Annotated in this window: 43 protein-coding genes, 1 tRNA gene and 2 pseudogenes (1 of these 46 running past the window's edge); 20 read left to right on the forward strand and 26 right to left on the reverse strand. The window is 75.5% G+C overall.

Annotation, left to right across the window (positions count from 1 at the left end; genetic code table 11):
* The first annotated feature begins 315 nt into the window (after positions 1-315).
* Genes ACFZAU_RS33880 through ACFZAU_RS33890 form a run of 3 tightly spaced genes read left to right on the forward strand, consistent with a single transcriptional unit; the run spans position 316 to position 7,404 of the window.
* Positions 316-3,651: an FtsX-like permease family protein gene (locus tag ACFZAU_RS33880; protein ID WP_500555353.1), complete on the forward strand. Its 3,336-nt coding sequence runs from the start codon at positions 316-318 to the stop codon at positions 3,649-3,651.
* Position 3,652: 1 nt separating this feature from the next.
* Entirely contained in the window at positions 3,653-6,427 is a 2,775-nt protein-coding gene (locus tag ACFZAU_RS33885; RefSeq protein ID WP_500555354.1) for a hypothetical protein, read from the forward strand.
* Positions 6,424-7,404: an ATP-binding cassette domain-containing protein gene (locus ACFZAU_RS33890; protein WP_500555355.1), complete on the forward strand. Its 981-nt coding sequence runs from the start codon at positions 6,424-6,426 to the stop codon at positions 7,402-7,404. Before ACFZAU_RS33885 ends, ACFZAU_RS33890 begins: the two co-directional genes overlap by 4 nt.
* A gap of 59 nt (positions 7,405-7,463) precedes the next feature.
* Here the strand turns inward: ACFZAU_RS33890 and ACFZAU_RS33895 are convergent, their stop codons facing one another.
* Positions 7,464-9,116 carry an amidohydrolase gene (locus ACFZAU_RS33895; protein ID WP_500555356.1) on the reverse strand — a complete coding sequence of 551 codons (1,653 nt, stop codon included), beginning with the start codon at positions 9,114-9,116 and terminating at the stop codon, positions 7,464-7,466.
* Between the two features lie 238 nt (positions 9,117-9,354).
* On the opposite strand from ACFZAU_RS33895, the gene ACFZAU_RS33900 reads away from it, so the two are divergent.
* Complete coding sequence (locus tag ACFZAU_RS33900) at positions 9,355-10,341, forward strand: NAD-dependent epimerase/dehydratase family protein (protein WP_500555357.1); 987 nt, start codon at positions 9,355-9,357, stop codon at positions 10,339-10,341.
* Between the two features lie 277 nt (positions 10,342-10,618).
* On the opposite strand, the gene ACFZAU_RS33905 is transcribed toward ACFZAU_RS33900, so the two are convergent.
* Positions 10,619-11,404: a tyrosine-protein phosphatase gene (locus tag ACFZAU_RS33905; RefSeq protein WP_500464249.1), complete on the reverse strand. Its 786-nt coding sequence runs from the start codon at positions 11,402-11,404 to the stop codon at positions 10,619-10,621.
* Between the two features lie 134 nt (positions 11,405-11,538).
* Here ACFZAU_RS33905 and ACFZAU_RS33910 point away from each other — a divergent pair, with 134 nt between their 5' ends.
* The 3 genes from ACFZAU_RS33910 (at position 11,539) to ACFZAU_RS33920 (ending at position 14,508) form a co-directional block, all read left to right on the forward strand.
* A complete protein-coding gene (locus ACFZAU_RS33910; protein WP_500555358.1) occupies positions 11,539-12,315 on the forward strand; it encodes an enoyl-CoA hydratase-related protein in 777 nt (258 codons plus the stop codon).
* A 142-nt stretch (positions 12,316-12,457) separates the two neighbouring features.
* Positions 12,458-13,909, forward strand: coding sequence for an MDR family MFS transporter (locus tag ACFZAU_RS33915; protein WP_500464251.1), 1,452 nt, complete (start codon positions 12,458-12,460; stop codon positions 13,907-13,909).
* A gap of 89 nt (positions 13,910-13,998) precedes the next feature.
* A complete protein-coding gene (locus tag ACFZAU_RS33920) occupies positions 13,999-14,508 on the forward strand; it encodes a GNAT family N-acetyltransferase (RefSeq protein ID WP_500555359.1) in 510 nt (169 codons plus the stop codon).
* A gap of 110 nt (positions 14,509-14,618) precedes the next feature.
* On the opposite strand, the pseudogene ACFZAU_RS33925 reads toward ACFZAU_RS33920, so the two are convergent.
* From ACFZAU_RS33925 to ACFZAU_RS33945, 5 genes and pseudogenes are all read right to left on the reverse strand, one after another.
* Positions 14,619-15,446, reverse strand: a pseudogene (locus ACFZAU_RS33925) (lysylphosphatidylglycerol synthase transmembrane domain-containing protein); the annotation flags it as partial.
* Positions 15,443-16,294, reverse strand: a complete 852-nt coding sequence (locus ACFZAU_RS33930) for an SAM-dependent methyltransferase (protein WP_500555360.1) — start codon at positions 16,292-16,294, stop codon at positions 15,443-15,445. The gene ACFZAU_RS33930 and the pseudogene ACFZAU_RS33925, both read right to left, overlap by 4 nt.
* Positions 16,291-17,415: a glycosyltransferase family 4 protein gene (locus tag ACFZAU_RS33935; RefSeq protein WP_500555361.1), complete on the reverse strand. Its 1,125-nt coding sequence runs from the start codon at positions 17,413-17,415 to the stop codon at positions 16,291-16,293. The genes ACFZAU_RS33930 and ACFZAU_RS33935 overlap by 4 nt, the downstream gene beginning before the upstream one ends.
* On the reverse strand, positions 17,412-17,810 hold the full coding sequence (locus ACFZAU_RS33940; RefSeq protein WP_499604441.1) for a 6-pyruvoyl trahydropterin synthase family protein: 399 nt from the start codon (positions 17,808-17,810) through the stop codon (positions 17,412-17,414). Before ACFZAU_RS33940 ends, ACFZAU_RS33935 begins: the two co-directional genes overlap by 4 nt.
* Before the next feature lie 24 nt (positions 17,811-17,834).
* Positions 17,835-18,815 (reverse strand): zinc-dependent alcohol dehydrogenase, encoded by a 981-nt coding sequence (locus ACFZAU_RS33945; RefSeq protein WP_500555362.1) that lies wholly within the window; start codon positions 18,813-18,815, stop codon positions 17,835-17,837.
* Positions 18,816-18,930: 115 nt separating this feature from the next.
* On the opposite strand from ACFZAU_RS33945, the gene ACFZAU_RS33950 reads away from it, so the two are divergent.
* Complete coding sequence (locus ACFZAU_RS33950) at positions 18,931-19,731, forward strand: CDP-alcohol phosphatidyltransferase family protein (RefSeq protein ID WP_500555363.1); 801 nt, start codon at positions 18,931-18,933, stop codon at positions 19,729-19,731.
* A 486-nt stretch (positions 19,732-20,217) separates the two neighbouring features.
* Here ACFZAU_RS33950 and ACFZAU_RS33955 read toward each other — a convergent pair whose 3' ends face one another.
* The 3 genes from ACFZAU_RS33955 to ACFZAU_RS33965 form a co-directional block, all read right to left on the reverse strand.
* Positions 20,218-20,901 carry a RibD family protein gene (locus ACFZAU_RS33955; RefSeq protein ID WP_500555364.1) on the reverse strand — a complete coding sequence of 228 codons (684 nt, stop codon included), beginning with the start codon at positions 20,899-20,901 and terminating at the stop codon, positions 20,218-20,220.
* Between the two features lie 137 nt (positions 20,902-21,038).
* Positions 21,039-22,067, reverse strand: a complete 1,029-nt coding sequence (locus ACFZAU_RS33960) for a TIGR03617 family F420-dependent LLM class oxidoreductase (protein ID WP_500555365.1) — start codon at positions 22,065-22,067, stop codon at positions 21,039-21,041.
* On the reverse strand, positions 22,064-22,420 hold the full coding sequence (locus tag ACFZAU_RS33965; protein ID WP_500555366.1) for an MmcQ/YjbR family DNA-binding protein: 357 nt from the start codon (positions 22,418-22,420) through the stop codon (positions 22,064-22,066). Before ACFZAU_RS33965 ends, ACFZAU_RS33960 begins: the two co-directional genes overlap by 4 nt.
* A 164-nt stretch (positions 22,421-22,584) precedes the next feature.
* Between ACFZAU_RS33965 and ACFZAU_RS33970 the strand changes: the two genes are divergently transcribed.
* Positions 22,585-23,064: a winged helix-turn-helix transcriptional regulator gene (locus ACFZAU_RS33970; RefSeq protein WP_500464260.1), complete on the forward strand. Its 480-nt coding sequence runs from the start codon at positions 22,585-22,587 to the stop codon at positions 23,062-23,064.
* 40 nt (positions 23,065-23,104) lie between these two features.
* Here ACFZAU_RS33970 and ACFZAU_RS33975 read toward each other — a convergent pair whose 3' ends face one another.
* The gene (locus ACFZAU_RS33975) at positions 23,105-24,925 is read right to left on the reverse strand and encodes an ABC transporter ATP-binding protein (protein ID WP_500555367.1); all 1,821 of its coding nucleotides are present in this window, start codon (positions 24,923-24,925) and stop codon (positions 23,105-23,107) included.
* Between the two features lie 360 nt (positions 24,926-25,285).
* Positions 25,286-25,359 (reverse strand) — tRNA-Pro (locus ACFZAU_RS33980).
* Positions 25,360-25,537: 178 nt separating this feature from the next.
* Here ACFZAU_RS33980 and ACFZAU_RS33985 point away from each other — a divergent pair.
* A complete protein-coding gene (locus ACFZAU_RS33985) occupies positions 25,538-25,828 on the forward strand; it encodes a YiaA/YiaB family inner membrane protein (RefSeq protein WP_026251357.1) in 291 nt (96 codons plus the stop codon).
* On the opposite strand, the gene soxR is transcribed toward ACFZAU_RS33985, so the two are convergent.
* Positions 25,809-26,288, reverse strand: coding sequence for a redox-sensitive transcriptional activator SoxR (soxR, locus tag ACFZAU_RS33990; RefSeq protein WP_499604418.1), 480 nt, complete (start codon positions 26,286-26,288; stop codon positions 25,809-25,811). The two genes, ACFZAU_RS33985 and soxR, sit on opposite strands and share 20 nt — an antisense overlap.
* A gap of 54 nt (positions 26,289-26,342) precedes the next feature.
* On the opposite strand from soxR, the gene ACFZAU_RS33995 reads away from it, so the two are divergent.
* Complete coding sequence (locus tag ACFZAU_RS33995; protein ID WP_500555368.1) at positions 26,343-27,044, forward strand: thiamine pyrophosphate-binding protein; 702 nt, start codon at positions 26,343-26,345, stop codon at positions 27,042-27,044.
* Between the two features lie 29 nt (positions 27,045-27,073).
* Positions 27,074-28,015 carry a transketolase family protein gene (locus ACFZAU_RS34000; RefSeq protein WP_500555369.1) on the forward strand — a complete coding sequence of 314 codons (942 nt, stop codon included), beginning with the start codon at positions 27,074-27,076 and terminating at the stop codon, positions 28,013-28,015.
* 168 nt (positions 28,016-28,183) lie between these two features.
* Here the strand turns inward: ACFZAU_RS34000 and ACFZAU_RS34005 are convergent, their stop codons facing one another.
* On the reverse strand, positions 28,184-29,149 hold the full coding sequence (locus ACFZAU_RS34005) for an aldo/keto reductase (RefSeq protein WP_500555370.1): 966 nt from the start codon (positions 29,147-29,149) through the stop codon (positions 28,184-28,186).
* Between the two features lie 119 nt (positions 29,150-29,268).
* Between ACFZAU_RS34005 and ACFZAU_RS34010 the strand changes: the two genes are divergently transcribed.
* From ACFZAU_RS34010 to ACFZAU_RS34020, 3 genes are read left to right on the forward strand one after another with little or no spacing between them, the layout of a single operon-like run.
* A complete protein-coding gene (locus ACFZAU_RS34010; RefSeq protein WP_500555371.1) occupies positions 29,269-31,944 on the forward strand; it encodes an alpha/beta fold hydrolase in 2,676 nt (891 codons plus the stop codon).
* Complete coding sequence (locus ACFZAU_RS34015) at positions 31,941-32,795, forward strand: ABC transporter permease (protein ID WP_499604408.1); 855 nt, start codon at positions 31,941-31,943, stop codon at positions 32,793-32,795. Before ACFZAU_RS34010 ends, ACFZAU_RS34015 begins: the two co-directional genes overlap by 4 nt.
* A 25-nt stretch (positions 32,796-32,820) precedes the next feature.
* Positions 32,821-33,234: a ribosomal protein L7/L12 gene (locus ACFZAU_RS34020; protein ID WP_500555372.1), complete on the forward strand. Its 414-nt coding sequence runs from the start codon at positions 32,821-32,823 to the stop codon at positions 33,232-33,234.
* Here ACFZAU_RS34020 and ACFZAU_RS34025 read toward each other — a convergent pair.
* From ACFZAU_RS34025 to ACFZAU_RS34050, 6 genes are all read right to left on the reverse strand, one after another.
* Positions 33,225-35,024, reverse strand: a complete 1,800-nt coding sequence (locus ACFZAU_RS34025; protein ID WP_500555373.1) for a hypothetical protein — start codon at positions 35,022-35,024, stop codon at positions 33,225-33,227. The genes ACFZAU_RS34020 and ACFZAU_RS34025 overlap by 10 nt on opposite strands.
* Positions 35,021-35,167 (reverse strand): hypothetical protein, encoded by a 147-nt coding sequence (locus ACFZAU_RS34030; protein ID WP_500555374.1) that lies wholly within the window; start codon positions 35,165-35,167, stop codon positions 35,021-35,023. Before ACFZAU_RS34030 ends, ACFZAU_RS34025 begins: the two co-directional genes overlap by 4 nt.
* Before the next feature lie 262 nt (positions 35,168-35,429).
* Positions 35,430-39,197, reverse strand: a complete 3,768-nt coding sequence (locus ACFZAU_RS34035; RefSeq protein WP_500555375.1) for a DUF5682 family protein — start codon at positions 39,195-39,197, stop codon at positions 35,430-35,432.
* A gap of 4 nt (positions 39,198-39,201) precedes the next feature.
* Positions 39,202-40,371 carry an ATP-binding protein gene (locus ACFZAU_RS34040; protein WP_500555376.1) on the reverse strand — a complete coding sequence of 390 codons (1,170 nt, stop codon included), beginning with the start codon at positions 40,369-40,371 and terminating at the stop codon, positions 39,202-39,204.
* The gene (locus ACFZAU_RS34045) at positions 40,368-45,350 is read right to left on the reverse strand and encodes a hypothetical protein (RefSeq protein WP_500555377.1); all 4,983 of its coding nucleotides are present in this window, start codon (positions 45,348-45,350) and stop codon (positions 40,368-40,370) included. The genes ACFZAU_RS34040 and ACFZAU_RS34045 overlap by 4 nt, the downstream gene beginning before the upstream one ends.
* Positions 45,347-46,201, reverse strand: a complete 855-nt coding sequence (locus ACFZAU_RS34050) for a DUF4132 domain-containing protein (protein WP_500555378.1) — start codon at positions 46,199-46,201, stop codon at positions 45,347-45,349. The genes ACFZAU_RS34045 and ACFZAU_RS34050 overlap by 4 nt, the downstream gene beginning before the upstream one ends.
* A gap of 686 nt (positions 46,202-46,887) precedes the next feature.
* Here ACFZAU_RS34050 and ACFZAU_RS34055 point away from each other — a divergent pair.
* From ACFZAU_RS34055 to ACFZAU_RS34065, 3 genes are all read left to right on the forward strand, one after another.
* Complete coding sequence (locus ACFZAU_RS34055; protein ID WP_500555379.1) at positions 46,888-48,441, forward strand: hypothetical protein; 1,554 nt, start codon at positions 46,888-46,890, stop codon at positions 48,439-48,441.
* 66 nt (positions 48,442-48,507) lie between these two features.
* A complete protein-coding gene (locus ACFZAU_RS34060) occupies positions 48,508-49,062 on the forward strand; it encodes a P-loop nucleotide/nucleoside kinase family protein (protein WP_500555380.1) in 555 nt (184 codons plus the stop codon).
* Between the two features lie 262 nt (positions 49,063-49,324).
* Complete coding sequence (locus ACFZAU_RS34065) at positions 49,325-49,726, forward strand: beta-galactosidase domain 4-containing protein (RefSeq protein WP_500555381.1); 402 nt, start codon at positions 49,325-49,327, stop codon at positions 49,724-49,726.
* A 49-nt stretch (positions 49,727-49,775) separates the two neighbouring features.
* Here ACFZAU_RS34065 and ACFZAU_RS34070 read toward each other — a convergent pair whose 3' ends face one another.
* The 3 genes from ACFZAU_RS34070 to ACFZAU_RS34080 form a co-directional block, all read right to left on the reverse strand.
* Entirely contained in the window at positions 49,776-50,942 is a 1,167-nt protein-coding gene (locus ACFZAU_RS34070; RefSeq protein ID WP_500555382.1) for an MBL fold metallo-hydrolase, read from the reverse strand.
* 290 nt (positions 50,943-51,232) lie between these two features.
* Complete coding sequence (locus ACFZAU_RS34075; protein WP_500555383.1) at positions 51,233-53,524, reverse strand: TIGR03618 family F420-dependent PPOX class oxidoreductase; 2,292 nt, start codon at positions 53,522-53,524, stop codon at positions 51,233-51,235.
* 181 nt (positions 53,525-53,705) lie between these two features.
* On the reverse strand, positions 53,706-54,338 hold the full coding sequence (locus tag ACFZAU_RS34080) for a GNAT family N-acetyltransferase (RefSeq protein WP_500555384.1): 633 nt from the start codon (positions 54,336-54,338) through the stop codon (positions 53,706-53,708).
* Between the two features lie 97 nt (positions 54,339-54,435).
* On the opposite strand from ACFZAU_RS34080, the gene ACFZAU_RS34085 reads away from it, so the two are divergent.
* Positions 54,436-55,290, forward strand: coding sequence for an alpha/beta fold hydrolase (locus ACFZAU_RS34085; RefSeq protein WP_500555385.1), 855 nt, complete (start codon positions 54,436-54,438; stop codon positions 55,288-55,290).
* 19 nt (positions 55,291-55,309) lie between these two features.
* On the opposite strand, the gene ACFZAU_RS34090 is transcribed toward ACFZAU_RS34085, so the two are convergent.
* The 3 genes and pseudogenes from ACFZAU_RS34090 to ACFZAU_RS34100 form a co-directional block, all read right to left on the reverse strand.
* Positions 55,310-55,747: a glutaredoxin domain-containing protein gene (locus ACFZAU_RS34090; protein WP_500555386.1), complete on the reverse strand. Its 438-nt coding sequence runs from the start codon at positions 55,745-55,747 to the stop codon at positions 55,310-55,312.
* Between the two features lie 138 nt (positions 55,748-55,885).
* Positions 55,886-56,140 (reverse strand): annotated as a pseudogene (locus tag ACFZAU_RS34095) (DUF4360 domain-containing protein); the annotation flags it as partial.
* A gap of 53 nt (positions 56,141-56,193) precedes the next feature.
* Positions 56,194-57,402 carry an RNA-guided endonuclease InsQ/TnpB family protein gene (locus ACFZAU_RS34100; protein WP_500555421.1) on the reverse strand — a complete coding sequence of 403 codons (1,209 nt, stop codon included), beginning with the start codon at positions 57,400-57,402 and terminating at the stop codon, positions 56,194-56,196.
* A gap of 190 nt (positions 57,403-57,592) precedes the next feature.
* On the opposite strand from ACFZAU_RS34100, the gene ACFZAU_RS34105 reads away from it, so the two are divergent.
* A protein-coding gene (locus ACFZAU_RS34105) for an AraC family transcriptional regulator (RefSeq protein WP_500555387.1) crosses the window boundary here: on the forward strand, positions 57,593-57,671 show its 5' end (the start). The gene runs 866 nt beyond the window's last position; the window shows 79 of its 945 coding nt (coding positions 1-79); it begins with the start codon at positions 57,593-57,595; its stop codon lies off the right edge, out of view.

Below are 57,671 nucleotides of genomic sequence, written 5' to 3' on the forward strand. Positions count from 1 at the left end.
GTCCTCGACCACGACCATCGCCTCGGAGGCCGCCCCGTCGCCCGCCGGGCCCTCACGCCGTTCCAGCAGTCCCTCACTCATGCCGGTCAGCATAAGGGGAAACCCATGTGCCACTGTTCACACGGTGGCACCGGAGGCGGCCCCGGGATGCGATGATCAGCCCGGCGGCATTTCGTGACCCCGCCGTTGGGTGGCCTTGGGGACACGTGTGCGATCACGTCATGACATGGGCGTAGTCTGTGTCACTCTCACCGCTCCGCGGTGAGCTGGTCGACCACTCGCAACACACTGTTACGGGCATCGAGAACGGGGGGCATGGTGCCGGGCTTCGTCTTGCTGCGCCTGCGCGCGCACCGGCTGCTGCTCGCCGCCGCACTGCTGTCTGTCGTCCTGACCACCTGCGCGGTGACCGCGCTGGCCGCGTTCAACGACGCGGTCGGGGACGCGGGGCTGCGGCGCGCGCTGCAGGGGCCGTCGGCGGCCAGGACACGGATCGACGTGACGTCCGAGGTGACGGGGCAGGACGCCGCCCGCCTGGACACCCAGGTGCGCAAGACCCTCACCGGTGCCTACGACGGACTGCCGGTGCGGATCTCCGCCAGCACCCGCTCGGGCGCCTACGGACTGCCCGAGAGCCTGCGCCCCGCGGGCGCGCCGCGGTCGGACAACCCGGACCTCACCCTGCTCGCCACGTTCGACCGCTCCCGGGTGACCGTCGTCGGCGGAAGCCTCCCCGACGCGCCGGAGGCCGGGGGACCGGTGCCGGTCGCGCTGCCCGAGTCGGCCGCGAAGGCGCTCGGTGTGACGCCGGGCGAGGTGATCACGCTCGCCGACCGCCGCGGCGGGCCGTCGCTGCGCGTGCGGCTGACCGGCCTGTACCGGCCCACCGACCCGGCGGCCCTGTACTGGCGGCTCGACCCGCTGGAGGGCCGCGGCGTACGGACGCTGTCGTTCACCACCTACGGCCCGATGCTCGTGGACCCGCGGGCGTTCACGGCGGGCGCGGTCCCGGCCGGCGAGGTCCAGTGGGCGGCCTGGGCGGACTTCTCCGCCGTGACCGCCGCCCGGCTCGACCGGGCCGGACAGGACGTGCGCCGGACGGTGGACCGGCTGGACGACAAGAAGCTGGACGGGAAGACGACGGCGAGCAGCGAACTGCCCGCGCTCGCCGACGACCTGGGCCGCACCCTGCTCGTCAGCCGCTCGACCCTGCTCATCAGCGTCCTGCAGCTGATCGTCCTGGCCGGTCTGGCGCTGATGCTCGTGGCGGGCCTGCTCGCCGGCGAACGCTCCGAGGAGACCGCCCAGCTGCGGGCCCGTGGCGGTTCCCGGAGCCGCATCGCCGGCCTGGCCGCCGCCGAGGCGCTGCTGCTGGCGCTGCCCGCGGCCGTGGCGGCACCGCTCCTGGCCGGCCCGCTGGTGCGGCTGCTCGCCGGGCGCGGGGCCCTGGCACGGGCGGACGTGCGGCTGGACGTGCCGTACGCCACGGCCTGGTGGGCCGGCGTGGCGGCGGCGCTCGCCTGCGGCGCGGCCGTGGCCTCGCCGGCGCTGCGCCGCACCGGCACCTACTCCCTCGAACGGCAGGCACGGACCCGCAAGGGCGCACTGCCGGGTGCCGTACAGGCGGGGGCGGACGTGGCGCTGCTGCTCGTGGCCGGCCTGGGCTACTGGCAGCTGTCGCGGCGCGGCGGCGGGTCCGGCGCGCTGACCACCGACACCACCGGCGCGCTGGGCGTGGACCCGGTCCTGGTGGTGGCGCCCGCGCTGTGCCTGCTGGCGGGCGCGGTGCTGGCGCTGCGCCTGCTGCCGCTGGTGGCCCGGCTCGGCGAGCGGCGGGCCGCCCGCTCGCCGGGCCTGCCCACGGCGCTGGCCGGGTGGCAACTGGCGCGGCGTACCGGGCGCGGCGCGGGCCCCGCCCTGCTGCTGGTCTTCGCGGTGTCGATCAGCATGTTCGCGATCGGCGAGAGCGCCACATGGGAGCGGTCCCAGAGCGACCAGGCGGACTTCTCGGTGGGCGCCGACATCCGCGTGACCGGCACCTCGACACCGCCGTTCGGACAGGGCGGCGTCTACGACCACATACCCGGCGTCGCCGCGGCGGCCCCCGCGAACCGCGGCATCGCGCCGCTGCCCCAGGGCCGCGAGGCGACGGTGCTCACCCTGGACACCACCGCCGCCTCCAAGGTGACCGGCCTGCGCGACGACCTCACCGACCGGCCGTTCCAGGAGGTGCTGCGCACCCTTCGCCCGCAGGACACCGCCCCACGGGACGCCGGATTCACCCTGCCCCGCGACACGGCGCGCCTCCTCCTGACCGTCCGCACGCAGACCTCCGACCCCGACGGCCGGCCGAACGGCAGCGGCGTCACCGCCCGCATGTCGGCGACGTTCACGGACCGCTACGGCATCCCCTACACCCTCGCCCTGGGCGACGTCCCCGCCGACGGCACAGCGCACGTCCTGCCGGCGGACTTCGGCACCGAGGCGGGCCGGGCCCCCGGAGCCGGCCCGGCCGGGCCGCTGCGCCTGACCCGGATCAAGGCCGAATGGACCCTGCCCCAGCGGACCGAGCACCACCGGCTCTCCGTCACCGCCCTGCGGGCGGAGTCCGCCGACGGCACCACGCGGCCCGTCCCGGTCCCGGAGGGCTCGTCGTGGAAGGCGAGCGCCACCATGGGCAACCCCGACTACCTGAACTACGACGGCTACGTCGCCGCCGGCACGGAATCCCCCGACTCCAGCCCGCGCACGCCGCTCGCCGTCGAGTTCGACACCGGGCGGATGTCCCGCCAGGACTACGTGCCGGGCGGCCACGACAAGGCCTCCGTGATCCTGAGCTCCGAACCCGAGGCCCCGGCCACCCTGTCGGCCGTCGCCACGGACACCTTCCTGCGGGCGGTCAACGCGAAGGCCGGCGAATCGGTGCGGGTCCCCCTCGCCGGCGTCACCGTGCCGGTCCGCGTCACCGCCGCCGTACGCGCCCTGCCCACCGTCACACCCAAGACCGACGGCACCGACGGCGGCGCACTGCTGATCGACCTGCACTCGGCGAACGCCTTCCTCAGCGGGAACGGCCAGGGCTCCCTGGTGCCCGGCGAGTGGTGGCTGGCGGCCGAGCCGGGCGCGACCGCCCGCGTCGCCTCCGCGCTGCAGGACCGCGGCGACATCACCACGCTCCTCGTCCGCGACCGGCAGCGCACCGAACTCCAACGCGATCCGCTCGGCGCCGGGCCGCTGTCCGCGCTGCCCGCCGCCGTCGTCACCGCCGTGGTGCTGGCCGCGCTCGGCTACATCGTGGCGGCGGCCGGGGCACTGCGCGAACGCTCCCAGGAATTCGCGATGCTGCGAGCGCTGGGCACCCCGCGCCGCTGGCTCGCCCGGGTGATCGCCGTCGAACAGGGCCTGGTCATCCTGGTCGCCGTGGGCGTCGGCGCCCTGCTCGGCGGGCTGCTGACCCGCCTGGTCGTCCCCCTGATCATCCTGACCGCGGACGCGCGCAGCCCCGTCCCCGACGTACGGGTGCACCTACCGTCCGGTCCGCTCGCCCTGCTGATGATCACCATCACCGCACTGCCCCTGCTGGGCGTCATGCTGACGGCGTGGCGGTCCGCCGACCCGGCCCAGGCGCTGCGGCGCCAAGGAGGTGAATGACGTGGCCGAGCCCCGTACCCCGCGCAACGGTGACGTCTCCTGGATCCGCGCCCGGCTGCGCGCCGCCCCCGGCGGCACCCTCGCCCTGGCCGCGCTGGTCCTCGTCACCGCGTTCCTGGCCGCCGCGCTCCCGCGGGCCGTCGACGGATACGAGGACGCCGCACTGCGCGACACCGTGTCACAGGCCCCACTGCCGGGCCGCAGCGTCACCATGTCGCTCCAGGTGTCACGGCTGTCCGCCCCCTTCGACGCCGAGGGCCTGCTCACCCCGCCGTCGCTGAAGGAGACCGAAACCCTCTTCCAGCGCCGCGTGAAGCCCCCGCTGACACTCGAACGCGACCAGACCGTGTACGGCGTGCGCTCCGTGGACACGGCAGCCACCGACCCCGGACTGCCCCGCTTCCCCTCGGACAACCCGCTCCCCCCCAAGGGCACCCTGGTGGCCCAGCCCCGCCTCGCGGCGAACACCCGGCTCCTCGAGGGACGTCTGCCGCACCCGGGCACCGACACCCGCAGCGTCGAAGCGGTCATCACCGACCGCACCGCCAAGGTCATGAAACTGGGCACCGGCTCGGCCTTCCACCTCCAGGACGCCGTCGGATCCGAGGTGACCGTCCACGTCACCGGGATCGTCGCTCCCCAGGCACCGGACGCCGCATGGTGGAACGCGGAACCCGACCTGCGCGCGCCCAACCCGCGCACACTGCCCAACCCCGGTGGCAGCCCTCCCCGCTACTGGCACTTCTCCGCCCTCATCGACGAAAGGGCCACCACCGCCCTGCTCAGCCTCCAGGACGGCGCGGAGGCCTACTGGCACCACCCCGCCGACGTCGACGCGCTCACCGCGCACGACGTCCCCGCGCTGAACGACCGGCTCGCCGCCCTGACCTCCGGACCGGACGGGGCACGCCTGCAGGCCAAGCAGCGCGGCCTGCACGTCGAGGAGCAGGGACTGGGCGAACACCTCGGCCCCTTCGTCACCGAACGCACCGCCGCGCAGCCCCTGATCCTGGTCGCCGCCGTGGGCGTGGGCACCGTCGCCGCCGTCGTCCTGCTGATGGCCGCCGGACTGTCAGCCGCCCGGCGCCGCGCCGAGTTCACGTTGCTGCGGGCCCGCGGCATCAGCATGAGCGCGCTCACCGGCCGGCTGCTCGCCGAGACCGCCGTGGTGGCCGTGCCCTCCGCGGCGGCCGGCCTCGCCCTGGCACTGCTCCTGCTGCCCGCCGAACGCTCCGCGCTCGCCGTGTGGTCGGCCGCCGCCGTCGCCGTCCTGGCCACGGTGGGCCTGCCCCTGCGGGCCGCGGTCACCGCCCGCCGGCCGCGCCCCGACCAGCGTGAGGACATCGTCGCCATGCGGCCCTCCCGGCGCCGTACGGTCGCCGAACTCGCCGTCGTGGTCGTCGTCGCGGGCGCCGTCGTGGCCCTGCGGCAGCGCGGCACCGCCGACGGCGGCGCGGACGTGCTGACCGCCGCGGCACCGGTACTGCTCGCCATGGTCGCCGCCCTGGTACTGCTGCGCCTGTACCCCTGGCCGGTACGGCTCCTGGCACGGCCCTTCGCACGGCTCGACGGGCCCGTGCTGCACCTGGGCCTGGCCCGCGCCGGACGCGCCCCCTCCACCACCGCCCTGCCACTGCTGGCCGTACTCGTGGCCCTCACCGTCACCTCCTTCGGCGGATCCGTACTCGCCGGCGTCGAGACCGGACGCGACCGCGCCGCCGTCACAGCCGTCGGCGCCGACGCCCGCGTGCAGAGCCTGGGTGCTCTGCCGCAAGGACTCGACGACCGGGTCCGCAAGGTCCCCGGAGTACGCGAGGTCACCGGCGTCCGCGTCGAGCCCGGACAGCAGATCATGAACAGCCGCACCCGGTTCGACCTGCTGGTCGTCGACCCCGAACCGTACGCCCGCCTCGTGGCCGCCACCGGCCTCGGCTCCTCGTTCCCCGCCGGCGAACTGCGCGCCGGGACACAGGAGGCCATCCCCGCCATCGCCTCCCCGGCGGTCGCCCGGTCCTTCGGCAACGGCGACGGCGACCCGGAGACCGTCAGGTCATCCGTCGGACGGGTCATGGCCAGGATCGTCGCCACACAGGACGCCACCCCGGCCGCCCCCAACCACGAGTTCCTCATCGTGTCACGGGCCGCCCTGGCGAAGGTCGCGCCCGCCACCAAGGAACCCGCCCACGGACCTTCCGTGTTCTACGTCACGGGCACCGGCATCGACGCCAAGGCACTGCGCGGCGTCGTGGCCAAGGCCGCACCCAAGGCACTGGTGACGCTGCGACCCGAGCAACGCGCCTCGTACGGCACCACGTCGGCGCTCCAGAGCGGCGCCCGGCACGTGTACCTGACCGCCGTGGCCGCGGGCGCCGGCTACAGCGTGCTCGCCCTGCTGCTGTCCCTGCTGCACAACGCGCCGCAACGCAAGGCGCTGCTGGCCCGGTTGCGCACGATGGGCATGACGAGCGGTCAGCGGCAGTGGCTGGCCGTCCTGGAGATGCTCCCGCAGGTCCTGCTCGGCGCCCTCGGCGGTGTCCTGGTGAGCGTGGCCACGGTGCCGCTGGTACGTCCCGGCGTGGACCTGGTCGCACTCGCCTTCACGGTCCGCACGCCCGCCACGGACCTGTCGGGCGCCGTACTGCGCACCGACGCGGCGTCACTGCTGGTCCCCGCCACCGGGCTGGTCGTACTGGCCTGCGCGGTACTGGCCGTCCAGGCCTGGCTGACAGGACGACGGGGAGAAGGAACCGAACTCCGGATGGGGGAACGATCATGAGTCAGGACACGTCCGGGACCGCCGAGCGCGGCCGCGTCACACTGGCGGAGCTGGAACGACGCGTCACCGAGAGCCGGGAGGAGCCCGCCTACGGGCACGACGCCCTGATCGTCTGCGACCGGCTGGTGCGGATCTTCACCGCCCAGGGCGTGGAGGTCCAGGCCCTCCAGGGGCTGGACCTGCTCGTGAAGCAGGGCGAACTGATGGCCCTGGTCGGCGCCTCGGGCAGCGGCAAGTCCACCCTGCTCAACATCCTGGCCGGGCTCGACACCCCCACCGCCGGAGCCGCCTCGGTCGCCGGCTTCGACCTGCTCGACCTCGACGCCCGCGCACGCCTGCGCTACCAGCGCGAGGTCGTCGGCTTTGTCTGGCAGCAGACCTCCCGCAACCTGCTGCCCTACCTCACCGCCCTGCAGAACGTCGTCCTGCCCATGCGCCTCGCAGGCAGCGTCAAGGGCCGCGGCCAACGCGCCAAGCGCGCCGCCGAACTCCTCGACATGATGGGCGTCGGCTACGCCGCCGACCGCCGCCCCCAGCAGATGTCCGGCGGTGAACAGCAACGCACCGCCATCGCCGTCGCCCTGGCCAACCACCCCTCGCTCGTGCTGGCCGACGAGCCCACCGGACAGCTCGACTCCGCCACCGGCGAACAGGTCTTCGGCGCCTTCCGCACCGCCAACGAGCAACTCGGCACGACCATCGTCGTCGTCACCCACGACCAGGCCGTCGCCACCGCCGTCGACCGCACCGTCGCCATCCGCGACGGCCGCACCGCCTCCGAGGTCGTCCGCCGCACCAGCGTCGACGACCAGGGCCGCACCACCGTCCACGCCAGCGAGTACGCCACCGTCGACCGCTCCGGCCGCCTCCAGCTCCCCCGCGACTTCACCCACGCCCTCGACATCCGCAACCGCGTCATGCTCGAACTGGAACCCGACCACATCGCCGTCCGCCCCGACCTCCCCGAACAGGACTGACCATCCCGGGCACCCACGGGCCCACGGGCCCACGCGCCGACGCGCCGACGCGTACGGGGCTACGCGTCCGCGGCCACGTGGACCCGCTCCCCGCCCACGAAGGTCTGCAGCACCCGGGCCGCCGCGATCTCCTCCGGCGGCCCGGCGAACGGGTCCCGGTCGAGGACGACCAGGTCGGCCAGCTTCCCCGGGGTGATCGTCCCGGTGTCGTCCAGGTGGTTCACGTACGCGCTCCCCGCGGTGTACGCCGCGATCCCCGCGGCCAGGTCGACGCGCTGCGCCGGCAGGAACACCGGCGTGCCCTTCGGGGCGTCCGGCGTACGGCGATTGACCGCGACGTGCAGCGCCTGCAACGGATCGGGACTGCTCACCGGCCAGTCACTGCCGGCCGCCAGCGTGGCGCCGCCCCGGAGCAGATCACCGAAGGGGTACTGCCACGCCGCCCGTTCGGGCCCGAGGAAGGGCAACGTCAGCTCGTCCATCTGCGGCTCGTGGGCCGCCCACAGCGCCTGGACGGTGGCCGAGGCGCCCAGCGCCCGGAAGCGGGCGACGTCATCGGGGTGGACGACCTGCAGATGCGCCAGGTGGTGCCGGGTGTCTTGGAACCCGTTCGCCGAACGCGCGGCCGCCACCGCGTCCAGCGCCTCACGCACGGCACGGTCACCGAGCGCGTGGAAGTGCACCTGGAAGCCGAGCGCGTCCAGTGCGGTGACGTGCCCGGCCAGCGCCACCGGATCCACGAAGCTGATGCCGCTGTTGCCGGAGGCGCAACCGCAGGCGGTGAGGTAGGGACCGAGCAGCGCGGCCGTCCCGTTCTCCGCGATGCCGTCCTGCATGATCTTGACGCTGGTGGCGCGGAACCGGCCCCGGCTCACGGCGGCCCGCCGCTCCACGAGTTCCGGGATCTGCTCGGCGCCGCGGTCCCGGTCCCACCACAGCGCGCCCACGACCCGTGCGGTGAGCAGCCCGTCGGCGACCAGCGCGTGGTAGGCGGGCACCGGGTCCGTCATGTTCGCGTAGTCGCCGACGATGGCGTCCTGCCAGGCCGTCACGCCCAGGGAGTGCAGCACCCGCTGAGCCCGCAGCAACGCGGCCGTCCGCTCGGCGGCCGTGACGGACGGCAGGAGCCGCCCCACCAGATGGAGGGCCCCCTCCTGCAGCATGCCCGTGGGATTGCCGTCCGCGTCCCGCTCGATGCGGCCGTCCGCGGGATCGGGCGTGTCCCGGGTGATCCCCGCCAGATCCAGCGCACGGGAGTTGACCCAGGCCCCGTGGTGGTCGCGATTGGGCAGGAACACCGGACGGTCGGGGACCACCCCGTCCAGCAGCGCGGCGGTGGGAGTGCCCCCCGGGAAGGCGTCCAGCGACCAGCCGCCACCGGTGATCCACTCGGCGCCGGGGTGCTCGTCGGCGTACGCACGGACCAGCCGCAGGTACTCCCCCGCCTCGTGGACCTCCGCCAGATGGCACTGGCCCAACTCGATCCCCGCGACGAGCGGATGGACGTGGGCGTCCTGGAACCCGGGCAGCAGCATCTTCCCGGCCAGGTCGACGACCTCGGTGCCGGGCCCGATCAGCTCGCGCACCTCGTCGTGACCGACGGCGGCGATCCGCCCGCCGCGCACCGCCACCGAGGTCGCCCGGCCGAGGACGGGATCGACGGTGTGCACCGGGCCGCCGGTCAGGACGAGGTCGGCAGGGGACTGGGACATGGCGGGCGCTCCAGGGACGGGGGCAGCGGTGGGGGCGAGGGCAGGGGCGGGGACAAGGACACGGGCAGGGTGGCCGCGGGTGCCGCGTGCGTGGCGCGGCAGGGAGAGCGTCGCAGGTACGTGCCGCACGCGGCCACCACCGGGACCGGCCGGCCCGCGGCCCACCGCACTCCCCGCACGATTGCGCCCACAGCGTGATCGCCGACGTCCCGCCGCGCCACAGGGCACAGTGGCCCCTATGAAGCTGCTGACGCTGGGTGGTACGGAGTTCGTGGGACGCGCCGTCGTCGAGGACGCGCTCGAGCGGGGCTGGGAGGTCACGGTGTTCCACCGCGGCCGGCACCAGGCGCCGCCCGGCGCCACCGAACTGCTCGGCGAACGCGGCACCGAGGGCGGCCTCGCCGCCCTGGAGGACCGCGAGTGGGACGCCGTCCTCGACACCTGGTCCGGCGCGCCCGCCACCGTACGCGAGACCGCCCGCCTCCTCGCCGGACGCGCCCGGACGTACGCCTACGTCTCCAGCCGCTCCGTGTACACCTACCCGGCCACCGCCGGCCTCGACGAGGACGGCCCCGTGGTGAACGCCTCCCCCGGCGACGGAGCCGACGTCGACTACGCCCGCGCCAAGCGCGGCGGCGAACTCGCCGCGGCCGAGTCCTTCGGCGACCACGCCCTGTTCGTGCGCGCCGGCCTCATCCTCGGCCCCTACGAGAACATCGGCCGCCTGCCCTGGTGGCTGGGCCGCATCGCCCGCGGCGGCCCCGTCCTCGCCCCCGGCCCCCGCGACCTGCCCCTGCAGTACATCGACGTCCGCGACCTCGCCGCGTGGGTCCTGGACGCCGTGCGGTCCGGCCTCGGCGGCGCCTACAACCTCGTCAGCCCGCCCGGGCACACCACCACCGGCGAACTCCTCGCCGCCTGCGCCGCGGTGACCGGCTCCGACGCCGAACTGCGCTGGACGGACCCCGAAGCGGTGCTGGCCGCGGGCATCGAACCCTGGAGCGAGCTGCCCGTCTGGCTCCCCCCGGGCGAGCTCTACGACACGCTCCACACCGGCGACGTCTCCCGCGCCCTGGCCACCGGCCTGCGCTGCCGCCCCGTCACCGAGACCGTCGCCGACACCTGGCAGTGGCTCAGCTCCCTCGGCGGCACCGCCCCGCAGCGCCCCGACCGCCCCACGGTCGGCCTCGACCCGGCGAAGGAGGCCAAGGCCCTCGGCCTCTGAGCCCCCGGCCGTACGGACGGGCCGGTGACCGCCCGGCCCTGAGCGATGCCGCTCGCACGTGCGCGTGCGGCATCGCTCAGGGCGTGCGCGACGTGGACGGCGTTGCCGAACCGCGCCAGGCGCACGGGCCTTGGCGCCACGGTACGGTCCCCGACCAAGCGGCGCAGGCATGCGTGTGACGGCATCTCGACCCTCGCATTACTTGTCCTCCAAGGGGCGCGGAGGCAGCCCGCGTCGGCAGGGCGAGGCGCTGCCCCGCCCCCGTGCGAGCCCGGGCTCAGGGGGTCGCCGGGGCGACCAGGACCTCGCGCAGGCGGGTGAGTTCGGCCGCCGTCAGGCCGCGCTCGCGCAGCCAGGCATCCGCGCCGCCGTGGGCGGTGTGGAGCGTGGCGAGGAAGCGGCGCATGACGCGCGGCTCGGAGGCCATGAAGGCGTGCTCCACCGCGGGGAGGTCGCGGTAGGAGGGGAAGCGGGTCAGCCGGGCGCGGATGCGGACGACGCGCTGCGCGGTGAGCGCGTAGTCCGTGGCGATGGCGGCGGCGGGCACGCCCACCGCATCGAGGAGGAGGGCCGCGAGGACGCCGGTGCGGTCCTTGCCGACGGCGCAGTGGAAGACGACCGCGTGCTGGTCGGTGTCGGCGACGACGCGGGCCGCGGCGACCAGCGACTCACCGCTGCCGTCGAGCAGTCCGAGGTAGAAGCCGATCGCGTCGCCGTCGTCCGCGGTCGTCACGGGGACGGCGTCGGTGACCAGCGCCCGCACCCGGCTGACCGGCAGGTTCATCCTGCGTACCGCGGTGTCCGCCAGCAGGCCGTGCCCCTCGCGGGCGGCCTCGTCGGGGCCGCGCAGGTCCAGGACGGTGCGCAGCCCGTAGCGGCCGAGGAGGAGTTCGACGTCGCCCGCCGTGGCCTCCTGGAGGGTGCTCGCCCGGAACACGACGCCCCGCCGGGTCGTGCCCCCGCCGCGAACGGGCAGGCCGCCCAAGTCGCGGATGTTGTCGACCTCCGCCAGTTCGACCCAGCGCGGCGTCTCACCGGTGGGTCCGTCCTGCGTCGCCTCCAAGGCGCCCTCCTCGTGCACTCCCTGGCCATCGTGCCGTGCGCGGGCGCCCCGGTCCACCGGCGGCCGCGGCCCGGGGGATATCGTCGGCTGACCCCCGGGACGCCCCGGACGACCACCGACCGGAGGTGCCAGCCATGGCCCAGCCCGAGCCGCCCGGGGAGCCGCTGGTGCGCACCGAGCGGCACGGCCGCGTGCTGGTGGTCCGGATGTGCCGGGCGCACAAGCGCAACGCCGTGGACCGGCACCTCGCCGAGGCGCTCGACGCGGCGTTCAACACCCTGGAGGACGACCCGGAGCTGTGGGCCGGGGTGCTCACGGGCTCCGGCGGGGTCTTCAGCGCCGGCAGCGACCTGAACGCCATCGGCGACTACGTCACCGAACGCGGCGGCGAGTACGGGCTGATCCGCCGTCACCGCCGCAAACCGCTGGTGGCCGCGGTGGAGGGCGCCGCGCTGGGCGGCGGGCTGGAACTGGTCCTCGCCTGCGACCTGGTGGTCGCCGCGTCGACCGCCCGGTTCGGGCTGCCGGAGGTCCGGCTCGGGCTGGTGCCCACGTGCGCGGGGCTGTTCCGCGGCCCGCGCGCCCTGCCCGTCAACCTGGCGCGGGAGATGGTGCTCACCGGCGACCCCGTCGACGCCTCGCGGGCGTACGCCGCGGGGCTGGTCAACCGGATCACCGAGGAGGGCGGGGCGCTGGCGGGCGCGCTCGCACTCGCCGCGCGCGTCTGCGAGAACGCCCCGGTCGCGGTGCAGGCGAGCCTGGTGGCGATGGACGCGTGGCTGTCCGGCTCCGACGCGCTCGGCTGGCGGGCCACCGAGGAGGCGACCCGCACGGTGCTGGCCTCCGAGGACCGGCACGAGGGCGTCGCCGCGTTCCTGGAACGCCGGCCGCCCCGCTGGACCGGCCGCTGACGACGCCGGGGACCGGCAGTACCCCACTCGGGTGAGTCCGGCGTGCGGCGGTCCGGAGTCCGGGCTTGTCTGGTGCCGTGACCGGTGTCGTCCGGACGCGGTCCGCCGCGCGCAGGAGGCGCCCCGAGCGAGGAGCTTCCTTTTGGCACGCAGGATTCCGCCGACCGTCGCGGTCGCCGTGGTGTTCGTCGCCGCGCTGTTCATGGCGATCATGGACACCACGATCGTCAACGTCGCCGTGCCGGCCATCGGGGAGGACTTCGGCGTCCCGGCCTCCGGACTGGGCGGCGTCAACATCGGCTACCTGGTCAGCCTGGCGGTCTTCATCCCCGTCGCGGGCTGGCTCGCCGACCGCTACGGCACCCGGCGGGTGTTCCTCGCCGCGCTGGTCGCCTTCACCGGGGCGTCGGCGCTGTGCGCGATGTCCACCAGCCTCGAACAGCTGACCCTCTACCGGATCCTGCAGGGCGCCGGCGGCGGTCTGCTCGTGCCGGTCGGCCAGACGATGCTCTTCCGGGCGTACCCGCCGGCGGAACGGATCAAGGCGCAGCGGGCGCTGATGGTGCCGACCGCCGTCGCCCCGGCCGTGGGCCCGGTGCTGGGCGGCTGGCTGTGCGACGCCGTGTCCTGGCACTGGGTGTTCCTGGTCAACCTGCCGGTCGGCACCGCGGCCGTGGTCTTCGGCCTGCTCTTCCTGCCGGACTACCGCCTGGAGCGCCCCGGCCGCTTCGACCTCGTCGGCTTCCTGCTGGCGGGCGGCGGGCTGGCGCTCGCGCTGTACGCGCTGACCAACGGCGCCAAGGACGGCTGGGGCACCGCGGGCATCCTCGTGCCGCTGCTCGTGGGGATCGCGGCGCTCGGCGCGATGGTGCTGGTCGAACGGCGGATCCCGATGCCGATGCTGGACCTGGAGCTGTTCCGGGACCGGCTGTTCCGGGCCAACACCGTCGTGATGTTCCCGCTCAGCGCGGTCTTCCTCGGCACGGTGTGGCTCTACCCCATGTTCCTCCAGGAGGCGCTGGGCTTCAGCGCCTTCGAGAGCGGCCTGGCCACCTGGCCGGAGGCGGTGGGCGTGATGGCCGCCGCGCAGGTCGCCCCGCGTCTGTACCGGCGGATCGGGCCGCGGTGGCTCATGGTGGGCGGTTCGGCCGGCATGGGGGTCTGCGTCGCGGTGATGACCGGGTTCACGACGGCGACCTCGCCGTGGGTGCTGCGCGGGGTGCTCTTCGTCCTCGGCTACTGCATCGGGCACGTGATGATGTCGGCGCAGAACGCCGCCTTCGCCACGATCCCGGCGCCCTCCACGGGGCGGGCCGCGACGGTGTTCAACATGCAGCGGCAACTGGGCGGTGCTTTCGGTACCGCGCTCATCGCCACGCTGCTCACGGCGGTCGGGACGACGGCCGTCACCGCGGGCGGCACCACCACGGCCGACCTGGGCGCGTACCACGCCGGTTTCCTGCTCTGCACGGGCCTGGCCCTGATCTCCGCGGTCGCCGCGCTCTTCGTCTCCGACAAGGACGCCCTGGGCGTCGAGACCCCCCGCGCCGGCCGCCACGCCCGCCCCGGCACGGCCCCCTCGCCCGCCTCCTGACCCCCCGCCGGCCGGTGCTCCGTCACCGGCCGGTCAGAGGTCTGCGGCCCGCCGAGTCCTCCCGCGCCGTGCGGCCCTAGCATCGGGGCATGCCTCGTCTGGAACGTCTCCGTACCGATCACGCCGCCGCGGTCCTGGAGTTCGAGCGGGCGAACCGCTCGTACTTCGCCGCGTCGATACCGGACCGGGGCGACGACTACTTCGCCCACTTCGACGCGCGGCACCAGGCGCTGCTCGCCGAGCAGGAGTCCGGGTTCTGCCACTTCCATGTGCTGGTCGGCGCGGACGACGAGGTGCTGGGCCGGATCAACCTGGTGGACGTGGCCGACGGGGCGGCGGAGCTGGGGTACCGGATCGCCGGGAGCGCGGCCGGGCGGGGGCTCGCCACGGCCGCGGTTCACGAGGTGTGCGCCCGGGCGGCCGGGGAGTACGGGCTGGCGACGCTGCGGGCGGTCACCACGCTGGACAACGCGGGCTCGCGCACGGTGCTGTCCCGTACGGGGTTCGTGCCGGCCGGCACGGTCGAGCTGAGCGGCCGTCCCGGGCTCCGGTTCGTCCGCGACCTGGGGGACGGGACGGCGCCGTCCTCCGCGGGCTGAAGGCGGGCGGCGAGCGCGCGCAGGCCGGGGAGGGCGAGCACGGCGATGCCGGGGAGGCTGGAGACGAGGGTGAGGACCCCGTAGACGACGGCGGTCGCGAGGCCCTGGGCGGCGCCCAGTCCGGCCGCGCCGAAGGCGAGCGTCGCCGCGGCCTCGCGCGGGCCCCAGCCGCCGATGTTGACGGGCAGTCCCATCACCAGCAGCGCCAGGACGAGCGGCGGTACGAGCGTGGTGACCGGCGCCGTCGAGCCGGCGACGCGGGCCGCGACCACGAACAGGGCAATGTGGCCGGCGAGTCCGGCCGCGGACAGCGCGACCACCCCCGGCCAGGTACCGCGGGCGAGGAGCCCGCTGCGGACGTCGGCCAGGCCGGTGGCGAGCGCCTGCCGTCCCCGGGCGCCGCGCCGCCACAGCAGCCATCCGCCGAGCACCGCGACGGCCGTCAGCACGCCCGCGGTGACCTCCGCGGCGACGCGGCCCGGCAGGAGGTCGCCGGCGATGGCCGTCACCAGGGTGGGCCGGGTGAGCAGGACGGCCCCGCCGAGCACGAGGACGACGACCTGGCCGCCGACACGCTCCAGGACGACGGCGCGCACTCCGCGGCCGACGTCGCCGGAGTGCTTGCCGTGGCGGACGGCCCGGTCGACGTCGCCGAGCACGCCGGCCGGGAGGACCGCGTTGAGCAGCAGCGCCCGGTAGTAGTCGGACACCGCCCGGGCCAGCGGGAGCCGCAGGCCGAGCCGCCGGGCCACCAGGCACCAGCGCCAGGCGCTCGTCACGGTGGTGAACAGGCCGACCGCCAGGGCGGCGAGGACGGCGGGGACGTCGACGACGCGCAGGCCGTCGACGAACGCCCCGGTGCCCAGCCGCCACACGAGAGCGGCGAGGATGCCCGCGCCGATCAGCAGCCGCAGCCAGGCCCACAGTCGTCGCCTCACCGGGCCCCACCTCCGGGCAGGGCGAGCAGGTCGCCGTGGCCGACGACGGCGGTCAGCCGCCCGGCGGCGCAGTCCTCCAGGCGGCGGCGCAGGTAGTCCTCCGCGGGGGCGGCCAGGCCGGGCTCCTGCTCGACGGCGGCGCCGACCCAGCCGCGCAGCCACTCGGCGGTGAGCGCGGACCGGTCCGCGCCGAGCCGCCAGGGGCTGGGCCGGGTCGTGACGGCGGCGCCGTACCGGGTGAACGCCCGGGCGGCGGCGTCGAGGGCGTCGGGGCCGAGCAGCGCGCGGCCGCCGCAGGTGCGCCGCTGGTGGGCGTTGAAGGCGGCGGTGAGGTCCGCGTCGAGGGGGTCGGCGGGCCCGAGTTCGACCTCGCCGACCACGGAGAGGCCGAAGAGCACCGGGACCCCGGCGGCGGTGCAGGTGGCGGCGAGGGCGTCGATCTCGTCGGCGGTGAGCAGGTCCAGCAGTGCGGAGCCTGTGACGAGCGAGGTCCCGGCGAGGTCGTCGGCGGTGAGCCGGGTGAGGTCGCCCTCGCGGGTCTCGGCGGTGACGGGGCCGCCGCCCGCGGTGAGGCCGGTCAGGCTCGCGGCGGCGAGGGCGAGGAGGGCGGGGTCGTGGTCGTGGAGGATCCAGGCCTGCGGTCCGGGGAGGCGTCCGCTGAGCCAGCGGCCCATGGAGCCGGTGCCGCAGCCCAGGTCGCGGACGACGAGCGGGCCGGTGCCGCGGGGCGCGCCCGCGAGGTGCTCGCGGAGGGGGACGAGCAGGTCCGCGGCACGGGCCGCGGCGTCGGCGTCCTCGCGCAGGGCGAGCCAGTGCGGTGTGAAGGGGGCGGTGTCGGACGTGGTCATCGGGTTCCCTCCCGCAGCAGTTCGAACACCGCTTCCATGTGCCGCGCGGTGTGCTCCCAGCCGTGCAGCGTCTCGCGCCGGCCGCGGGCGGCCGCCCGCAGGCGGCCGCGCAGGCCGGTGTCGTCCAGCCAGCGGCGGAGCGCCGCGGCGAGTTCGGTGGTGTTCCCCGGGGGGACGAGGAGGCCGGGCGGTGTGCCGTCCGGTGCCCGTCCGAGCGCGTCGGGCACGCCCCCGGCGGCGGTGGCCAGTACGGGGGTGCCGCGCATCAGGGCCTCGGTGACGACCATCCCGAAGGTCTCGGCGCGGGACGGCAGGACGAGCAGGTCGGCGGCGGCGTACTCCGCCGCGAGGGGCTCGCCGGTGAGCGGGCCGGTGAGGTGGACGCGGTCGTCGAGGCCGTGCCGGCCGAGCAGTTCGCGCACGTGGGCGAGGTGCTCGGGGTCGCGGCCGAGCGGGCCCACGAAGCGGCAGGTCCAGGGCAGGTCGGCGACGGCGGCGAGGGCCCGGGCCAGCAGGTCGTGGCCCTTGCGCGGGGTCAGCGAGGCGACGCACAGCAGGCGCCCGCCCTGTGGCGTGCCGGGGGCGAGCGGCGCGGGGTCGGTGCCGGGGATGACGACGTGGACCCGGCCGGCGGGCAGCGCGTGCCGCTCGGCGATGCGCCGGGCGGCCCAGGGGCTGGTGGCGACGACCGCGGCGGCGGCCCGCAGGGTCTGCCGTTCCAGGGCGTCGAGTTCGCGGGCGGCCGCGGGGTCGAGGCCGGTCTCGTCGGCGAGCGGCAGGTGGACCAGGACGGCGGTGCGCAGCCGGCGCGACTGCGGGACGACGATCTGGGGGACGCCGCAGGCCACGAGCCCGTCGAGCAGGACGACGGCGCCGTCCGGCACCGCGGCGAGCGCCGCGGCCAGGGCCCGGCGGGCGGCGGTGTCCGGACGCGGCCAGGCGCCCGGCACGGAGATCTCCCGCAGCGGCCGGCCCGCCCCCGCGAGGGTCTGGGTCAGGCGGCGGTCGTAGACGTTGCCGCCGCTGGGCGCGGTGGCGTCGTCGACGTCGCCCGGGAGGACGACGTGGGCGGGGGCCGCCCCCGCCGGAGCGGGGACGGCCGGACGCGAGGGCGTCCTCACAGAGAACGCTCGTAGCTCGCCCAGGCGACGTGCGATTCGTGCAACGTGACGGAGATGCCGGTCAGGCCGTGCGCACCCGCCCCGAGCTTGCCCGCCGCCACGCGGTCGGCGAGCCGGTCGGCGATGACCTTCGCCAGGAACTCGGTGGAGGTGTTGATGCCGGAGAAGTCCGGATCGTCGTCGAGGTTGCGGTAGTTGAGCGCGGCGAGCACCGCGCCCAGCTCCTGGGTGGCCAGGCCGATGTCGACGACGATGTTGTCGTCGTCGAGTTCCGGGCGGCGGAACGTGGCGTCCACCAGGAACGTCGCGCCGTGCAACCGCTGCGCCGGTCCGAAGACCTCGCCGCGGAAGCTGTGGGCGACCATGACGTGGTCGCGGACGGTGATACTGAACACGCGAGGACAACCTTCCCCAGGGGCCTAACCGGGACGGTAGGCAATACGGTGACAGAGCACGGAACGTTCACCGCCTGCGATCTTCTTCATCAGCAGGGGCAGTTCCTCGAAGTCGCTCTCGCCGGTGACGAGGGCGTCGTAGACCGGGTCGGCGAGCAGGCGCAGGGCCAGTGCCATCCGGTCCGCATAGGTGCGCCGGGTGCGGCGCGTGGGTGAGACGGTGCCGACCTGGCTGCTGCGCACGACCAGGCGGCGGGAGTGGAAGGCCTCGCCCAGCGGCAGGGCGACCGGCCGGTCGCCGTACCAGCTCAGCTCGACGACGGTGCCCTCCGGCTCCAGGAGTTCCAGGGAGCGGGCGAGCCCCGCCTCGGTGGCGCTGGCGTGGACCACCAGGTCGCAGCCGTCCTCGGCGGTGTCGGGGTGGGCGAAGCCGACACCAAGGGCCTCGGCGACGGCCGCGCGCGAGGGGTCGACGTCGACGAGCTGCACCCGCGTCCCGGGGACGCCCGCGAGGACGGCGGCGACGCTGCATCCGACCATGCCGGCGCCGACGACCGCGATCCGGTCCCCGATCTGCGGGCCGGCGTCCCACACCGCGTTGACGGCGGTCTCGACGGTGCCCGCCAGCACCGCGCGTCCCGCGGGGACGTCCTGGGGCACGGGCGTCACGGCGGTGGCCGGGACGACGTAGCGGGTCTGGTGCGGGTAGAGGCAGAAGACGGTGCGGCCCCGCAGCTCGGGCGGCCCCTGCTCGACGAGGCCGACGTTGAGGTAGCCGTACTTCACCGGCGCCGGGAACTCGCCGTCCTGGAACGGCGCCCGCATCGCCTGGTGCTGGCTCACGGGCACCCCGCCACGGAAGACCAGGGTCTCGGTGCCGCGGCTCACCCCGGAGTACAGGGTGCGCACCAGCACCTCCCCCGGACCGGGCTCCGGCAGGGGCACCTCCCTGACCTCCCCCTCGCCTGGTTCGCGAAGCCAGAACGCGCGCGCCGAACGCTCCACCGTTTTCCTCCGTACTCCATGGCGGGCAACAGACACCGGCCATCCAGGTGGTGCCGGGCCCGACCGTACGCGGCTGTGCCGCACAGGCGACAAGCGGGGACGTCTCATGACCGTGATGACCGTTGGATCCGAGTTCCGTGGGGGCACCGCGGGCCGTGAGCAGGCCGGGGCGGCAGCCGCCCAGTTGGCGCTGTTCGCCGCGCTGTGGGCCACCGTGGGCCTGGACGCCGTGGGCTGGCTGACCGGGACCGTCTACGCGGCGGGCACCTGGGCGCTGCTGGCCGCGGGCCTGCGGGGGGCGGGGCGCCGCTCGCTGGGCCCGGCCGACCACGTCACCCTGGCCCGTGCGGTGCTCGTCGGCGGTGTGACGGCCATGGTGGCGGGAGGCGTCGCGCACGGTGCGCCGCTGCTCACCGGGCTGACCGCGGTGGCGCTGGCCCTGGACGCGGTGGACGGCAAGGTCGCGCGGCGCACGGGCACGTCGTCCGCGCTGGGCGCGCGCTTCGACATGGAGGTCGACGCCTTCCTGATCCTCGTGCTCAGCGCGCGGCTCGCCTTCACGCTGGGCCCGTGGGTGCTGGTGATCGGCGCCATGCGGTACGCCTTCGTCGCGGCGGCCTGGGTGCTGCCGTGGCTCAACGCCCCGCTCCCGCCGAGCTTCGCCCGCAAGACGGTGGCGGCGCTGCAGGGCGTCGTCCTGCTCCTCGCCTGCTCGGGGCTGCTGCCCGCGGGGGCCTCGGCCGGGCTGACGGTGCTGGCGCTGGCGTCGCTGGTGTGGTCGTTCGGCCGTGACGTGCTCTGGCTGTGGCGCCACCGCCCGGCCCCGCGGTCCACGGCGGGCCCGGCGCCGGCCGGCGCGGCGGAGGAGGACATCCGCGTCCTGGTCTCCGCCTCCGCGGGCGGCCCCGCCTCCTGACCCGCCGCGTCAGGGGCCCCGGCAGCGCCCTCCGCCGCCGGGGCCGATAGCTCCGTCGTGGCCGCACGACTCGCCCCGGGCCACGCCGCAGACCGACGCGCGGCACCGCCGGACGGCAGGCCCCGCTCGTGGGCCCGGCCGCACCACGTGGCTGCCGACGGCCGGACGTCCCCGCACCACCGGTCCGGGGCCGCCGGCGTCGGGCCGGGACCCGGGTCGGCCACGCACGGGCGACACGGTCGGAGTTCGCAGGGGACCGGGGCATGCCGCAGGCCACTGCCCGCGAGGCAGGCCGGCCCTCACCGGGATGTCAAAGGCTCCGGGCCCATCGGCGAAGAGCGCCGCCACCGCTTCACCGCGGTGTCGCCGGGCCCCTGAGCGCCGACCGGCTCAACACGCCGCCGCCCGGCGGGCGGCCGCACGTCCTGGCTCGGCTGTCGCGGCGCGACGCCCGGCGCGCGCACGGCGCCCACCGCGCCGGTGCGCTCAGGCGTCCTGGCGCGGCAGGTAGCGCAGCAGCACCACGTCGCCGATCTGCCGGGTCTCCGCGAGCGTCATCCGCTGCTGGGGGCCCTGGGGGAAGACCGCGGGGTGCACCATGCGCGGGGCGTCGGCCTGGCCCACGAAGAACGGCGCGTACACCAGGTGGAGTTCGTCGACGATTCCGGCGCTGAGGAACATGGTGTGCACGACGCCCCCGCCCTCGACCATGAGCCGTTCGACGCCGCGCGCGGCGAGGTCGGCGAGCAGGAGCCGGACGTCCAGCGGCTCTCCGGCGTCGACGACGGAGCAGCGGTCGCCCAGGCGTTCGCGGACGCAGTCGCTCGCGCCGGACGTCGTGTAGACGACCTTCTCGCACTCCCCCGTGGTGAAGAACCGGGCGCCGGGGTCGAGTTTGCCGCTCTCGGTGACCGTCGCCTTGAGCGGTGTCGGCGACAGCCCGGCGCGGACGCGCCGTTCGCGGCGTTCGGCGGAACACACCAGCAACCGCGGGTCGTCGGACCGTATGGTGTTGGCCCCCACGAGGATGGCGTCCATCCCGGAGCGGACCTCGTCGATCCGGTCGAAGTCCTCCTCGTTGGAGAGCAGCAGCCGGGTCGTGCTCGTGTCGTCCAGGCATCCGTCCAGCGAGGAGGCCACGGACATCAGTACGTACGGGCGCGATCTCATGGGGACACATTGCCGCACGCCGGCGTTCGCGCACGTGAAGCTTTCGTAAGTCTGGTGCCGGGGGCCGGATGGATGTAGGCTCCTCCGATCATCGTGCGGCCTGGTCAGGCCGCGTCGGTGCGTCGGTCCGCCGCCCGTCAGTCGCGCACCCCTTCGAGCACGTCGAGCGCGAGGGTGTCGTCGGCCTCGTGGGAGAGGGAGACGGTGACGCGGGTGCACAGGCCCGTGAAGCGCTCGCGCACGGCCCGGCCGACGGCCCGCGGTTCGCCGTGGACGGCGAAGGCGCCGAGGACGTCGTCGTCGACCAGCCGGCCCATCTCCGCCCAGCGGCCGCGCACGGACAGCCGGTGCAGTTCGTCGTGGAGGCCGCCCCAGCCGTGGAGGTCGAGCACGGCGCGGTAGGCGGGGGTGGAGGCGTAGAACGCGATCCGTTCGCGGGTGGCGGTGAGGGCCGCCGCGTACTCCTCCTCGGTGCGTCCCGTCGCGACGAGGGCGTTGCACACCACGTCGAAGGGCCGGTCCGGGTGCTCGGAGGACTCCCGGGCCTTGCGGACGGCGGGGAGGGTGACCTGCCGCAGGTGGTCGGCGGAGGTGAGGGCGTGGCAGATCAGCCCGTCGGCGACCTCGCCCGCGACGGCGGTCATCATCGGGCCGACGCCGGCGAGCCAGATGCGGGGCGGGCCGGACGCCAGGGGCCCGGGGTCGAACATCGGCGTCATCAGGGTGTGGGTGTAGAACTCGCCCCGGAACCGCAGCCGTTCGCCGGTCTGCCAGCTGTGCCAGATGGCGCGCAGGGCGCCCGCGAACTCCTTCATACGAGCGGCGGGCCTCGACCATGGCATGCCGTAGCGGTGGGTGATGTGCGGCTTGACCTGCGAGCCGAGGCCGACGGTCAGCCGCCCGCCGGAGAGCCGCTGGACGTCGTACGCGGCCGTGGCCACCGTCATCGGGTTGCGGGCGAAGGCGATCGCGACACCGCTGACCAGGTCGGCCCGGCGGGTGGCGCCCGCGGCGAGGGCGAGCTGGAGGAAGGCGTCGTGCCGCATCTCGTTGACCAGCACGCCGTCCGCGCCGTGCGCCTCGGCGCGGGCCGCCGCGTCGGCGGTCCGCTCGACGGGGCCGGTGAAGGTGAAGTCGGCCTTGAGGGGCGCGGTCGCGGTGGTCACGCGCCGGCTCCCGCCGCCGGGCCGGCCGCCTCGGTGAGCCGCGGGGGCGCGGCCTGCCGCCAGGAGTCGGCGACGATGTCGCGGAGCTCGTCCATGTCGTCCAGGGCGGCGAGCCGCACCCGCACCCAGTTCGACCCGGCCTCGTGCGGCGGGACCCAGAACTTCCCGGGCTCGGCCGCGATCAGCTCGCCCCGCTCGTGCATGGGGCAGCGCACCGCGAAGGAGGACTCGTCGTCGGGCAGCGTGAGGTACATCCTCCCGGCGACCCGGAACGTGGGCATGTTCCAGGCCTCCTTCTCCACCGTCTCGGGCAGCGAGAGGGCGAAGCGTCGGACGTCTTCGGAATCGGGCATGCGCCCACCGTAGCCATCGCCTACGACAACGGGCGCGCCGCGTGTGCGCCGCTCCGGCGGGGCTGAGTAGCAAGAGGAAACCTAGGTGTAGACTGTCCTTCCCCGCCGCGCGGTCGCGAGCACGTGACCGGGCGGCGTCCACGACGTCCAGGAGGTGAGCGGCGATGGCGACCGGACGGCACGTGTCGGGTCCCGAGGAGGACCAGCCGGCCTGCTCCATCGAGCGCAGCCTGCAGATCCTCGGTGAGCGCTGGTCCCTGCTGGTGCTGCGCGAGGTCTTCGCAGGACGGCACCGCTTCGCCGAGATCCAGGCCTCGCTCGGCATCGCGCCCAACCTCCTCAGCACCCGGCTCAAGCTGCTCGTCGACGCCGGGGTGCTGTGCACCCGCACCTACCAGGAGCCGGGCAGCCGGCAGCGGCAGAGCTACCACCTGACCGACGCCGGGCGGGAGCTGGACCTGGTCATGGCCTCCCTCCAGCAGTGGGGCGACCGCCACCGGCCCCGCCCGTCCGGCCCCTCCGCGCTCCGGCGTACCCACTCGACCGGCCAGGCCGTGCACGTCGGCTTCCTCACCGACGACGGTCGCGAGGTGCCGGGCGCCGACGTCTCCATCGCGGTCATGCAGTCCTCCGGGGCGGCCTGACCGGCGGGCGACGGGCGCCCGCCCGGTCGTACGGCCCGCCTCAGTGCAGGTCGGCCGCCGCTTCGGCGGCGGCGTCGTCGAGGAAGCCGCCCGACTGGTGCTGCCACAGCTTGGCGTAGGCCCCGTCCTCCGCGAGCAGCTCCTGGTGGGTGCCCTGCTCGACGATGCGCCCGCGGTCCAGGACGACCAGCCGGTCCATGCCGGCGACCGTGCTCAGCCGGTGCGCCACCACGAGCGCCGTCCGCCCCTCCATGAGTTGCCACAGCGCCTCCTGGACGAGGACCTCGCTCTCCGAGTCCAGGGCGCTGGTCGCCTCGTCGAGCAGCAGGATCGGCGCGTCCCGCAGGATCGCCCGGGCGAGGGCGACCCGCTGCCGCTGTCCGCCGGAGAGCTTGATCCCGCGCTCGCCGACCATGGTGTCGAAGCCGCCGGGCAGCGCGTCGGCGAACTCCGTGACGTGGGCCGCCCGGGCCGCCCGGCGGATCTCGCCCTCGGTGGCGTCCGGCCGGGCGAAGGCGATGTTGTCCCGCAGCGAGCGGTGGAACATCGCGGGGTCCTGCGGCACGTAGGAGATCAGGCTGCGCAGGTCGGCCTGGCGCAGCCGGCTGATGTCCTGCCCGCCGACGAGGATCCGGCCGCCGTCGATGTCGTTCATCCGCAGCAGCAGCCGGGTGAGCGTGGTCTTGCCGCCGCCGGACCGGCCGACCAGCCCGACCCGCGCACCGCTGGGCACGGCCAGGTCGAGCCCGTCGAAGAGCGGCTTACCGCCCCCGTGGGCGAACGTCACGCGCTCGAAGCTGACGCCCGCGCCCCGGGACCGCAGCGGCTCCGGCGCGGGCGGGTCCAGAACGGTGGGCGGCTCCAGCAGCAGCTCGGTGAACTGCGCGGCCTCCGTCATCGAGCTCTCCAGGCGGCGGTAGATCTGGTTGAACTCGAACATGATCCGCGTCGCGTTGGAGTAGTAGGTGAAGGCCACGACCACCGCCTCCACGCCGTGCGTGCCCGCGCCGAGCGTGACCGCGAGCAGCAGGCCGAGCGCGTTGGTCAGCACGGACAGCGGTGCGACGAGGGTGTCGATGCGCAGGTTGCCGTAGTCCCACGACTTGAGCGTGAGCCTGCGCGACTCGGCGACGCGGGAGCGGTGCTCGGCGGCCTCGCGTTCCTCGGCGGCGAACGCCCGGACGGTGTCCATGTTCATGAGGCTGTCGGCGACGTGCCCCGACACCCGGGCGATGGCCTCCTCGCGCCGGCGGACCAGCGCCTGGCGCCGCCGGATGAGGGGCGCCACGCACAGCCCGGTCACCGCGATCATCACCAACAGGCCCACCACCAGCAGCGGTTCGTAGGCCCAGAGCACCACCGACCCGAACAGCAGCGGTACGAAGCTGCCGAGGACGTTGAAGGTCAGCGTGTCGACGAACTCCTCGAAGCGCGAGGCGAAGCTCAGCACCCGCTTGGTGAGGGACCCGGCGAAGTTGTCGTGGAAGAACGACGCGTCCTTGGCGAACAGCTCGTCCATGCCCACCACGTACAGGTGCTCGATGCCGAGGGCGTCGAGGCGGTTGAGGCAGTGCAGGCCGATCCGCCAGAGCGTCTCCGCGAGCAACAGCACGCCGGCGAAGACCAGGACGTAGGGCAGGGTGCTGCCGAGGCCGGGGGCGGTGCCGTCGACGAACCCGCCGACGAGCTTCGCGACGACCAGCGGCGCGACGTAGTTGATGCCGATGTTGCCGAGGGCCGGCGACAGCATCGCCGGCAGCGTCAGCCGCCGGAGCCGGGCCAGTTCCCTTCCGTAGTGACGAAGTGCCAGGAGCACCGGGCCCCTGGACTTCCGGAACCTGTGCGATTCAGGCGTTCCCATCTCCACCCTGCGGTGTCGTGCGGCGCGCTGCCGCGTCCTTGTCCGGGAGGTGCCGCTGCCACCGTCGCGGCGCGGCGCTCGACCGGGGCCGGCGGTCCGCGCGGCTCGCGACGAGGCCGGCGTGCGATCGGTGGGCGGTCCGGACGTGGCAGTGTCCCGCGAGGGCCGGGGTGGAGTCCAAGCGTTTTCCGGCCCCGCGGCACGGCGCACGGAGGCTTCCCGGCGCACGGGCGGGGCCCCGGGCGGCGCGGCCCCGACGGGGGGCGGCCGGGCGGCGTGCCCTCGCCCCTTCCGCGCCTGCTGTGCCGCAAACGCAACCAGCGGGTTTGTCACGAATGACAAACCCGCTGGTCAGCACCGTCGGGACGACAGGATTTGAACCTGCGACCCCTTGACCCCCAGTCAAGTGCGCTACCAAGCTGCGCCACGTCCCGGTGCCGGATCGCGCCGGGCTTCCACCCGGCCGACCGCGCACGAGAACAATACCGCACGTCGTCGGGTGCTCGCTCGCACCATTCCCGCCCCCGCGCGGTCCCGCCGCGGCGGCGTACCCGGCCCGGGATGAGTAGCCGTACTCATGTGGCGCGGGCCACGACGGCCGATGCTTCGGGTATGGCCAATCCGATCCAGCAGCAGAACACGGCGGCCTACTCGGCCCAAGCCGCGATCTCGTTCGCCGTCGCCCTCGGGGCGATGGTCGTGGGCATCGCCTACCTGCCGGTCGGCCCGTGGGTGCGGGCCTTCCTGGCGGTGGGGCTGCTCTACGTGGTGACCTCTGCGTTCACGCTCGCCAAGGTCGTGCGCGACCGGCAGGAGGCCGGCCAGGTGACGAGCCGGGTGGACCAGGCCCGGCTGGACAAGCTGCTGTCCGAGCACGACCCGTTCAAGGTCGACGGGGTGTAGCCGGCACGTCGCCCAGCAGGTAGCGCGCGCCGGGGCCCTTGGCGGCCGCGGTGTCGTCCGGGTTGTACAGCGTGCACTTGCGCAGGGAGAGGCAGCCGCAGCCGATGCAGCCGGTGAGGTTGTCCTTGAGCCGGTGCAGCTCCGCGATCTGCTCGTCGATCCGGCGGGTCCAGGTGCGGGCCACGGCGTTCCACTCGGCGGCGCTGGGGGCGCGGTCCTCGGGGAGCCGGGCGAGGGCCGCGCCTGCCTCCTCCAGCGACAGGCCGACGCGCTGGGCGGCCCGGATGAAGGCGACGCGGCGCAGCGTGGTGCGCGCGTAGCGCCGCTGACCGCCGGCGGTGCGCTCGGAGCGGATCAGGCCCAGGTCCTCGTAGTAGCGCAGGGCCGAGGTGGCCAGGCCGCTGCGGGCGGCGAGCTCACCGATGGCCAGGCGGTCGCGGCGGGGTGCGGGGTCGCTCATGCGGCCGAGGGTACCGCTTGACCTCAAGCTGACTTGAAGTTGCACCCTCGACTCATGACTCCGACCAGTGCGGACACCGCGTACGACTACGACGACCTCCGGCGGCTGATGTCGCTCATGACCGGCGACGAGAAGCACGGACCCGCCGCCACCTCCACCCTCGACGTGCTGTGGGTGCTCTACGACCGGGTGCTGCGGGTGACCCCGGGGACGGCGGAGGACGCCGGCCGGGACCGCTTCCTGCTCTCCAAGGGCCACGGGCCGATGGCGTACTACGCAGTGCTGGCCGCCAAGGGCTTCCTCCCGGTCGAGTGGCTGCCGGACTTCGGCTCCTTCGGCTCGCCGCTCGGCCACCACCCGGACCGTGTGCTCGTGCCGGGCGCCGAGATCGGCTCCGGCTCGCTCGGCCACGGGCTGCCGATCGCGGTGGGCAGCGCCCTGGGACTGCGGGCGCAGGTCCTGACCGACGCCATGGTGTGGGTGCTCGTCGGCGACGCCGAACTGGACGAGGGGAGCAACCACGAGGCCGTGGCCTACGCCGGCGCCGTCGGCCTGGAGGGCCTGCACGTCGTCGCCGTCGACAACACCTCCGCGACCTACCGGCGCCCGGGAGGACCCGCCTCGCTCTTCGCGGGCGAGGGCTGGTCCGTCACCGAGGCCGACGGCCGCGACCACGAGGCGCTGTACGAGGCGTTCACCGCACCGCACCCCGGACGGCCGCACGCCGTCGTCGCCCGTGTCGAACCCAAGCGGTGACCACCGCTCCGAACCGAGGAGACCTTCCCATGGACACCATGCGTGACCGCTTCGGCGCCGTCGCCACCCGCCTGCTGGACGAGGACCCCCGGCTGGCCGTCGTGCTCGCGGTCATCTCCGGGGAGCGCTTCACGGACGCCGCCCGCGACCACCCCGACCGGGTCATCGACGTCGGCATCCGCGAGCAGCTGCTGGTCAGTGTCGCCGGCGGGCTGGCGCTGACCGGGCTGCGGCCGATCGTCCACAGCTTCGGCAGCTTCCTCGTGGAACGGCCCTTCGAGCAGGTCAAGCTGGACCTGGGGCACCAGGACGCCGGCGCGGTGCTGGTCAGCTCGGGCGCCTCCTACGACATCGCCTCGGGCGGCCGCACCCACCAGGCCCCCGGTGACGTCGCGCTGCTGGACACCCTCGACGGCTGGACCGTGCACGTGCCCGGCCACCCGGACGAGGCCGAGGCCCTGGTCCGGCACGCGGCGGCCGACGGCGACAACCGGGTCTACGTACGGCTCAGCGAGCAGTCCAACCGCACCGCGCGGCCGGTCGAGCCGGGCCGGTTCCGGGTGCTGCGCGAGGGCCGGGCGGGCGTGGTCGTCGCCGTCGGCCCCCTCCTGGACGCGGCACTGGCGGCGGTCGCGGACCTGGACGTCACGGTGCTGTACGCCGCCACGGTGCGCCCCTTCGACGCGGCCGGGCTGCGGGCGGCCGTGGCGGGCGCGGACGCGGCGGACGTGGTGCTGGTCGAGCCGTACCTGGCGGGCACGTCGGCGCCCCATGCCGCCGAGGCACTGCTCGACCTGCCGCACCGCGTGCTCGCGCTGGGCACCGCCCGCGAGGAGCTGCGCCGCTACGGCACCTGGCAGGAGCACGTGGCGGCGCACGGTCTGGACGCCGCCGGGCTGCGCGCACGGATCGGGGGCTTCCTGGCGCTCTCACCGCACCCGGTGGGCGCGGTGGGGTCGGGCGCCCGTTAGCCGCGGATCCCCGCCGGGCGGGGGGGGCGCCGGCACGGGCGGCCCTGCTGTCGCGCGCGGCGGCCGACGGGCGGGGGGTGCCGGCCCCGGGGAACCTGGTCCGGGCGGGGCGGTGGCGGTCCCGCACCCCCTCAGCGGTCCGGCGCCCTCCCCACCCCCGGAGGCGCGCTAGCTCCAGGGGAGCTCCGAGCGGTGCCGCCAGTACGCGGGGGCCGGTTCGGCCAGGGCCGTGAGCCGGGCCAGCTGTCCGGCGTCCAGTCCGACGGTGGCGGCCCGGGCGTTGGCGGCGACCTGACCGGGCGTCGCGGCGCCGGAGAGCACGATGCCGGCCCAGGGGCGGCGCAGGACCGCGGCGAGGGCCACCGCGTCGGGCGTGGCGCCGGTCAGGCCGGCCACCTCGGCGAGGGGGGAGTCCGGATCGGCCGTCGCCAGGCGGCCGTTGGCCATGGCCTCCTTGACGATCACGGTCACTCCCGCGTCGTGCGCCTCGGCCAGGGCGGGCCCCGCGGACGGCTCCAGCAGGTTGTAGGTGGCCTGCACGAAGGTGAACAGGTGCTGCCCGTCCACCGTCACCTTCAGCGCCGCGCGGATCGCCTCGGCCTGCAGCGGACCGCTGGTGGACAGGCCCACGGCCACCCCTTCGGCCGCCAGCCGGGCGAGGCGGCCGTGGAGTTCGCGGTCGGCGAGGGCGGGGCTGTCCGGGGTGACGGAGTGGATCTGGTAGAGGTCCAGGCGGTCGCCGAGCAGCGCGCGGGTCTCGGCGATCTGCCGGTCGTACGTGGCGGTGCCGTGGTCCTTGACCTCGTGCACCTCGGCGTCGACCCGCCAGTCGGCCGTATAGGTGTAGCCCCACTTGCTGCCGACCACCACGTCGGTGGCCTCGGGGTGGGCGTCCAGCCAGCCCGCGAGGAACTCCTCGGCGCGGCCGTAGGAGCGGGCCGCGTCGAAGTACCTGATGCCGGCCGCGTAGGCGGCGTCGAGGACCGCGTGGGCACGGTCCCGCATCGCCTCGACGGTGCGGTCGGCGGGCAGGTCGGCGGCGCGGCCGAGGTCGATGTACGCCGGACGGCCGACGGCGGCGAGGCCGAGGCCCAGCCGCGGCAGGGGGGCGGTGACGAGTCGTTCGAAGGGCACGTCCGCCACCGTACTCCCGGTGGAGTACGCCGATCCGGTGCCTGAGGCGGACGTCGCGGGTGATCACCGGAATGCATAGTGGGAACGTCACTCTCGTCGTCCCCGTCCGAGGATCACGCATGCGATTCGCCCTGCCCAGGACCTGGCGCACGCGGCGGCGGCTGGCGGCCGGTGCCGCCGCCCTCGCCCTGCTCGCCGGAGGCGGCGTCGTCACCCTTGCGACGGCCGACTCCCCCGCACCCGTGCGCCGCCAGGACCGGGTCTTCTCGATGCCCGAGGCCCCGGGCGGCTCCGCGAAGGTGCGGATCGACACCTCCTACTTCACCTCCGGCGGGTCGGCGCCGCGCCCGGCGGTGCTGCTCGCGCACGGGTTCGGCGGCAGCAAGGACGACATGCGGGCCCAGGCCGAGTCCCTCGCCCGCAGCGGCTACGCGGTGCTGACCTGGTCCGCGCGCGGCTTCGGCGCCTCCGGCGGGCGGATCGGGCTCAACTCCCCGGACGCGGAGGTCGCCGACGTCTCACGGCTCGTCGACTGGCTGGGCCGGCGGCCCGAGGTGCTGCGCGACGGCCGGGACGACCCGCGGGTCGGTGTCGCGGGGGCCTCGTACGGCGGGGCCATCTCGCTGCTGGCCGCCGGGTACGACCGGCGGGTGGACGCCATCGTGCCCGTGATCACCTGGTGGGACCTGGGTGAGGCACTCTTCCCGCAGGGCGTGTTCAAGAAGTTGTGGGCGGGGGTCTTCTTCTCCACCGGCTCGCGCGGCGCCGCGTGCGGCTTCACCGCCGAACTGTGCGCGATGTACGACCGCTCGGCGGTCGCGGGCCGTCCGGACGCCGCGACGCTGCGGCTGCTGACGCGCTCCAGCCCCTCCTCGGTGGCCGGGCGCATCAAGGTGCCGACCCTGGTGGTGCAGGGCCAGAACGACTCGCTCTTCCCGCTCGACCAGGGCGACGCCATCGCGCGTGCCGTCGCCGCCAACGGCGCCCCCGTGGCCGTCGACTGGTTCTCCGGCGGGCACGACGGCGGCGACCAGGAGACCGCCCGGATCCAGGCGCGCACCACCGCCTGGTTCGACCGCTGGCTGAAGAAGGACGAGGGCGCCGACACCGGGCCCGCGTTCCGCGTCACCCGCACCGGAGGCGTCGACACCACCGACGGCAGGGCGGTACGGCGCGGAGCGGACGCCGACGCGTACCCGGGGCTCGAGGGCACGCGGGCCCGTACGGTCCCGCTCGAGGGACGTACCCGGACGGTGGCCAACCCCGCGGGCGGCAGCCCGCCGGCGATCTCGGCGGTGCCCGGGGTGGGCGCGCTCTCCCAGCTCTCCGACCTCGGCCAGGGGCTCTCGCTGTCCCTGGACTTCCCCGGTCAGCGCGCCGCCTTCGACTCCGCGCCGCTGACCTCCGCGCTGCGTCTGACGGGCGCGGCGACCACACGGGTCACCGTCGACACGGACGCACCCGCCGGCGCGGTGCTCTTCGCGAAGCTGTACGACGTGGCCCCGGGCGGCAACGAGACGCTGCCGCACCAACTGGTCGCACCGCTGCGGGTGGCGGGCGGCGGCACGGTGCGGGTGCGGCTGCCCGCCGTGGACCACGAGTTCGCCGCCGGCCACCGGCTGCGGCTGGTGCTGTCCACCACCGACCTCGGCTACTCCTCCCCCCTCGCGGCCGCCACCTACCGGGTGTCGCTGCCCGAGGGCGCCGCGCTGACCCTGCCGACGGACCCGGAACTGACCACCGCCCAGGGCGCGCTGCCCGCGTGGGTGTGGCTGCTGCCGGTCGCCGCGCTCGCGCTGGCCGCGGCGCTGCTGCTGACCGGCCGCCGCCGGGCGGGCGCGGTACGGCAGGCTCCCGACCGGGACCTGGCGGACGTCCCGCTGGAGATCTCCGGGCTGTCCAAGCGCTACCGCGGGGCCGCGGACCGCTACGCGGTGCGGGAGGTGTCGTTCCGGGTCGAGCGGGGCCAGGTGCTGGGGCTGCTCGGCCCCAACGGCGCCGGCAAGACGACGACGATGCGCATGATGATGGGCCTCATCCGCCCCGACGCGGGCACCATCAGGGTGTTCGGGCACGCGATCCGGCCGGGCGCGCCCGTGCTGTCCCGGGTGGGGGCCTTCGTGGAGGGCGCGGGCTTCCTGCCGCACCTGACGGGGCGGGCCAACCTGGAGCTGTACTGGCGGGCCACGGGCCGGCCGGCGGCCGACGCCCACGTCGAGGAGGCCCTGGAGATCGCGGGCCTGGGCGAGGCGCTGGAGCGCGCGGTGCGCACGTACTCGCAGGGCATGCGGCAGCGGCTCGCCATCGCGCAGGCCATGCTGGGCCTGCCCGACCTGCTCATCCTCGACGAGCCGACCAACGGGCTCGACCCGCCGCAGATCCGCGAGATGCGCGACGTGGTGCGCCGCTACGCGGCCGCCGGCCGTACCGTCCTCGTCTCCAGCCACCTGCTGTCGGAGGTCGAGCAGAGCTGCACGCACCTGGTCGTCATGGACAAGGGGCGGCTCATCGCGGCCGGTCCGGTCGGCGACATCGCCGGGAGCGGGCAGACGCTGTTCGTCGGCGCGCCGGGCATGGCGGACGAGGCGCGGGAGGCGGTCGCCGCGAAGCTGTCGGCGCTGCCCGGCGTCGAGGCGGCGGAGTCCGCGGACGGCGGGCTGCTCGTCCGGCCGGGCACGATGGCGGTGCCGGAGCTGCTGTCCGAACTGCTGCGGCTCGACGTTCCGGTGGAGCGCGTCGGCCCGCACCGCCGCCTGGAGGACGCGTTCCTGACCCTGATCGGAGCTCCCGCGTGACCGAGACCCTGGAACTGGCCGAGGGGTACCGTCCGGGCCGCACCCTCCCGCTGCGGGTCGAGGCGGTACGGCAGTTGCTGCGGCGCCGTACGCTCGTCGCGTTCGGCGTCGTGCTCGGCCTGCCGGTGATCGTGTGGGCGGCCTTCGCCATCGGCGGCACCCCGCGGGGCCGGAACTCCGGCCCGACGATGATGGACGTGGCCACCGCCTCCGGCGTCAACTTCTCGCTGGCGGTGCTCTTCGTCTCCTCCGGCTTCCTGCTGACGATCCCGGTCGCCCTCTTCTTCGGCGACACGATCGCCTCGGAGGCCAACTGGTCCTCCCTGCGCTACCTGCTGGCCGCCCCGGTGCCACGGGCCCGGCTGCTGGCCTCCAAGGCACTGGTGTCGCTGGTCTTCAGCGCCGCCGCCGTGCTGGCGCTGCCCGCGGTGGCGCTCGGCGTCGGCGCGCTCGCCTACGGCTGGGGCGACCTGGAGCTCACCACGGCCGGTTCGCTGCCCCCGGGCACCGCGACGGGACGGCTCGCGATCGCCGCGCTCTACGTGTTCGTGGGCCAGTTGGCCGTCGCGGGCTTCGCCTTCTGGCTCTCCACGCTCACCGACGCGCCGCTGGGCGCGGTCGGCGGGGCCGTGGGCGTCGCGATCCTCTCCAACATCCTGGACGCGATCACGGCGCTGGGCTCGCTGCGGGACGTCCTGCCGACGCACTGGCAGTACGCCTGGATCGACGCGCTCCAGCCTCGCCTGGAATGGACGGGCATGCTCAAGGGCACCTCGGTGTCGCTCTCCTTCGCGGTGGTGTTCTTCGCGCTGGCCTTCCGCGGCTTCCGGGGGAAGGACATCGTCTCCTGAAGGGCTCCCGAGCGAGAGGTGGCGGGTGGAGGAGCCGGCGTACGGCGTGCTGCTGACGGGGGCCGGGGACGCGGACCGGAAGCTGGAGGTCGTGCGGGCGCTGCGGTCCGTGACGGGGGCCGGGGACGCGGACCGGAAGCTGGAGGTCGTGCGGGCGCTGCGGTCCGTGACGGGCCTGAGCGCGTGGCGGAGCAGGCAACTGCTCGACGCCGTGCCGCTCGTGGTCGTGGAGGACACCTCGCTGGAGGCCGCCGAGGACGCCGCGCGGCGGCTCGAGGCGGCCGGTGCCGTGGCCCGGGTGCGTTGCACATGGAGCGGGTGCGTCTTCGCCCCGGGATCCGGTCCGGGTGACGGGCAGCCGTGCACGCCCCCCGCCTGGTCGGCGGGGGGCTGCCCGCCGGCACGCCGCGCCGACCGGTGGTCGGACCCCTACGGCTGACCGCCCGACGCCCCGACGGGCGAGGCCGGCGCGTCGGAGGAGGGGTCGGCGGCGGAGGGGTCGTCGGACGGGTCGGCGCCCCACGCCGCCGCGCACAGGGCGCGGGAGAGCGCGTCGGAGTAGACGGCGGCCGCGAGCCAGGCCAGGGCGAAGCGTTCGGTGTCGGCGGGCAGGAGGCGGCCGAAGGGGTCGCGGCCGCGGTCGGCCGCGGTGCGGTGGAGGTCGTCGACCAGGTCCGCGGCGGTCGGGAGGGCGGCACGGCGCAGACGCCGGGTGTCGGGGGCGGAGTTCGCGGGGAGGGCGAGGACCCGGCGGCCGCCGGAAGCGGCCTGGTGCACGCGCCGGAGCAGCAGATGGACCGGGGCCTCGTCGGGCGCGGGAAGCGGCGGCAGGGAGGCCGCGGGCACGGCGACGGGGAGGTCGGCGCGCTGGAGGCGGTCGAGGCCGGTGTCGACCCGGGCCCTGGGGTCGGCCGGATGACTGGTGGCCAGCAGCAGTGCGCGGGGGTGCGGCGCCGGATCGAGCCGGGCGACGACGCGCAACCGGGTGCCCGGCGCCTCGGCGAGCAGCCGCAGGTTGTCGCGGTCGGGAAGCGCGGGGTGGTCGTGCGCGGCGGTGAGCCGCAGCGTCAGGTCGTCGCACTGGGCGAGCAGGCAGTCGCCGCCGGCCTCACGCACGGTGCCGACGAGGGTGACGTCGAGGAAGAGCAGGCCGTCGCCGGTGCCGAGGGCGCGTACGGCCTGTTCGGCGACGGGCACCCGCCAGAGGCGGTCCAGGGGTTCGGCCGTCCAGTCGGCGCCGGTGGCCCGTACGGCGCGGACGGCGGCGCCCGCGCCGAGCCGCCCGGTGGGCGAGACCGTGGCGCCGGACACGGCCAGGCCCGCGCGGGAGAGTTCGCGGTGGGTGAGGGCGGTGTCGCCGATGCGCACCGCCCGGTCGGCGGCGCCCGTCGCGCGGCCGGGGCCGCCGGGGGCGACGTCGGAGACGGTGTAGAGACGGCCCTCGGCGTCAGCGGTCCAGGTGACGGCGCCCGCGTAGCCGCTCGCGGTGAGGACGGGCTCGGAGAACAGCCCGTACAGCCGCAGCGAGCCGTCCGGGGTGTACGGCTGGCGGGCGGTGCCGCGAACGGCGGCGAGTTCGGGGCCCGTCGCGTACGGGACGCGGTGCGCGGTGCCGAGGAGTTCGCGGAGCGCGGCGACCAGGTCGGCGAGGCGGTGCCCGGGGTCGGCGGCACGGGCGGCGCGCAGCCGGGTGACGACGGAGACCGCCGCGGCGGCGGCCCGGGGCAGTCCGGCGAGGCGGGCGGAGTGCGCGGCCCTGAGCAGTTCGGCCTGGACGACGGCGCCGGAGCCGTCGATGCCCGCGTCGAGGGCGGCGGCCCCCGCGGCGCGCAGGGCCTCGGCGGCGGCCCGTTGCTGGGGGGTGGCGGTCTCGGGCCCGGCCGCGGTGGCCGCTTCCCCCGCGGGCCCCGGCCGGCCTTCCTCGGCGGCCGGCGCTTCGGCTTCGGCGACGGGCGCGGCCGACGCGGCGGCGGCGCGGTGCAGGCAGTCCGGGGCGAGCAGGCAACCGCAGCGGACGTCCTCGGCCCGGGTCACCGTGCCGCCGGGCGCGAGCAGTTCGAGGTCGGTGTCGTCGTCGACGGCGATCCGCACGGTGTCGCCGTCCACGACGACCGGGCGGGCGGCGAGCTTGGCCACCCCCGCGTCCAGGCGCTTGCGCAGCCGCGGCGAAAGCGCCCCGACCAGTTCCGCGGTCACAGCCGGGACGACCGGGGGGAGTTGCTGGTTCATGTGGTCTTCTCCCCTGTCCGGCGGGCGAGTTCGAGAGGGTGGAACGTGCTGGCCGCGATGACGCCCGCGGCGGGGAGATCCTCGGCGTCGTCCGCGACGGCCGGAGACGCGACCGGGGCCACCGAGGTAAGGTGCCTGCTCACGCGACCCCCTCCCCTGCCCAATGGGCGGATCCGACCGGCCGGGACGCCGCGACCGCAGCGGACGTCCTCGGCAACGCCGTCCACGACGATCCGCAGGCTGGGGCCGTCCACGACGGCCAGGCCGCCGGGGGAAGTTGCCCACTCACGCGACCTCCCCTCCTGCCCACTGGGCGGATCCGACCGGCCCGGACGCGGCGACCGCAGCGGACGCCCTCGGCAACGGCATCCACGACGGCCGGGGCCACCGCCAGAGGTTGGTGGCTCATGCGATCTTCTCCCCCACCCAGCGGGCGAGTTCCAGGGGGCTGAGGGCGGCTACGGGCATGCCCGCGGCGACGAGCTGCCCGGCGACTCCGGTGGAGTAGCGGGGGCGGCCCGCGTCGTCGAGGCTGGCGCAGCCCAGGACGTGGCAGCCGGACCCGACCAGGGCGCGGACCTCGGCCAGGAGGCCTCCCAGCGGGTATCCCTCCTCGAAGTCGCTGACGACCACGACGAGGGTGCGCGAGGGCACCGTCACCAGTTCGCGGGCGTGCCGCAGCCCGGCGGCGATGTGGGTGCCGCCGCCGACGCTCACCTCCAGGAGCAGCGAGAGCGGGTCCCCCACGTGGTCGGTGAGGTCGATGACCTCGGTGGAGAACGCCAGGAAGTGCGTGGACAGGGTGGGCACCCCGGCCAGGACGGAGGCGGTGAGCGCGGCCCAGATCGTGGAGGCCTCCATGGATCCCGACACGTCGGTGACCAGGATCAGCCGCCAGTCGGCCGCCCGCTGAGCCCGGGCGCGGAACACCGGCCGCTCCGGGATCACCCGGACGGTGCCGTCGGGACCGCGGCGGGCGGTGGCCAGGTTGGCGCGCAGCGTACGCGCCAGGTCGAGGCCGCCCCCGGGGCGCCGGCTGGGCCGCGGCAGGGCGGTGCCGTGCAGTGCGGGGCGCAGTCGTGTGGCGAGTCGGCGGGTGAGTTCCTCGACCAGGCGCCGTACGAGCGGGCGGAGCGCGGCCAGCCGGGCCTCCGGCAGCCCGCCCGCGTGCCGCAGCACGGTGCGCAGCAGGTCGACGGAGGGGCGCACGCTGTCGGGGTCGAGTTCGGCGATCACGTCCTTGCGGCCGGACGCGGCGGCCGCCGCCAGCACCTCCTCGCGGACGCCGGGCCCGAACAGCGCCGCCAGTTCCTCGGACCACTCCCGTACGCCGGGGTAGGGCGCCTGGCGGCCGCCGCCGGCCGTGCCGTGGCCGCCGAGGTCGCCGCGGCTGCCCTCGCCGCGGCCGTTGCCGTACAGCTCGTCAAGGGCTGTGGCCAGGGCGGCGGCGGAGGGCGGCAGCCGGTCGCCGCGGCGGCCCAGCACGAGGCGCCACCGGTCGGCAGGCGCGAGGGTGCGGGCTTCCGCGGCGTGGGCGGGGCCCGCATCGTCGTCGGCCGCCCCGCCTGCCAATCCACCCTCGCGGGCTGCCGCATGGACAAGCGGTACGGACGGGGCACGTGACGCGCCGTCGGCGGAGGCGGCCGGCGCTGCGGTCGGGCCATCGCCGCGAACCGCTGCGTCGGGAGTGGTGGCACCTTGCGGTTCACCCGGCGACGCCGTGGCGGCGGGCTCGCCCGGGTACGCCGTCGCCGCCGGGCCGGTGGGGCCGACCTCCCGGCCGGCCGCATCGGCGGCCTGGTCATGCGAGGGTGGCGTCTCGCGGGGCGGGAGCAGGCCCCAGCGGGTCAGCGCCGCGCGGGCGGCGAGGTCGGCGCGGGTCCAGGTGGCGAGCGCGACGGGGTCGACGCCCGCGGTGTCGGCGACGCCTTCGGTGTCCAGGCGTTCCTCGACGGCGGCCAGGAGCCGGTCCCGGGCAGCCGGGCTGAGGGTGTCGAAGCCGCCGCGCAGGGCCGGGAGGCGCGACAGGAAGGCCTGGTCGGGCAGGTCGCGGACGCGGTCGAGCAGGGGTTCCAGCGCGGGGGCGGCCGTCTCCAGCAGCGGGCCGGCCGCGGTCAGCAGCCCGGTCAGCCGGGCGGTGAGGGCGGCGCGGGAGTCGGGGTCGCCGGCCGCGTCGACCCAGGAGGCGACCCGGGCGCCGAGGGTCTGGGGCGCCTCGTGGCCGAGGAGGACCCGGACTGCGCCCGCCGCGCCGCGCATCAGCGGGGAGCCGTCCGCGGCGAGTCGCGCGAGGGCGTCGGTGAGCCGGACGCCGCCCAGGAGGTCGGCGCGGTGGGCGAGTTCGAGCAGCGCGTGCGCGTCGGCGGGGTCCTCGGAGCCCGTGAGGCCGTCGACCTGGCGGACCGCGGCCGCGGTCAGCAGCTCGGCGACGGCGGCGGCACGGGCGGTGCGGGGTTCGCCGGCGTCCAGCCCGGCGATGTGCCCGGCCCGGACGCGGTCCAGCAGGGCGAGTCCCGCGAGGAGTTCGGGAAGGGTGCCGGACGCGGGGAGCACGTCAGCGGTCTCGGCGAGGCGTTCCGCGGCGAGCGCGGGCAGCCCGCACTCCGCGGCCCGGGCCAGTCCGGCGAGCGTCTGCGCGGCCGTCGGGCCGCCCTCGTCCGTCTCCTGGCGGCGGTGTTCGCGCAGCACGCCCTCGGCGGCCTGGGCGGCGGTGACACCGCGGATGCCGGCGGCGGTGAGCATGGCCGCGGTGGCGGGTGTCCAGCGGACCTCCCAGCGGGTGGTGAGGCCCTCGGTGCCGGCTGCCCCCGTGACGTCCTTCGGCTCGGCGTAGGGCACGCCGCACACGGTCAGTCTGCGCAGCAGGAGTTCGCGGCGGCGGTCGAGGTCGGAGCGGAGCGGATCCAGGCGCAGGTCCCGGACGTCGGCCGGGGCGGCGCCGTCCGGGCCGGGGCCGGGCAGGCCCAGTGCGGTCAGTTCCCGCTCGACGGCGGGGGCGAGGCCGCTGCGCGGCGCGCCGGGGGCGGGGCGGCCGCCGCGGGTGCCGACCAGCACGCGTTCCATGGCGCGCGCCACGGCCCGTCCGCGTCCGTACGGCTCCCCCTGGGCCAGCACGGTCTGCACCGCCTCGACGAGTTCGCCGCGGCCGGCTGCGGGCAGGCCGCGGAGCCGGGCGAGGTCGCCGGCGAGCCGGCTGATCTCGCGGGCGTCGGCGGGGCCCGACGGGTGGCCCTGGGCGCGCAGTTCGGCGCAGACGCGGACGGCGGCCCGGGTGAGCGCCTCGTCGAGGGCGGCGGGGTCGCCGGCCGCCTCCAGCACCATGTGCTGCCATTCGGGGTCGCGGATGCCCGCCGGATAGCCGGAGCGTTCGTCCAGCAGCGGGTACGCGTAGGGGATCAGGGAGGTCGTCCAGGCCGCGCCGTCCTCGGGTGCGGGTGCCGCGTCCAGGCCTTCCGCGGGGGCGGTGTCCCGCGGCCACAGGGCGGCCGGGACCAGGGCCGGCGCGTGGAAGGCGCCGACGACGACGGCGGTGCGGCGCCCGTCCGCGGCGGCCTCGGCGATCCGGGCCCGCATCCACTGCTCGCGGCGCAGGTCGAGAGCGGGGACCCCGGCGCCCTCGGCGGCGTCCCTGCGCAGCGCCCAGCCCGTCAGGAGGGCGGCGCGGCGCAGGGCTTCGGGTGGCGAGCCGGGGGCGGTGGCCTCGACGAGGCGGTCCCAGAGGTCGTCGCCGGGGCGGCCGCTGAGCCGGGCGCGCAGGGCGGCGTGCAGCCCCCGGCCGGGGTCGCCCGGCGCGGCCGTGGTGCGGCCGGCCTGCCAGGCGCGGTCGGCGAGCGGCAGGTCGCAGGCGACGACGGGGACGCCGGTGCGTGCGGCCCAGCGGACGGCGGCGAGTTCGGGCGAGAAGTCGGCGAAGGGGTAGAAGGCGGGGCCGCCGCCCCCGTCGCCGGGGGCGGCGGCGAGGGCGACGGGGGCCCGGGTGTCCTCGTGGGCGAGCCAGGGCAGCCACTGCTGCATCTCGGCGGGGAGTTCGACGAGCAGCACGTCGGGCTTCGCCGCGTCGAGCAGGGCGGGCAGCGCGGCCGCCAGCGACGGGGCGTGGTGCCGTACGCCGACGAGGTAGGGCGCCGCCGGGTCGGTGAGGACGGCGGCGGCCTCGTCCGGGGTGAGGGACACGGGCTCAGCCCTCCAGGACGGCGCGCAGCTCCCACAGGGTGCGCCAGGTCGGTGAGCCCTGCTCGGCGCGGCGCCGTACGGGGCCGTCCCAGTAGCCGAGGAGGCGGGCGGCGTCGGCCGGGTCGTCCTTGCGCACGACGCCGAGGAGGTGGCCGGGCAGCAACCCCAGCACGTCCCGGTCGCCGGGGAAGTAGGCGGCGGCCAGGGCGAGCGCGCCGGCGACCGCGACGGCCTCCGCGGTGCTCATCACCGTGGAGGGCCGCTCGACCTCCCAGCCCTCGGCGGAGCGGCCCTCGCGCAGGTCGCGGAAGGCGGTGACGAGGGCCTCCAGGACGGCGTCGTCGACCTGGTAGGGGGCGCCGGCCCGTTCGACGGCGGCGCGGGACTGGCTGCGCACGAGTGCCGTCTCGGCGTCGAGGTCGCCGATGGGACCGACGGTCTCGAAGTTGAAGCGCCGCTTGAGGGCGGCGGACATCTCGGAGACGCCCTTGTCGCGGAGGTTGGCGGTGGCGATCAGGTTGAAGCCGGGCGCCGCGTGCGCCAGGGCGTCGTCGCCGCCGGCGAGTTCGGGGACGGCGATGCGCCGTTCGGAGAGCAGGGAGACCAGGGAGTCCTGCACCTCGGGCAGGCAGCGGGTCACCTCCTCGACGCGGGCGACGGCGCCGCGGGTCATCGCGGTGAGCACGGGTGAGGGGACGAGCGCCTGCCGGCTGGGGCCCTGGGCGAGCAGCAGGGCGTAGTTCCAGCCGTACTTGAGCTGGTCCTCGGTGGTGCCCGCGGTGCCCTGGACGACGAGCCCGCTGGTGCCGCAGACCGCGGCCGACAGCAGTTCGGAGAGCATCGACTTGGCGGTGCCGGGCTCGCCGACGAGGAGCAGGCCGCGTTCCCCGGCGAGGGTGACGACGCACCGCTCCACCAGGGCGCGGTCGCCGACGAACTTGGCCTCGACGACGAGGCGCCGCGGCACGCCCTCGGGGACCTCGGCGTCGTCGGGCAGGCGCAGCGCCTGCCCGCCGCTGCCCATCACGAAGGTGACGACGGCGCGCGGGGTGAGCCGCCAGGCGGGCGGGCGGGGTCCGCCGTCGTGGGCGGCGAGGAAGGCGAGTTCGGTGGCGAACCGGTCCTCGGGCGGGGTGATCTGCCGCGCGGCAGGTGCGGGGACGGTGGTGGTCATCGGCGGCGGCCCTTCCGGGTGGCACGGGTGGTGAGTTCTTCGAAGCCGGGGGCGTCGCCGGAGCGGACGCGTTCCCATGCGCGGGCGAACAGCTCGGGCACGGGCAGCAGGGGCACGACGCGGGCGTGGTCGCGGACGGGGTACAGGCCTTCCTTCCACGTCTCCACGGGGACGGCGGGCGCCTTGAGGTCGCGCCAGCCGCAGGGCAGGAAGAGGGTGCGGCCGGCGCGGGGGCGCTTGGCCTCGACGACGAGGCCGGTCGCGGCCAGTTCGGCGCGGGCCTTCTTCATGCGGGTGGGCTTCCAGCCCGTCCAGCGGGCGCAGTTGCGGTCCGTGGGGTCGGGCAGGGCGAGCAGTTGGAGGTAGAGCGCCGCGGCGTCCTCGCCCAGGCCGTGGGCGCCGGCGACCTCGGTGACGAGGGCGGGGACGGAGACCGTGGGGTCCTGGGCGTGTCCCGCCGGTTCCCCGGCTCCGCCGCCCGCCGCGACAGCGCGGGCGAGTTCGCCGTCGAGCACCGCGCGCAGCGCCTGCACGCCGCTGTCGCTCTGGACGCCGACGAGTCCCTCGACGAGGCCGAGGACGGGGTCGTCGGCCCCGGTGAGCCCGGCCGGGCGGAGGAGGACCGTCTCGGTGTCGCTGTACCAGGGGCGGAGCACGAGCGCCTCGCCCACGTCGGTCATGCCGTGGGTGCCGGCGCCGCCGGCGGCGGGCAGGCCGTACGCCTTGCGGATCTGGGCGGCGGTGGGGCCGCCCTTCTCCGTCCAGGCGATGTCGATGTCGAGCAGCAGGCCGGGGTCGGCGATCCGCCGGCGCAGCGCGGCCAGGCCCTCGGGGAGGGCGGCGCGCAGCGGATGGCCGTACGGCAGCCCGTAGGCGAGCCCGGCGAGGGCGGCGACGGAGCGGGTGATGTCGTACCGGCCGGGCAGCGCCGCGGGGTCGGCGGGGACGAGCTCGCCGTCCTTGTCGGGGCGCTGCACGGTGGTGCGGCTCAGCCACGGCGTCAGCGCCGGGTTGAGCACGGCCTCGGCGGAAGCGGCGGTGACTCCGGCGAGGTCGGCCGCGATGTCCTCGGGCAGGCGGACGACGTCGCCGAGGCGTTCGCGCCAGACGCGGCCGGCGGCGTCCGCGTCGGGACCGTGGGTCCACAGGTCGGCGGGGTCGTCGGGGAGGAGGGCGCCCATGAGGGCGGCGCAGTCGTGCCGGGGCACCGAGCTCAGCAGGCTTTCACCGAAGGCCTTCTGGCGTGCCTTCAGCTCCATGAGGGTCAGTGCCTCGGCGCCCGGCTCCTCCGGTCGCCCGGCGAGGAGCAGGGTCGCCTGGACGGGGCCGAGGCCGCCGCGGGTGGCCGCCGCGAGCGCATCGGGGGCGCAGCGGTGCCAGGGTGCGGGGCCCTTGTCGCGGATGAGGCGGGTGACGGCGGCGAGCCGCTCGGCGGGAAAGGCCGGCGCGCGGTCCGTCCCGTGCTCCAGGGTGAAGTGCGCGACGGCGCCGAACGCCCCGGTGGGGTCGTGGTCGAGGGCGAGCCAGTGGACGCGGTTGCGGTCGCCGTCGATCCGCCGGCAGCCGAGGATCACGACGGTGCGTCCGTCCTTGCGCAGGACCTGTCCCGCGCGCTGCTGCTTCCCGTGCCTCTCGCTGAGGACCACCTCGCGCAGGCCGCCGCCGGGCACCGCGAGCGGCCCCTCGGTGATCGCGTCGAAGAGGAGGAGCAGTCCCTCGCGGATCGCCTGGCTCGTGACCGGCGACGCGGCACGGTAGGCCAGCGGGCGCAGCACGGCCAGCGCGGGCGGCCACTCGGTGCCCATGGCGGGGACGGTGTGCTCCTCGCTGCGCCAGCCGTCGCCGACGGCGCCGAGCTCGGCCGGGTTCGGCAGCGGCTTGCCGTCGGCCTCCTTGCCGGACAGGACGTGGTTGACCGCCCGGATCTGGCGGAGCACGCTCCACTCCGTGCCGCCGCCCCACCAGGAGTGGCCCGGCTGGTCGGCGATGCCGAGGGTGGCGGCGCGCAGCGTGGTGTCGTCGCCGTGCAGCGGCTTGTGGTCGGCGAACATCTCCTCCGTGCGCCGCGGCTGCCGCGGCTTGTCGGCGGGCGGGGCGACGAAGGAGGCGACGGACTCGGCGTGCCGGAGTGTGCCCCTGACGAGGGCGGTGACGCCGATGAGGAGCCGTTCGTCGGTGAGGGCCGGGAGGGCGGCGGCGACCGCGGCGCGCACGACGGCCTCCGCGGACGGGCCGGTGTACTTCTTGGTGCGGTCCACCTCGGCCTGACGCTCCGCCAGGGCGTGGGCGCCGGCGCGCAGCAGTTCGGCCGCCTGCTCGTCGGTGAGGGCGCGCAGCACCGCGGAGGCGCCTTCGTCTCGGGGGCGCAGGGCGTGCCAGTAGGCGAGCGGCGGTACGTAGCGGGTGCCGGCGGCGAAGTCGCCGCCCTGCTGCGTGAGCGTCACACTGCCGAGTTCGTCGTCGCAGGTGACGTCGCCCGCGGCGTACAGCGACACGTTCTGGCCGACGAGGGCGGCCACGGGCCCGGCCCCGCCGGGGAGCCGCAGCGCGCCCAGCGGGACGCACGCGGACCACCGCCGCTGCCGGGTGGGCAGGGCGACCGTACGGCCGTCGGGTGTGCCGGCGACGGTACGGGAGCCGCCGCCCTCGCCCTCGACGCGCACCCATCGGCCGAGGACGGTGCCGTCGGTGCCGAAGGGGCTGTGTTCGAGGCCGGGTTGCAGCGGCAGGAGCTCGCAGTCCTCCTGGCGGAGCCGCGCTCCGTCGCGGATGCCCGAACGGAGGAAGGCGGGCAGTGAGGCGCGGCCGTGGGTGCCGGTGACCGGGTCGTACTCCAACCACACCTCGTGGCCGCCCTGCTTGCCCTGGCGCCAGAGCGTGGTGCCGTCGCCGAGGACGGGGCGGCTGGGCGGCAGCACGGTGTCACCGGCGTGCAGGGTGCGGCCGCCGGTGGCACGGCCGCCGCCGGGCAGCGGGATCGACGGGGCGGCGACGTGGCCGTGCCACCAGTGCGGGAGTTCCTCACCGCCGACGGTGAACACGTCGGCGGGCCGGGCGGACCAGTAGCCGAGCTGCTTGCCGTCCTGCCACCACATGACGAGGAGTTCGCCGTCGGCCCAGCGGAAGTGGGGCCGGCTCCAGCGGTCGAGTTCGACGGGGATGCGCAGGTCGTGCTCGAGCAGCACCGTATCGGGCCCGACGACGACGGCCTTGTCCCCGCGGCTGAGGATCAGCGCGGGCCAGGCCTCGGCGACGGCGAGTTCGTGGTTCTTCCTCTTGCCGACCGCGGCGTCGAGCAGCCGCAGGCCCTCTTCGAGGGCGGGCCAGCCCAGTTCGTCGAGGATGCCCTCGCGGAGGGTGCGGCCGAGCGTCGGCGCGATGTCGTGCGCGGCGACGCGTGCCACGGCCTGCGGGTTGACCCGGGCCGCGACGGCGCGGAAGGGGCGCAGCCGGCTGACGGCGGCGCGGGCGGCGGGCAGGCCCGCGGCGCGGGTGAACTGCCCGGCGGCCTCGTCCAGCCAGGTGTGCAGGACGTCGCCGAGCACCGGGTGACCGGCCAGGGCCTGCAGCACGCCGGGCAGCCCCCGGTCCTCGCCGAGGCTGCCGACGGCCTCGTGCAGCAGGCGGCGCAGGCGCGGGTCGGCGCCGGTGGCGACGAGGTCGCGGCGGGCCGGGTCGGCGGTCTCCAGCCAGCGGCGCAGCGGCAGGTGCACGGTGACGTCCGCACCGGGGACGGTCAGCGGCACGCGCTCGGCGGCGCACAGGTCGAGCAGGTCGATCTCGGCGCCCTGGTGCCAGCGGCCGGTGAAGAGGTCGACGGGCCGGCCGTCGGCCCGCAGCCGGGGCGCCATGCGGGTGACGAGGTCGAGGGTGGCCGCGGAGCGTTCTGAGGCGCCGGAGCCGTGCTTGCGGTGGCTCGCCCAGCGGCTCAGCCAGTCGGCGGCGTCGACGGCCCGCGCGGCCTCCCCCGCCTCGCCGGTGAGCAGGGTGTCGGCGCCGGTCTCGACGAGCAGGGCGAGCCAGGACTCGTCGCCCTCGGCGTCACGGCCGAGCCCGGCCGGCATGATCTCCAGCAGCCGTGCCCGCACGGCCGGTTCGCTCCCGGCGAGGACGACGAGGGTGGCACGGTAGGCGGTCCAGAAGGAGCCCGGCGCGCGGACGACCGCGGGCGAGGCGACGAGGTCGGCGACGAGGGCGCACTCCTCGGTGACCCGGTCGAGCCCGGCGGCCTTGATCAGGCTCCTGGCGTCCTGCGGGAGGGAGGCGTACGGGGGCATCCCGGCGGCGCAGCGTTCCACGATCAGCTGCCGGAACTGCCCCCAGGCCTCCGCCGGGTCCAGCCGCCGCGCCAGGTCCTTGACGTGCTCCTTGAGGGCCTTGACGGTGAGGGCGCCCGCGAAGGCGAACTCCAGGAACACCGCGCGCTGCCGGTCCTCGTCGACGGCGAGGCCGTGGACGCGTTCGGCGGCGCGGGCCTTGCCGAAGAAGGCGGCGGCGTACGTGGTGTTCTCGTGCTGGAGGAAGACGCGGGCGGCCTGCTCGTGGAAGGTGGGCAGGAAGTGCGGCACGGCCCGGCCCAGGCGCTCGGCGAGCGCGTCGAAGCCGTCCTTGGCGGCGCCGGCGCGGGACTTGGCCATCCGGGCGAGCCGTTCGACGTCCTTGACCAGGGCGAGCGCGTGGTGGCCGTTGGCCGGGTCGTTGACCAGCGCCCAGGCGGGGAACCCGAGGGTCTCCCGGCGGACCTGGCCGACCTCGGGGGCCTCGTCCTCGCGGGTGAGGCCGAGGAAGTCCAGGGCGAGGTCCTCGGCCTCGCCGAGGGTGCCGGGCACGAGCCGGACGACCCGCCGGTCGTCGAGCACGGGGTGGGTGTAGGTGCGGACGGTGAGCGTGTCGGCGTCCTCACGCGTGGTGGTGCCGGGGGGCAGCACCGCGCCGGCGTCGAGCAGCGCGGCCGTGGTGGTGGGGTCGTACGTGGTCATGCCGCCTGCTCCTCGTCCTCGATGTCGCGTCCCGCGTAGAGCGCGGCCGCCATGCGCATGCCCTCCGACCAGGCGACGGGGCCGACCTGGCCGAGCGTCAGGGTCTTGCCTGCGGTGTCGGTCCAGGTCAGGGGCCCGGTCTCGGTCTCGCTCCAGCCGTCGTAGTCGCCGATCCAGATGCGGGCCTCGACGGCACGCCCGTCCTCCAGCACGGGGCAGACGGAGTGCCCGCCGCGCACCCGGTAGCCGAGGGAGGTGGCGCGGCCGTGCAGGAAACGCAGCTCCTTGAAGCTGCCGCCCGCGTACTCCTCGACGAGGGTGCCCTCGGGGTCGAGCCCCTCGGGCCGCCGCCACACCTCGCGGAAGAGCTGCCCGGCCCTCTGCTCCACGCCCAGCTCGACGGCGAACTCCCGCAGCTCCTCCAGGTCGTCGAGGAGGACGGGGTGCGGGATCCGGACCAGCTCCGGGGCGATCCGCACGGTGTCGCCGTCGAGGTCGACCAGGCCGAGGCCGCGCTCGCCGTCGGCGTCCCGCAGGAAGCCGGCGACCTCTCCGTCCTCCCCGGTGACGACGAGATCGCGCAGGGCCGCCCGCCAGGCCGGGTCGGGCCACACGCCGCCGATCACGGCGAGGGGCACGGGCAGCGACCGCACCATCCAGCGCTCGACGTCGGCGAGGCACTGGCGTTCGTGCCGTTCCAGCCACTCGGTGAGCTGCCGCAACCCCGTGACCACCGGGTCGTCCGCCAGCTTGGACGGCACCGACTTCAGCCGGCGGCCGGCCGCGTTGCGGCACACGACCTTCCCCTCGTCGAGGGCGACTTCGTAGTCGCCCACGGTGACCCACCCCATGCGTGCCTCCCTGCAACGCCGTGATCAAGTGACCGGAACACTAGGCGAGGCCACTGACAACGCCCCCGCCACCCTGTTGACGACGCGTCCGGCCACAACCGGAAGGGCGCGGCGCCGGCGCCGGGAGGCCCCGCGCGGGGCCCTTCCGGGACGCCGGACGCGCTGGGCGCCCCGCCCGCCCGACGGGCCGGTCCGCTCCGCGGCACCGACCCCTTCGGCACCGTCCGTCCTCCGCGCCCCATAGCCCCTTCCTCTGCCGAGAGTCGACGATTCGCCACCCCTGTACGGGCTTGGCGATCTCCCCGGACGGGGATCGTCATAAGAGCACACAAAGGGGATGTGACGGGGGGATGTGCCATGGGGACGGTCTTCGCCGCGCCCGCGGCCGCCGGGGACGGCGGCCCGTGGCCGGAGGGGTTCTGGGAGCAGTCCGGGGGCACCGCCGTGTGGGTGCTCGGCATCTTCGCGGTGGCCGTGTTCATCGGCCTGCTGCGGCTGGGCTCCGGGCTGCTGCGGCGGCATCGCAGCAGCCGGCTGCTGCCCGTGGTGGTGTGCGAGGACCGCGGTCTGCTCGGCGGCCACGGCAACGGGCACCGTGGCAACGGCGGCGCCCCCGGCACCCCCGATCACGGCACGGCCACGAGTCCGCGGTCACCGCCGAACTCGCCGCGTACATCACGGAGCACATGGCCGCCGACGCGCTCGGCCCGAACGTCCTCACCCCGGGCAGCGGCACGACCATCGGGCCCGACCCGGCACCGGAGACCGCCTCCTCCCCGCACGGCTGGGTGGACGTGATGAAGCGGCTCGCGTTCTTCCGCCCCCGGGCGTACCACGTGATGCTGCACTGCCTGTCGACGGGCGACCAGCCCACCCGCTTCTCGGTGCGGATCCTGTACATGCCGAAGAACACGGTGGTGGCCGCGACCATCCTGGAGGGCCGCACCCCCGCGCCGGGCGCCACCGACCGGGACAGGCGCGACGCCGAGCGGGAGCTGTACGAACGCGTGGCCTGCTACTGCACCGTCAAGATCCTCGCCGATCCGCGCTCGCAGGACCGCATCCCCCGCTGGGAGAGCTGGGGCGACGACCCCGACGCCTACCGCCACTACCGCATGGGCACCAGGGCGCAGGAGGAGGCGCTCGCCGCGAACAAGCGCCGGGACGTGGGCGGCGAGCGCGCCGCCCACGAGCGGGCACTGGAGCACTTCGAGGAGGCCGCGGCGCTGGTGCCGGCGAACCTCACCGTCCGCCAGCACCAGGCGGGCGTCCTGGAGCTGATGAGCCAGTTCCCCGGTGTCGCCGACCCCGGCGACCACATCCGGCAGGCCGTCGAGATCTACACGTACTGCGTCCAGTTGTGGCCCGAGCACATCGAGACGGCCTACCGGCTCTCCATCGCCCGCGCCGAGGAGAGCCGCCACCCGGCGCGGCACGCGGAGCGCAGCAGGCGCCGCGAACCCGGTTCGCGGGAGCACCTGGAACGGCTGCTCAAGCGCCTGTCGCGGCGGGCCATTCTGCGGCGCTACGCCCGCACCCTGCTGCCCGGCCGCCGCAACCTGGGCGAACGCCGCTACTGGCGGCAGTGGTGGGCCATGGAGCGGCCCCGCCCCTCCCTGCGCACCCGGCGCCGCTCCTTCCGCGGGGCGGTACGCATCGCCGGCGCCGCCGAGGTGCTGCGCCAGAACGGCTCGCCCGAACCCGACGACGTCCGCACGGCGTTCCGGAACGTGGCGCGGGAGGTCACCGGGGGCTGGGCGCGCTGGGGCCGACTGTGGGGCGGCCGCGACTGGGGCCTGCGCCGGCTGCTGTACGCCGACCACCACACCGGTGCCGACCACGTGGGCGGGGACACACACAGCCGGGCGGGCATCGCCGGTTCCGCGCCACGGCACCGCGGCTCCAACAGGGCCGCCGCCGGATACCTCGTCAACTACAACGCGGCGTGCTTCCTCAGCCTGGCGCTGGCCGCGCGGCCCCCGGTCGGCTCCGCCGCCTGGACGGACGACGAATGGCGCGAGGACTGCGCCCGGGCGGCCGTCGTCCAGCTCAACACCAGCCTGCGGGTGACCCGCAGCCAGTTCTCCGCGGCCTGGGCGGAACGCGACACCGATCTGCGGCCACTGTTCACCGGCCGCCTGGGCGGCGGGCCGGTGGCGGCCTGGGGCGAGATCGGCCGCAACTGGGCCCGGTTCACGGGCATCGACGTCACCGAGGAGGCGGCCGCGACACACCCGTGAGGCCCGCCGCGCGCAGGGCGGGGCGGCGCCCTCCTGCGCGGGCCGTGTCGTGGTTAAGGTCGCGGCATGTTAGCTGTGTTGGTCAACGGTCTCCCCGGCGCCGGGAAGACGACCCTCGCCCGGATGCTAGCCCGCGAACTCGAGCTCCCGCTGTTCAGCAAGGACTCGGTGAAGGAGACCCTGGCCGACGCGCTGGCCGCGCTGCGCCCGGAGGGCAGCGGGGCGCGGGAGTGGAGCCGCTGCCTCGGTGCCGCGGCGGGCGAGACGTTGTGGACGCTGCTCGCGGACGCACCCGTCGGCGCGGTGCTGGAGAGCCCGTGGCTGGCGCACATGCGGCCCGTGGTGGCGGCGGGCCTCGCGCGGGCCGGCGCGTCCGAGGTGCACGAGGTGTGGTGCGCGGTGCCGCCGGACACAGCGCGCCGCAGGTTCCGGGAGCGGGCGGCGGCGCGGCACCCGGTGCACACGGAGGGCGCGCGCTTCCCCGAGGAGGAGTGGCGGTTCTGGACGGAGATGGCCGAACCGCTCGGCCTGGGCAGCGTGCACCGGGTGGACACCACCCGCCCGGTGGACGTCGTACAGCTGGCGCTGCGGATCGCGGGCGGTCCTTTCCCGGCGCTGTGACGCACGGCGGGCTGTGCGCGAAGTGCTAGTCCGGCTCCCGCCCGCCGCCTGGCGTGAGGACCCGTCGGCGCCGGCGGCGGCACGGGAAGGGGACACGGGCGCTCGTGCCGGGGCGCACCGGCCCGGGTACGCCCGCGCGAGGACGGCGGGCCGCCCGTCGCGGCGCACCGCGGCACCTCCACGACCGCCTACGTCCGCCGCACGCGGCGGACGCCACGGCCCCGCGCGTACGGGCGGCACCCGGCGGGGAACGGCGGACGGGGTGGTCGCGGCCCAGGGCGACCTCGAGGCGCCGCCGCTCGCCGCGGGCGGCACGACGGAACCGAAGCCGCCGGAGCCGGCCGTGGCGGACGGGCAGGCGGCCGGGGAGGCGTTCTGGCAGGTGCGGGCGGTCCTGGCGCGGGACATCGCACGGGCGGCGGCAGGGCACCAGGTGGCCCGGGGCCAGTGGCCCGCCCCGCCCTCCGCGCAGGCGCCGCCGGGCGCCGCCACGGCGCCGCACCGTCCCCGGGTCGCGGAGGGCGGCGTGGTGCTGCTGCCCGGGCACCGCGGCCACCGGGGAAACCGCGGCTGCTCGACGGCATCGCGCTCGCCGGCCCCCGGCTGGACGTGTGGCGGGCGCCGGCGGACGGCTTCACCTTCACCGCCCTCGGGGGCCCGCTGACCGGCCGCCCCGCGGCAGGGGCGGGCGCGCTGCGCCCGCCCCCGGAGGCTCAGGCCGGGGCGCTGTCCGGCTGGGGGGCGGCCGGCCGCGCGTCGTCGGTGAGGGCGGTCCAGGTACGGGTGGCGGCCCCGTGCGCGATCGCCCGCCACCAGGGGTCGAGCGGCAGCCCGGCCACCGGCTCGAAGGGCTCTCCCGGGCGCGGCACGGCGACCCGGGCCCCCACGGCGAGCGCCGCGGTGACGGTGCCCTCGGCGGGCTCCTCCCAGGGGTGCGGGGCCAGGTTGAACGTGCCCCAGTGGATGGGAAGCATGACCTCGCCGCGCAGGTCCTGGTGGGCGCGGACGCCCTCCTCGGGGGTCATGTGGATGTCGGGCCAGAAGTCGCTGTACGCACCGATCTGCACCATGGTGGCGTCGAACGGCCCGTACGCCTCGCCGATCTCCGCGAAACCGGGGAAGTAGCCGGTGTCGCCGCTGTGGTAGACGCGGTGCTCGGGCCCCGCGAGGACCCAGGACGCCCACAGCGTGTGCTGGGTGTTGCGGATCGCGCGGCCGCAGAAGTGCCGCGCCGGGGTCGCGGTGAGGGTGAGACCGGCGACCTGCGTCGACTCGTGCCAGTCCAGCTCGGTCATGCGGTCCGCGGGGACGCCCCAGCGCTCCAGGTGGGCGCCGACGCCCAGCGGCACCACGAAACGGGTGCCGGACCCGGCCAGCGCCTTGATCGTCGGCATGTCGAGGTGGTCGTAGTGGTCGTGGGAGATGACGATCGCGTCGGCCTCCCCCAGCTCCTTCAGCGCCACCGGCGGCTCGTGGAGCCGCTTGGGGCCGACGAAGGAGAACGGCGAGCACCGCTCGCCCCAGACCGGGTCGAACAGGACGCGGCGCCCGTCGATCTCGGCCAGGACGGTGGAGTGGCCCATCCAGGTGAGCCGCAGGCCCGAGGCGGGCGGGGCGGCCAGGTCGGCGAGGGTCGTGGTGTGCAGCGGGATGTCACCCGCCGGGGCCCTGCGGATCCGCTCCCCCTTGCGGAAGTACGTCCGGGCGAACCGCAGCATCGATCCGGAGGGCGCCGTACGAGCGCCGACGGGGTTGGTGAACACCCCGTCGGCGAAGTTCGGCGACCGCCGGATGCGCTCCATCCGCTCCCCGTACGGGTTGTCGCCGAAGGCGGGGATGAGGCTGGAGAGCAGGGAACGCTTCGGACTGGGGCCGGACACGGCACCTCCCGTTGGTCGGCGGTCACGAACGTGCCGTGAGCCGTCAGGCCCCGGCAGAACCAGTATGTACAGCGACAACTCCTACACCGGTCATTCCGGTTCCGCGCCCCTTCGCGGGATCGTCCTGGGGCGGCCCGCCGGCCCCGCCCAGGGCCGGCCACACGTCTGTGACCAGGCTTTTCGCCGGTACGGAAGTTCGTGTCCGTACCTTCGATGGTGCCACCGTCGCGGCCCGGGTGCCGCCCGCCCCACCGGGTACGGGCGGCACCCGGGCCGCGCCGGACGGGCCGCTACCCGCGGCCGGGCTGGCCGTAGGCGCGCTCGACGTGGAGCTTCAGCACCAGGCGCTTGTCCTCGACCATGGCCCGGCGGTAGTCGTCCCAGTCGGGGTGTTCGCCCCGCACGGCCCGGTAGAGGTCGATGAGCTCCTCGACGGTCGCGTCGTCGCGCTCCGCGGCGACGGGGGTGAGTTCGGCCGTGCCCTCCGCGACGGTCCAGGCCCAGCGGTCGGCGCTGGTGACGTGGTAGCTCGCCCGGGGGTCGCGGCGCAGGTTGCGGGTCTTGGCCCGGTCGTCGGTGAGGGAGACCCGCAGCACCTTCGTGTCCGGGTCGTAGTGGTGGTTGACGTTGGACAGCTGGGGGCGGCCGTCGCGCTTGAGGGTGACGAGCACGCCGCCGTCGGTGTCGGCGAGCAGGCGGAGGAGGTCTGTGTCGCTCATGGCTGGCTCAACGACCGTCCGGGGGCGAGGATTCCACGACCGCGTCCGCCGGGTCAGCCGCGCCCGGTGGGTGGCTCCGTCGGCCCAGGCGACGGTCACCTCGTGCACCCCCGACGGCGACACGCCCACCCGGACCCCGGCGACGGCGGAGAGCGGGCCGGCGTCGCCGGCGCCGGTGAGCCGGGCCGCGCAGAGGAAGAGGTCGCCGCGGCTGCCGCCGGCCTCGGTGGTCTGTCCGGCGAGGACGGGGGTGACCGCGCGAGCGGCGCACGCGGTGGCGGTGGGCGGCAGGTCGGGGGCGGCACACAGACCGTGCAGCGGCAGCAGCTCGGAGGTCAGCCCCTCGCCCGCGGGCCAGCCCGTCTGCCGTACGGCCGTGCCGGCGGCGGCCCCGCTGACCAGGTGGGCCCGGACCTCGGCGGCGCCCCTGGCCATCACGAGGCTGACGACGCGGACCCGGTCGCCCGCCCGGGAGCGGGAGGCTGCCCATCCCTCGCCGGCGCCGAGCGGGGTGAGCCCGGTGCGCGCGGTGACGGCGCCGTCGGTGCCGAGCGGCCCGAAGTGGTTGTCGGGGGGCGTGTCGCCGGTCAGGGGCGCGGTGGCGGTGGAGTAGGCGTACCGCGCGTAGTGGGCCGCGTAGCGGTCGTCCTCGCTGCCGTGGTTGTGCAGGCGTACGAGGCCGTCGGCGGCGGTCGACTGGATCAGCCAGTTCGGCGCGGGCAGCGCGGTCAGGGCGTCGCCGCGTTCGACGGGGGCGGGCTCCTCGGGCGCCGTCCACACCTCGTGACCCGGCGGCAGCAGCAGGCCGAGGAAGCCCTTGCTCGCCCAGTACGGGGAGCCCGGCCCGGAGTAGTCCTGCAGGACACCGGGGAAGGGCCCGTGCCAGCCGAGCGACAGCAGGCCGTCGGGGCCCGCGGCGCCGCGGTCCAGGAAGTGGCGCAGGGCGCCGGAGGCAAGGCGCCGCGTGGTGCCGGGCGCGAGCGGGGTGCGGCCGGTGAGGGCGCCGAGCCACAGCGGCGCGACGGCGGCGACGCGGTAGGTCAGCGAGCGGCCCTGGTGGAGGGGCGCGCCGTCGGCGCCGAACAGCCGGGCGTGGTCGGCGAGATGGACGCGCAGCCGCTCGCCGTAGCGGTCCAGGAGGTCGGTGTCGCCGGAGAACCAGGCCTCCAGCACGGGGTAGAGGTGCAGTGCCCACCCGTTGTAGTGGTCAAAGGCGCGCAGGTCGGCGTCGGAGTACCAGCCGTCGCCGACGTACCAGCGGTCGATGCGCCGCAGCCCCCGCGCGACGGCGTCCCGGTCGCCGAGGAAGCCGCCCACGGTGGCGGGGAACATCTCCCAGTTGTTGGGCCACGCCTGTGCGGTGGCCGCCCGGGAGAGCCAGGCGGTGGCGCGTTCGCGTACGGGCCCGTCCAGCCGGTCCCAGAGCAGGCGGCGGGTCAGCCGGAGCCCGATCGCGATGGACGCGGCCTCGACCAGCGGTTGTGTGCGGTCGGCCACGACGGGCCAGTCCTCCGGCCCGTCCCCGCCGGGGCGCGCGGTGCCGGCGGCCAGGCCGTCGGCGTAGCGCTGCAGCAGTCCTGACGGATCATCACCGTCGGCGCCCGCCACACGGATCGCGGCGAGCAGGAACGTCCGCGCGTACCCCTCCAGGCCGTCCGAGCGGGCGCCCGAGCGGCTGTTGCGGCCCCCGGGGAGGTGGTAGAGCGCCCCACCGGGCGTGGCGTACGGGGCGACGGCGGCGAGCAGGCCGTCGGCGACCGCCTCCCAGTGGGCCCGGGTCCAGCCCGTGTACGGGCTCAGCTCCCGGTCCTCCGGCGGCAGTTCGAAGGGGTGCGGCGGCGTGCTCCTGGTCATGGTGCGCATGCGGCCCTTCCGGGGTCGGGAACGGCTTCGGGCGGCGCGCCGGCCTCCCGCGGCGACCGGCCGGCGGGTGACTCTACCGCCGCGCCGCAAGCGCTTTCCAGGGCGCGCGACAGGACGACCCGTGCCGGCCGCGTCCCGGCAGGACGTGCTGCGCCCCGCACGAGACGGCGACGCGCCCCCCTCAGCCCTTGACCGGCGGCGGCGAGGTCGGGCGTCCCAGGTACGTCAGGGGGCCGGGGTCCGGCACGGGGAGCTCCCGGAAACCCATCCGGTCGTAGAAGGCGCGCGCCGCGGTGTTGGCGGTGACCATGCCGAGGTGGACGGCGCCGACGCCCTGGCCGGCCAGGGCGGAGAACAGACGCCCCATCAGCTCCCGTCCGTAGCCGCGTCGCTGGTAGGCGGGCAGCAGGTCGATGTGCAGGTGTGCGGGGTACCCGGCGAGTTCGGGCACGATCATGCGCTCGGGGCGGTGCAGGAGGTCCGCCATCAGTTCGTCCGGGGTGACCGGGGGCGCGGACGGCTTGGGGTGACGGTGTTCGAGGCGGGGCAGCCACTCGACGCGGAAGCGCCGCACGAAGGCGGCGGTGTCCGCGGTGCCGACGATGTAGCCGACGGCGCGCGTGCCGTCGTCGACCACGAAGGCCAGTTCGGGCTCGAGGTGGGCGTAGGGCCCCGCGAAGTTGTCCGGCAGCAGGTCGTGGTCGGCGTAGAGGTGCCGGGCGTCGCCGCCCTCGTGGCCGGTGCGCACACAGATGTCGTAGACGGCGGCCCGGTCCTCCGGGCGGTACGGGCGGATCACGGCGCGTGGGGTCATGCGGGCATGATGCGCGCATGGGAGCGCTCCCACAAGCCCTGCGGCACATCGCGTTAGGCTGAACCACACGGGGGCCCACAGGCCGAGGGAGGTCGCCATGGCCCCGGCCGCCGAGACGCTGGCCGTGTCGCACGGCCCCTACCGCCTGCACGCCGAGATCACCCCCGGCCCGGGCGCGCCCGCGGTCCTGATGCACGGCCTCCCCGACAGCAGCCGCCTCTACGACCGCCTCCTCCCGCACCTCGCGGGCAGGCTCCCGGTGGTGCGCTTCGACTTCCTCGGGTGGGGGCGCTCCGACAAGCCGTCCGGCCGGCGCTACACCGTCGCCCAGCAGGTGGACGACCTCGCCGCCGTCGCCGACGCCCTCGCGGCGGGCCGCACGAGCCGCCGACTGGTCCTGGTGGCGCACGACTCCTCGGGACCGCCCGCGATCGACTGGGCGCTGGACCACCCGGACCGCGTGGCCCGGCTCGTACTGCTCAACACCTACTACCACTGGACGCCCGCGCTGCGCCGCCCTCCGGCGATCGCCCTGTACTCCACCCCTCTGCTGCGCTCGGCGGCCCGCGCGGTCGCCCGGCGCCGCCCCGACCTGGACCGCAGGCTCTACGCCTGGCAGGTGGGCGGCTTCATCCGCGACCCGGAGGTGCGCGAGGCGTACGTGGAGCGGCTCTACGCCCAATTCCCCGCGGCGCGCCCGGCGTTCTGGGGGCTCAACGACGAACTGCTGCACGCGGTGCTGAGCCGGCGGCGGCGCATACCGGAGATGCGGGAGTTCCAGCCGCCGGTCCGGGTGGTCTTCGGCACCCGCGACCGCTGGCTCAACACCCGTGTCGCCCGGCAGTTCTCCGTGATCTTCCCGCACAGCGAACTGCGCCTGCTGATGCGCGCCGGGCACTACGTGCAGGTGGACGAGCCCGAACGGGTCGCCGACGCCATCACCGCCCCCTGACCCGGGACCCGGCTTCCGGTCACGCGGGAGGGGGAAGCTGCTCGCGCACCCACCGGGGATCGGGGTTGGTGTGCGGCCGGCCCGCCACGACGACGGTCGGCACGGTCTCGTTGCCGCCGTTGGCCGCCCTCACCACCGCGGCTCCCGCCGGGTCGCGCCAGATGTCGACCCAGTGCAGCCGGCGGGCACCGCGGCCCAGCCGGATGCGCAGCCGTATGCAGTAGGTGCAGCCCGGCCGCCAGAAGACGACCGGCCGGCCGTCGGCCGCACTGCGGCGCTGCGCCTCCAGCGCGCCGACCGGCCTCGGGAAGAACAAGGGCGAGAGCACGCCCGCGAGCACCAGGAAGACCAGCAGCAGCACCGCCGCCCTGCCGGGGTGTCCCGCGAGGGCCGGCCCCGCCGCGGCGACCGCGCCGCAGAGCACCATCAGCGTCGGCATGGTCCATGAGCGCGTCATGGTGACGCAGGCTATCGGCACGCCGGAACACCCCTCGGGCCCGGCCCCGGACCCGGCCCCCGACCAGAGCTCGACGGACCGGGGTCCCGGACCGGGCGTCGCGCGCCGCCCGGTCCGGGACCCGCGGGGCGCGGCGGGCTACCCGCCGGGGCACTCCTTCCACGCCAGGTGGTAGGTGGTCCTGATGCTCCCGTCCGTGGAGTCCATCGTCATGAAGCTCGTGGTCCGCGACGGGTCCGAACTCCCCGCGCTCACCCGCAGTTCGGTGTTGAATTTGAAGTTGCGCAGCTCACCGCAGGGTGCCCAGACCAGCGCGGCGACGTCGACGCTGTCGGTGGACTGCCAGTTGTCGTCGAGCGCGCCGCGGAAGGTGTGGCTGATGGCGCTGGTCTCGGGAGCCTTGGAAGTATTGACGTCCTCCTCCCGCTGAAGGGGGAGATACCCGCCTACCGTGCCCTTGAGGGGTGTGGTGTCGGGTGGGTTCCCGCTTCGCTGCGCGGTGCCGGGACGAGTCCCGGTCTTACCTGCGCTCGACGGGCTGTCACGGCCAGTCCGGCCGCCTTCGCGACGTTGACCGCCGCGTTGATGTCCCGGTCCAAGACTGCTCCGCACGCCGAGCACGTCCACTCGCGGACATGCAACGGCTTGGGGCCGTCGTTGACTCCGCATACTGAGCACACCTGCGACGTGGGCTCGAAGCGGCCGATCCGGACGAAGGTGCGCCCGTACTGGGCGGCCTTGTACTCCAGCATCGCCACGAACGCCGACCAACCAGCGTCGTGGATGGACTTGGCCAGGCGCGTGCGGGCGAGCCCCTTCACCGCCAGGTCCTCCACGGCGACCGCTTGGTTCTCGCGGATCAGTCTCGTGGAAAGCTGGTGATGGAAATCGTGGCGTGCGTCCGCCACACGCGCATGTGCCCGCGCGACACGGAGCCTGGCCTTGTTCCGGTTCTTACTGCCCTTCTCCTTGCGGGACAGGGCCCGCTGCGCCCTCTTCAGGCGCTTCTCCGCTCGGCGCAGAAAGCGCGGACTGTCGACCTTCGTCCCGTCGGACAGGATCGCGAAATGCCCGAGCCCGAGGTCGATCCCGATCTCGGGCGTCGTCTGCGGCAGCAGTTCCTCTGGGCCGGTCTCGACGACGAAACTCGCAAAGTACCGGCCCGCACTGTCTTTGACCACCGTCACCGAGGACGGCACCGACGGCAGTCGCCGTGACCACCTGACTTCGACATCGCCGATCTTCGGTAGCCGCAGCCTGCCACCGGGAGTGATCGACCAGCGGGCATTCGCCGTGAACCGCACCGCCTGCCGCGTGTCCCTCTTCGACTTGAAGCGGGGTGCGCCCATGCGGGGACGCTTGCCCTTCAGGCCGTCGAAGAAGTTCCGGTACGCCGCGTCCAGATCCCGCAGCGACTGCTGAAGGACGACCGACGACACCTCGCCGAGCCACGCCCGCTCCGAGGTCTTCTTCGCCTCGGTGATAACCGCCTTCGACAGGTGCCCGGTCTTCGGGAACGACAGGCCCTCCCTGCGGGCGGTCTCCCGAGCCCGCAGGGCGTCGTTGTAGACCACCCGCGCGCACCCGAACGCCCGCGCCAACGCCGCACGCTGACCAGCGCCCGGGTACAAGCGGAAACTGTACCGAAGCTGCACGTGGATCATGCTACTTAGTTGGTTTACAGGTAGCGATGGGAACATTTGTGCAGACCGTCACGCGTCTCCCGTAACCACGATCCGGACAGTCAGCCGACACCGACGACGCCCCGCGGTCCCGGTCGTGGCGGCTGAGACGCATCCTGGCCGATCGGTCCGCCCTCATACGCGGACGTCTAGGCTGGAGGACATGGACGCACTCTCGGGCCTGCTCGACGGCCCCCGTGCGCGGGGCGCCTTCCTGCTGCGCATGGTCATGGAGCCGCCGT

It is taken from the genome of Streptomyces sp. NPDC008238, assembly GCF_042956445.1.
Classification (GTDB): Bacteria; Actinomycetota; Actinomycetes; order Streptomycetales; family Streptomycetaceae; genus Actinacidiphila.

Bases quoted from the DNA above. Each gene is read 5' to 3' on its own strand.
- ACFZAU_RS33880 (WP_500555353.1), top strand. From the start codon at position 316: ATGGTGCCGGGCTTCGTCTTGCTGCGCCTGCGCGCGCACCGGCTGCTG.
- ACFZAU_RS33890 (WP_500555355.1), top strand. From the start codon at position 6,424: ATGAGTCAGGACACGTCCGGGACCGCCGAGCGCGGCCGCGTCACACTG.
- ACFZAU_RS33895 (WP_500555356.1), bottom strand. From the start codon at position 9,116: ATGTCCCAGTCCCCTGCCGACCTCGTCCTGACCGGCGGCCCGGTGCAC.
- ACFZAU_RS33900 (WP_500555357.1), top strand. From the start codon at position 9,355: ATGAAGCTGCTGACGCTGGGTGGTACGGAGTTCGTGGGACGCGCCGTC.
- ACFZAU_RS33910 (WP_500555358.1), top strand. From the start codon at position 11,539: ATGGCCCAGCCCGAGCCGCCCGGGGAGCCGCTGGTGCGCACCGAGCGG.
- ACFZAU_RS33920 (WP_500555359.1), top strand. From the start codon at position 13,999: ATGCCTCGTCTGGAACGTCTCCGTACCGATCACGCCGCCGCGGTCCTG.
- ACFZAU_RS33930 (WP_500555360.1), bottom strand. From the start codon at position 16,294: ATGACCACGTCCGACACCGCCCCCTTCACACCGCACTGGCTCGCCCTG.
- ACFZAU_RS33950 (WP_500555363.1), top strand. From the start codon at position 18,931: ATGACCGTTGGATCCGAGTTCCGTGGGGGCACCGCGGGCCGTGAGCAG.
- ACFZAU_RS33955 (WP_500555364.1), bottom strand. From the start codon at position 20,901: ATGAGATCGCGCCCGTACGTACTGATGTCCGTGGCCTCCTCGCTGGAC.
- ACFZAU_RS33965 (WP_500555366.1), bottom strand. From the start codon at position 22,420: ATGCCCGATTCCGAAGACGTCCGACGCTTCGCCCTCTCGCTGCCCGAG.
- ACFZAU_RS33970 (WP_500464260.1), top strand. From the start codon at position 22,585: ATGGCGACCGGACGGCACGTGTCGGGTCCCGAGGAGGACCAGCCGGCC.
- ACFZAU_RS33975 (WP_500555367.1), bottom strand. From the start codon at position 24,925: ATGGGAACGCCTGAATCGCACAGGTTCCGGAAGTCCAGGGGCCCGGTG.
- ACFZAU_RS33985 (WP_026251357.1), top strand. From the start codon at position 25,538: ATGGCCAATCCGATCCAGCAGCAGAACACGGCGGCCTACTCGGCCCAA.
- soxR (WP_499604418.1), bottom strand. From the start codon at position 26,288: ATGAGCGACCCCGCACCCCGCCGCGACCGCCTGGCCATCGGTGAGCTC.
- ACFZAU_RS33995 (WP_500555368.1), top strand. From the start codon at position 26,343: ATGACTCCGACCAGTGCGGACACCGCGTACGACTACGACGACCTCCGG.
- ACFZAU_RS34000 (WP_500555369.1), top strand. From the start codon at position 27,074: ATGGACACCATGCGTGACCGCTTCGGCGCCGTCGCCACCCGCCTGCTG.
- ACFZAU_RS34010 (WP_500555371.1), top strand. From the start codon at position 29,269: ATGCGATTCGCCCTGCCCAGGACCTGGCGCACGCGGCGGCGGCTGGCG.
- ACFZAU_RS34025 (WP_500555373.1), bottom strand. From the start codon at position 35,024: ATGAACCAGCAACTCCCCCCGGTCGTCCCGGCTGTGACCGCGGAACTG.
- ACFZAU_RS34040 (WP_500555376.1), bottom strand. From the start codon at position 40,371: ATGACCACCACCGTCCCCGCACCTGCCGCGCGGCAGATCACCCCGCCC.
- ACFZAU_RS34045 (WP_500555377.1), bottom strand. From the start codon at position 45,350: ATGACCACGTACGACCCCACCACCACGGCCGCGCTGCTCGACGCCGGC.
- ACFZAU_RS34050 (WP_500555378.1), bottom strand. From the start codon at position 46,201: ATGGGGTGGGTCACCGTGGGCGACTACGAAGTCGCCCTCGACGAGGGG.
- ACFZAU_RS34055 (WP_500555379.1), top strand. From the start codon at position 46,888: ATGGCCGCCGACGCGCTCGGCCCGAACGTCCTCACCCCGGGCAGCGGC.
- ACFZAU_RS34060 (WP_500555380.1), top strand. From the start codon at position 48,508: ATGTTAGCTGTGTTGGTCAACGGTCTCCCCGGCGCCGGGAAGACGACC.
- ACFZAU_RS34075 (WP_500555383.1), bottom strand. From the start codon at position 53,524: ATGCGCACCATGACCAGGAGCACGCCGCCGCACCCCTTCGAACTGCCG.
- ACFZAU_RS34080 (WP_500555384.1), bottom strand. From the start codon at position 54,338: ATGACCCCACGCGCCGTGATCCGCCCGTACCGCCCGGAGGACCGGGCC.
- ACFZAU_RS34085 (WP_500555385.1), top strand. From the start codon at position 54,436: ATGGCCCCGGCCGCCGAGACGCTGGCCGTGTCGCACGGCCCCTACCGC.
- ACFZAU_RS34090 (WP_500555386.1), bottom strand. From the start codon at position 55,747: ATGACGCGCTCATGGACCATGCCGACGCTGATGGTGCTCTGCGGCGCG.